41 protein-coding genes are annotated in these 48,179 nt (G+C 73.8%); 29 read left to right on the forward strand and 12 right to left on the reverse strand.

What is annotated here, in order from left to right; all coding sequences use genetic code 11:
- Positions 1-239 precede the first annotated feature (239 nt).
- Entirely contained in the window at positions 240-1,280 is a 1,041-nt protein-coding gene (locus tag ACIRST_RS39815; protein ID WP_402809162.1) for a helix-turn-helix transcriptional regulator, read from the reverse strand.
- 100 nt (positions 1,281-1,380) lie between these two features.
- Here ACIRST_RS39815 and ACIRST_RS39820 point away from each other — a divergent pair, with 100 nt between their 5' ends.
- On the forward strand, positions 1,381-2,004 hold the full coding sequence (locus ACIRST_RS39820) for a DinB family protein (protein WP_402809165.1): 624 nt from the start codon (positions 1,381-1,383) through the stop codon (positions 2,002-2,004).
- Positions 2,005-2,081: 77 nt separating this feature from the next.
- On the opposite strand, the gene ACIRST_RS39825 is transcribed toward ACIRST_RS39820, so the two are convergent.
- On the reverse strand, positions 2,082-2,297 hold the full coding sequence (locus tag ACIRST_RS39825) for a heavy-metal-associated domain-containing protein (RefSeq protein ID WP_350520139.1): 216 nt from the start codon (positions 2,295-2,297) through the stop codon (positions 2,082-2,084).
- A gap of 448 nt (positions 2,298-2,745) precedes the next feature.
- Between ACIRST_RS39825 and ACIRST_RS39830 the strand changes: the two genes are divergently transcribed.
- From ACIRST_RS39830 to ACIRST_RS39845, 4 genes are all read left to right on the forward strand, one after another.
- Positions 2,746-3,555, forward strand: coding sequence for a DUF3152 domain-containing protein (locus ACIRST_RS39830; RefSeq protein WP_402809168.1), 810 nt, complete (start codon positions 2,746-2,748; stop codon positions 3,553-3,555).
- Between the two features lie 287 nt (positions 3,556-3,842).
- Positions 3,843-4,754 carry a glutaminase gene (locus tag ACIRST_RS39835; RefSeq protein WP_402809217.1) on the forward strand — a complete coding sequence of 304 codons (912 nt, stop codon included), beginning with the start codon at positions 3,843-3,845 and terminating at the stop codon, positions 4,752-4,754.
- A 184-nt stretch (positions 4,755-4,938) separates the two neighbouring features.
- Entirely contained in the window at positions 4,939-9,165 is a 4,227-nt protein-coding gene (locus ACIRST_RS39840) for an AAA family ATPase (protein ID WP_402809170.1), read from the forward strand.
- Positions 9,162-10,013 (forward strand): hypothetical protein, encoded by an 852-nt coding sequence (locus ACIRST_RS39845; protein WP_350520142.1) that lies wholly within the window; start codon positions 9,162-9,164, stop codon positions 10,011-10,013. Before ACIRST_RS39840 ends, ACIRST_RS39845 begins: the two co-directional genes overlap by 4 nt.
- A gap of 130 nt (positions 10,014-10,143) precedes the next feature.
- Here the strand turns inward: ACIRST_RS39845 and glmS are convergent, their stop codons facing one another.
- A complete protein-coding gene (gene glmS, locus ACIRST_RS39850) occupies positions 10,144-11,970 on the reverse strand; it encodes a glutamine--fructose-6-phosphate transaminase (isomerizing) (RefSeq protein ID WP_350520143.1) in 1,827 nt (608 codons plus the stop codon).
- 86 nt (positions 11,971-12,056) lie between these two features.
- Complete coding sequence (locus tag ACIRST_RS39855; RefSeq protein WP_350520144.1) at positions 12,057-12,332, reverse strand: hypothetical protein; 276 nt, start codon at positions 12,330-12,332, stop codon at positions 12,057-12,059.
- Positions 12,333-12,616: 284 nt separating this feature from the next.
- Between ACIRST_RS39855 and asnB the strand changes: the two genes are divergently transcribed.
- The 4 genes from asnB to ACIRST_RS39875 all read left to right on the forward strand — a co-directional run bounded on the left by asnB (position 12,617) and on the right by ACIRST_RS39875 (position 17,916).
- Positions 12,617-14,473 carry an asparagine synthase (glutamine-hydrolyzing) gene (asnB, locus tag ACIRST_RS39860; RefSeq protein WP_402809174.1) on the forward strand — a complete coding sequence of 619 codons (1,857 nt, stop codon included), beginning with the start codon at positions 12,617-12,619 and terminating at the stop codon, positions 14,471-14,473.
- A gap of 219 nt (positions 14,474-14,692) precedes the next feature.
- Positions 14,693-15,811 (forward strand): hypothetical protein, encoded by a 1,119-nt coding sequence (locus ACIRST_RS39865; RefSeq protein WP_402809176.1) that lies wholly within the window; start codon positions 14,693-14,695, stop codon positions 15,809-15,811.
- A gap of 130 nt (positions 15,812-15,941) precedes the next feature.
- A complete protein-coding gene (locus tag ACIRST_RS39870; protein WP_350520147.1) occupies positions 15,942-17,396 on the forward strand; it encodes a pyridoxal-dependent decarboxylase in 1,455 nt (484 codons plus the stop codon).
- A gap of 76 nt (positions 17,397-17,472) precedes the next feature.
- Complete coding sequence (locus ACIRST_RS39875) at positions 17,473-17,916, forward strand: hypothetical protein (protein ID WP_350520148.1); 444 nt, start codon at positions 17,473-17,475, stop codon at positions 17,914-17,916.
- Positions 17,917-17,956: 40 nt separating this feature from the next.
- On the opposite strand, the gene ACIRST_RS39880 is transcribed toward ACIRST_RS39875, so the two are convergent.
- Positions 17,957-18,247 (reverse strand): muconolactone Delta-isomerase family protein, encoded by a 291-nt coding sequence (locus tag ACIRST_RS39880; protein ID WP_350520149.1) that lies wholly within the window; start codon positions 18,245-18,247, stop codon positions 17,957-17,959.
- A gap of 233 nt (positions 18,248-18,480) precedes the next feature.
- Here ACIRST_RS39880 and ACIRST_RS39885 point away from each other — a divergent pair, with 233 nt between their 5' ends.
- Complete coding sequence (locus ACIRST_RS39885) at positions 18,481-18,864, forward strand: hypothetical protein (RefSeq protein WP_402809181.1); 384 nt, start codon at positions 18,481-18,483, stop codon at positions 18,862-18,864.
- Between the two features lie 173 nt (positions 18,865-19,037).
- Here ACIRST_RS39885 and ACIRST_RS39890 read toward each other — a convergent pair whose 3' ends face one another.
- Together ACIRST_RS39890 and ACIRST_RS39895 are read right to left on the reverse strand one after the other, a co-directional pair.
- The gene (locus ACIRST_RS39890; RefSeq protein ID WP_350520151.1) at positions 19,038-19,262 is read right to left on the reverse strand and encodes a hypothetical protein; all 225 of its coding nucleotides are present in this window, start codon (positions 19,260-19,262) and stop codon (positions 19,038-19,040) included.
- A 105-nt stretch (positions 19,263-19,367) separates the two neighbouring features.
- Positions 19,368-23,336 (reverse strand): amino acid adenylation domain-containing protein, encoded by a 3,969-nt coding sequence (locus tag ACIRST_RS39895; protein ID WP_402809184.1) that lies wholly within the window; start codon positions 23,334-23,336, stop codon positions 19,368-19,370.
- A 348-nt stretch (positions 23,337-23,684) separates the two neighbouring features.
- Here ACIRST_RS39895 and ACIRST_RS39900 point away from each other — a divergent pair, with 348 nt between their 5' ends.
- The 5 genes from ACIRST_RS39900 to ACIRST_RS39920 all read left to right on the forward strand — a co-directional run bounded on the left by ACIRST_RS39900 (position 23,685) and on the right by ACIRST_RS39920 (position 29,184).
- The gene (locus ACIRST_RS39900; protein WP_402809187.1) at positions 23,685-24,332 is read left to right on the forward strand and encodes a GNAT family N-acetyltransferase; all 648 of its coding nucleotides are present in this window, start codon (positions 23,685-23,687) and stop codon (positions 24,330-24,332) included.
- Between the two features lie 273 nt (positions 24,333-24,605).
- A complete protein-coding gene (locus tag ACIRST_RS39905) occupies positions 24,606-25,868 on the forward strand; it encodes a MurT ligase domain-containing protein (protein WP_350520154.1) in 1,263 nt (420 codons plus the stop codon).
- Between the two features lie 46 nt (positions 25,869-25,914).
- Entirely contained in the window at positions 25,915-26,643 is a 729-nt protein-coding gene (locus ACIRST_RS39910) for a glutamine amidotransferase (protein ID WP_350520155.1), read from the forward strand.
- A 351-nt stretch (positions 26,644-26,994) separates the two neighbouring features.
- On the forward strand, positions 26,995-28,020 hold the full coding sequence (locus tag ACIRST_RS39915) for a 6-phosphofructokinase (RefSeq protein WP_350520156.1): 1,026 nt from the start codon (positions 26,995-26,997) through the stop codon (positions 28,018-28,020).
- Positions 28,021-28,176: 156 nt separating this feature from the next.
- Complete coding sequence (locus tag ACIRST_RS39920) at positions 28,177-29,184, forward strand: 2-hydroxyacid dehydrogenase (protein ID WP_402809190.1); 1,008 nt, start codon at positions 28,177-28,179, stop codon at positions 29,182-29,184.
- Positions 29,185-29,245: 61 nt separating this feature from the next.
- Here ACIRST_RS39920 and ACIRST_RS39925 read toward each other — a convergent pair whose 3' ends face one another.
- Both ACIRST_RS39925 and ACIRST_RS39930 read right to left on the reverse strand, forming a co-directional pair.
- A complete protein-coding gene (locus tag ACIRST_RS39925) occupies positions 29,246-29,959 on the reverse strand; it encodes a hypothetical protein (RefSeq protein ID WP_402809193.1) in 714 nt (237 codons plus the stop codon).
- 281 nt (positions 29,960-30,240) lie between these two features.
- Positions 30,241-31,275 carry an NAD-dependent epimerase/dehydratase family protein gene (locus ACIRST_RS39930; RefSeq protein WP_402809196.1) on the reverse strand — a complete coding sequence of 345 codons (1,035 nt, stop codon included), beginning with the start codon at positions 31,273-31,275 and terminating at the stop codon, positions 30,241-30,243.
- Between the two features lie 207 nt (positions 31,276-31,482).
- Here ACIRST_RS39930 and ACIRST_RS39935 point away from each other — a divergent pair, with 207 nt between their 5' ends.
- Together ACIRST_RS39935 and ACIRST_RS39940 are read left to right on the forward strand one after the other, a co-directional pair.
- The gene (locus tag ACIRST_RS39935) at positions 31,483-32,523 is read left to right on the forward strand and encodes a cytochrome c oxidase assembly protein (RefSeq protein ID WP_402809219.1); all 1,041 of its coding nucleotides are present in this window, start codon (positions 31,483-31,485) and stop codon (positions 32,521-32,523) included.
- Between the two features lie 174 nt (positions 32,524-32,697).
- A complete protein-coding gene (locus ACIRST_RS39940) occupies positions 32,698-33,288 on the forward strand; it encodes a YdcF family protein (protein ID WP_350520160.1) in 591 nt (196 codons plus the stop codon).
- A gap of 173 nt (positions 33,289-33,461) precedes the next feature.
- Here the strand turns inward: ACIRST_RS39940 and ACIRST_RS39945 are convergent, their stop codons facing one another.
- The gene (locus ACIRST_RS39945) at positions 33,462-35,681 is read right to left on the reverse strand and encodes an NADP-dependent isocitrate dehydrogenase (protein ID WP_350520161.1); all 2,220 of its coding nucleotides are present in this window, start codon (positions 35,679-35,681) and stop codon (positions 33,462-33,464) included.
- Between the two features lie 344 nt (positions 35,682-36,025).
- Here ACIRST_RS39945 and ACIRST_RS39950 point away from each other — a divergent pair, with 344 nt between their 5' ends.
- A complete protein-coding gene (locus tag ACIRST_RS39950; protein ID WP_350520162.1) occupies positions 36,026-36,331 on the forward strand; it encodes an SAV_915 family protein in 306 nt (101 codons plus the stop codon).
- Complete coding sequence (locus tag ACIRST_RS39955; RefSeq protein WP_402809200.1) at positions 36,328-36,663, forward strand: hypothetical protein; 336 nt, start codon at positions 36,328-36,330, stop codon at positions 36,661-36,663. Before ACIRST_RS39950 ends, ACIRST_RS39955 begins: the two co-directional genes overlap by 4 nt.
- A gap of 15 nt (positions 36,664-36,678) precedes the next feature.
- On the opposite strand, the gene ACIRST_RS39960 is transcribed toward ACIRST_RS39955, so the two are convergent.
- A complete protein-coding gene (locus ACIRST_RS39960; RefSeq protein WP_402809201.1) occupies positions 36,679-36,942 on the reverse strand; it encodes a hypothetical protein in 264 nt (87 codons plus the stop codon).
- 427 nt (positions 36,943-37,369) lie between these two features.
- Here ACIRST_RS39960 and ACIRST_RS39965 point away from each other — a divergent pair, with 427 nt between their 5' ends.
- Positions 37,370-39,031 (forward strand): APC family permease, encoded by a 1,662-nt coding sequence (locus tag ACIRST_RS39965; protein WP_350520165.1) that lies wholly within the window; start codon positions 37,370-37,372, stop codon positions 39,029-39,031.
- A 72-nt stretch (positions 39,032-39,103) separates the two neighbouring features.
- Here ACIRST_RS39965 and ACIRST_RS39970 read toward each other — a convergent pair whose 3' ends face one another.
- Positions 39,104-40,729: an FAD-dependent monooxygenase gene (locus ACIRST_RS39970; protein WP_350520166.1), complete on the reverse strand. Its 1,626-nt coding sequence runs from the start codon at positions 40,727-40,729 to the stop codon at positions 39,104-39,106.
- Between the two features lie 314 nt (positions 40,730-41,043).
- On the opposite strand from ACIRST_RS39970, the gene ACIRST_RS39975 reads away from it, so the two are divergent.
- From ACIRST_RS39975 to ACIRST_RS40015, 9 genes are all read left to right on the forward strand, one after another.
- Positions 41,044-42,219: a SchA/CurD-like domain-containing protein gene (locus ACIRST_RS39975; RefSeq protein WP_402809205.1), complete on the forward strand. Its 1,176-nt coding sequence runs from the start codon at positions 41,044-41,046 to the stop codon at positions 42,217-42,219.
- A gap of 52 nt (positions 42,220-42,271) precedes the next feature.
- A complete protein-coding gene (locus ACIRST_RS39980) occupies positions 42,272-42,697 on the forward strand; it encodes a cupin domain-containing protein (protein ID WP_350520168.1) in 426 nt (141 codons plus the stop codon).
- Entirely contained in the window at positions 42,694-43,950 is a 1,257-nt protein-coding gene (locus ACIRST_RS39985) for a beta-ketoacyl-[acyl-carrier-protein] synthase family protein (protein WP_350520169.1), read from the forward strand. The genes ACIRST_RS39980 and ACIRST_RS39985 overlap by 4 nt, the downstream gene beginning before the upstream one ends.
- Before the next feature lie 5 nt (positions 43,951-43,955).
- Positions 43,956-45,197: a beta-ketoacyl synthase N-terminal-like domain-containing protein gene (locus tag ACIRST_RS39990; protein WP_402809209.1), complete on the forward strand. Its 1,242-nt coding sequence runs from the start codon at positions 43,956-43,958 to the stop codon at positions 45,195-45,197.
- Positions 45,198-45,241: 44 nt separating this feature from the next.
- Positions 45,242-45,502, forward strand: a complete 261-nt coding sequence (locus ACIRST_RS39995) for an acyl carrier protein (RefSeq protein WP_350520171.1) — start codon at positions 45,242-45,244, stop codon at positions 45,500-45,502.
- 1 nt (position 45,503) lies between these two features.
- Positions 45,504-45,959 (forward strand): SRPBCC family protein, encoded by a 456-nt coding sequence (locus ACIRST_RS40000; RefSeq protein ID WP_350520172.1) that lies wholly within the window; start codon positions 45,504-45,506, stop codon positions 45,957-45,959.
- Positions 45,956-46,285, forward strand: a complete 330-nt coding sequence (locus ACIRST_RS40005; RefSeq protein ID WP_350520173.1) for a TcmI family type II polyketide cyclase — start codon at positions 45,956-45,958, stop codon at positions 46,283-46,285. Before ACIRST_RS40000 ends, ACIRST_RS40005 begins: the two co-directional genes overlap by 4 nt.
- A 360-nt stretch (positions 46,286-46,645) precedes the next feature.
- Positions 46,646-47,158: a hypothetical protein gene (locus ACIRST_RS40010; protein WP_402809214.1), complete on the forward strand. Its 513-nt coding sequence runs from the start codon at positions 46,646-46,648 to the stop codon at positions 47,156-47,158.
- A 104-nt stretch (positions 47,159-47,262) separates the two neighbouring features.
- The gene (locus ACIRST_RS40015) at positions 47,263-47,955 is read left to right on the forward strand and encodes a class F sortase (RefSeq protein ID WP_350520175.1); all 693 of its coding nucleotides are present in this window, start codon (positions 47,263-47,265) and stop codon (positions 47,953-47,955) included.
- Positions 47,956-48,179: the final 224 nt, after the last annotated feature.

Raw genomic sequence — 48,179 nt, forward strand, 5'->3', positions numbered from 1 at the left:
GCCCCGCCCCGCCCCGCCCGGCCCGGCCCGCACCAGGAATACGTAGACCGATCGACATATTCTTGCTCACCCAACTCCGGCACCCGCGCAGGAAGTCGGCCCACCCGACTTTCTGTGCACCGCCCCCACCCACCCTCCAACAAATCAGTAGACCGGTCTGCATATTTCTCCCGGGCGGCCAGACCATGACGGCACGCCCCGCCCCCAGAGGTGCGCCAGAAGTCGGCCCGCCCGACTTCCTACTCCGATCGCCCCGCATCCACCCCGGCATCCCCGGCCTCCCCGGCATCCCCCGCCTCCCCCGGGGCGCCCGGGGCGGCCATGGCGGCCGCGCGGCTGAAGCGGGTGCTCCAGTCCTCCAGCAGCGTTCGCAGGCCGGGTGGGCCGATCACCTCGAAGTCGGCGCCGAGTGATCCCAGGGCCATGGCGGGCCAGTCCAGGGAGTCGGCGGTCATCAGCAGCCGGCAGCGGCCGGTGGCGACGGGCTCGACGGTGCCCCAGCGGCCGACGCGCGCCCGGACGTAGTCGGCGGGCGCGTCGACCAGCGCCTCCACCCGGTGCGGCCGGGGCACGCCGTTGAGGCCCGCACGGACGAACTCCGCCGCGTCGGCGGCCGGGAGGGTGCGCGGGGCGAAGCGGGCGCCGCTGCCCTGCGGGGCGCTCAGCCGGTCGAGGCGGAAGCTGCGCCAGTCGGCGCGGTCGAGGTCGTACGCGACCAGGTACCAGCGGCGGTTGAGGCAGACCAGCCGGTGCGGTTCGACGTGCCGCTCCGAACCGCGCCCGTCGGCGGCGGTGTACGCGAACCGCAGCCGTTCGTCGTCCCGGCAGGAGAGCGCCACCACCGTGAGGACGTCCGGGTCGACGCCCACGCCCCCGTGGGCGCCCCAGTCGACCGGGACGGTCATCGCGCGCAGCGCCTCCACCCGGCGGCGCAGCCGGGCCGGCATCACCTGGACGACCTTCGCCAGCACGCGTACTGAGGCCTCGGCGACGCCCTCGACCGGGCTCTCCGCCGCCGCCTGCAGGCCCACCGCCAGGGCCACCGCTTCCTCGTCGTCGATGACCAGCGGCGGCAGTGCCGCGCCGGCCGCCAGTTGGTAGCCGCCGTCGACGCCGCGCTGTGCCTCGACGGGGTAGCCGAGTTCGCGCAGGCGGTCGATGTCCCGGCGCAGGGTGCGGACGGAGACGCCGAGCCGGTCGGCCAGTTCATCGCCGGGCCAGTACCGGTGGGTCTGGAGCAGGGAGAGCAGCCGAAGCGTCCGGGTGCTGGTGTTCGCCATGGGTCCCATTCTTCCCGGGATTCAGGACAGGAAGTGGCCGCAATGGTCCGTAACGTTGTTCTTGTCCGAGGGAGCAGGAACCGAACGGAAGGCCAGAACCATGACCGCGACCACCAACGCGACCACCAACACGACCAGCGAGACCACGACCGCGACCACCACCAACGCCGCGAGCAGCGTCACCACCGCCACCGCCGGCGCCGTGCCGGCGAACGTCACCGGCGAGCGCGCCGACTTCCTGGAGGCGCTGGCGAAGCACCGCTACTTCCTGCGCTTCACCACCCGTGACCTCACCGACGAGCAGGCGGGCCTGCGGACCACCGCGAGCGAGCTGTGCGTGGGCGGCCTGGTCAAGCACGTGACCTCGATGGAGCGGCTGTGGGCGGCCTTCATCGTGGAGGGCCCGTCCGCGATGCCCGACTTCACCACCTGGACCGAGGAGGACATCGCCCGCCGGGCCGACGAGTACCGCATGCTGCCCGGGGAGACCCTGGCCGACGTCCTGGCCGCCTACGAGGAGGTGGCGCGCCGGACTGACGAGCTGGTGGTCACCCTCCCCGACCTGGATGTCGCCCACCCGCTGCCGAAGGCCCCCTGGTTCCAGGCGGACGCCTCGTGGTCGGCCCGCCGGGTGCTGCTGCACATCATCGCCGAGACCTCCCAGCACGCGGGGCACGCCGACATCATCCGCGAAGCCCTGGACGGCGCGAAGACGATGGGCTGAGCCGGACGTCGGCGGGGTCCGTCGGTCGCGACCGACGGACCCCGCGCCGTGCGAACCCGCGCCGTGCGAACCCGCCGTCAGGCCGGCCCGACCAGGGTGAACCCGGCCCCGTCGACCGCGCCGCGGACCACGTCCTCGTCCAACGGCTGCGCGGAGGCCACGGTGACCCGCCCGTTGGGCGCGTCGGCGACGACGTCGGTGACGCCCGGCAGCGCGGAGAGCCCGGCGCTGACCGTCCTCTCGCAGTGGCCGCAGCTCATCCCTTCGACGGCGAAAACAGCGGTGGTGGACATGACGGCGCCTCCCAAGACGTACCCGTGACGGACAGGTGGAACGGATCGACCCGCCCACCACACCCGAATCCGGGGCCCGGTCCCAGGGACACGCCGCACGGGTGACACCATCGAGCGGTTCCGGGAACCGACCGGGACGTACATCCGACAGGGGCCTGAACCACCGCCCCTCCCCTGCCCGTTCCTCCCAATACGACCCGAATACGCACGACCCGAACACCCGAACACGAACCACCCGAACACGAACGACCCGAACACGCACAACGCGAACGCACTCACAACCCGAACACGCACGACCCGAACACGTGCCCCCCGTACCGACCAGGCCGTGCCGGTCCCCGCACTGGAGCCGTTCCACCATGTCCACACTGGCCCCGATACCCGACCGACCGGAAGCCACCGCCGTACGCCTGCCGTCCCACACGGCCCCGCACGCCGGGAGCAGCCGTTGAGCACCCCGGCCGAGCCGAACTCCCGCCGCCCCGGCTCCCGCCGCCCCGGCTCCCGCCGCCCCGGCTTCCGCCGCCCGGGCCCCCGACCCCCGAGGCCCCGCCGCCCGAGCCTGCGTCGGCTGCGCCCCCGCAAGCCCTGGCACGGCGCGCTCGCCCTCGCCCTGGTGGCCGCGGTGACGGCCGGTCTGCTGTGGTGGCAGCCGTGGAGCGACCGGAAGCGCGGGCCGGCCCCGCTCGCGTTCACCACCGCGCCCGGCGGCTCGGCCCGCTTCGGTACCGGCGAGCACCTGTACCGGTACAAGGTGCGGGTGGAGAACGGGATCGCGGAGAGCCCTGAGCAGTTCGCCGCCGAGGTGGACGCGGTCCTCGGTGACGTCCGGCACGGCTGGGCCGCCGGCGGCACGGCCTCCTTCCAGCGGATGCCCGCCGACCCGGTGGACTTCACGGTCTACCTGGCCACCCCGAAGTCCACCGACCGGATCTGCGGCCAGTACGGGCTGGACACCGGCGGCTGGGTGAACTGCGGCGTGACCCACCAGGTGGTCATCAACCTCAAGCGCTGGACCGAGCTGTCCGAGTTCTACCAGGGCAAGCCCGAGCTCTACCACGCGCTCGCGATCAACCACGAGGTCGGCCACATCCTCGGCAACGGCCACGTCGACTGCCCGGGGCCGGGCGAGCCGGCACCGGTGATGATGCAGCAGATCAAGGGGCTGCACGGCTGCGTCCCCAACGGCTGGCCCTACTCCGACACCGGGACCCTGCTCACCGGCCCGCCCGTCCTGGCCCCCACCAACGCCCCGTAGCCCGTCCCGGCGGCGCCACCCCCACCCCCTGCCGAAACCGTCCTCCCGGAACACGGATAATCCTGGTCGGACCGGACGCCGCCCCACCGCGCGCGCCCGGTCCGAGCCGCGGTCCGCCGCGAGCCGCCACCCGCAGTGAGCAGGACACCGTCCCGAGCGCAGCCCAGCCCGGAGACCGCGTCCGTACCGACGCGGCGGCTCCGACGGCTGGTGAACGTGGCAGAGCATCGCAGAACGCGGCAGAACGTGGAGGACGAACGGTGAACGGTGTGCCCGGCGGGGAGAACCTGGACTGGCCGGTGCTGCTGGCGGCCGCGGAGACGGCCGCCCGGGCGACCCGCGGCCAGGGCAGGGTCGCCGACTACATCCCGGCCCTCGCCACCGCCGACCCGGAGTCCTTCGGCATGGCCGTCGCCACCGTCGACGGGGAGCTGCACGGCGTCGGGGACTGGGAGCAGCCGTTCTCCGTCCAGAGCGTGTCCAAGCTGTTCACCCTGGCGCTCGCGGTCGCCTACGGCGGTGACACGCTCTGGCGGGGCGTCGGCCGCGAGCCGTCCGGCAACCCCTTCAACTCCCTGGTGCAGCTGGAGACCGAGCACGGCATCCCGCGCAACCCGTTCATCAACGCGGGCGCCCTCGTGGTGACCGACCGCCTGCAGACCATGACCGGCGACGCCTCCGGCGCGGTACGGGAGTTCCTGCGCCGCGAGTCCGGCAACCCGGGGCTCGACACCGACCCGGTGGTCGCCGCCTCCGAGGCCGAGCACGGCCACCGCAACGCCGCGCTGGCCCACTTCATCGCCAGCCACGGCAACCTGGAGAACCCGGTCGAGACCGTCCTGGAGCACTACTACGCCCACTGCGCCCTCACGACGAGCTGCCGGGACCTGGTCCTGGCCGGCTCCTTCCTCGCCCGCTACGGGGTGCGCGCCGACGGCACCCACCTGATGTCCCGCAGCGAGGCCAAGCGGATCAACGCGGTCCTGCTGACCTGCGGCACCTACGACGCCGCCGGCGAGTTCGCCTTCCGCGTCGGCCTCCCCGGCAAGAGCGGCGTCGGCGGCGGCATCCTCGCCATACTCCCCGGTCGCGCCGCCGTCTGCGCCTGGGGCCCGCGCCTCGACCAGGCCGGCAACTCGGTTGCCGCGGTCACCGCCCTGGACACCCTGACCACCCTGTCCGGCTGCTCGGTCTTCTGACCGGCCCACCGCACCCCGCCAACCCTCCCGCTCGTTCAACTGACCGGCCCACCACACCCCGCCGACCCTCCCGCTCGTTCAACTGACCGGCCCACCACACCCCGCCGACCCTCCCGCTCGGTAACCTGACTCCGGATCACGCCCGCAGGACCGGGCACACAGGCGGCGAGTTGGGGGACGGCCGGTGCAGCACCGTGCGCTCGTGGTGGGGGTCGAGGGCGAGGCGGGCGATCCGGCCGACGAGGTGCCGCCCGCGTGGCCGCGGCTCGCCTACGCGCCGGACCGCGCCGAGCGGCTGCGCGGCATCCTGACCGAGCGGTACCGCTACACGCCGGTGGAGACCACGGCCGATCCGGCCGCCACCGCGGCGGCCCTGTCGGAGGCGGTGCGGGCCGCGCTGCACAGCGGGCCGGGCTTCGTGGTCGTCCACCTCCTCGCGCACGGGAAGCCGTCCGACCGGATCACCAACGGTCTCCACGTGGTCGGCGGCGACGGGCTGCTCACGGACGAGCTGTCCACCTGGATCACCGGCGTGGAGGCCCGGGCGGGCGAGGGCGGCCCGACCGTCCTGCTCCTCCTCGACCTCTGCTACTCCGGCCGGGTCGTGTGGGGCCACTTCGAGCGGCTGGTGCGGCCGGAGCTGCGCCGGGTCTGGGTGGTCGCCGCGAGCCGCCCCGAGGACCCGGCGTACGACGGCCGGCTGAGCTCCGCCGTGGCCGAGGTACTCGGCGGCTTCGCGGACGGGACGCTGCCGCTGGACGAGTCCCTGGAGTACATCCCGATCGACCGCTTCTGCCGCGAACTCGCCCGCCGGGTCGAGGAGCTCGGCCGGGGCGGGCCGGAGCAGCGGATCGAGCGCCCGCTGGCGGCGCTCGGCGCCGACCTCGGCCACCTGCGGTTCTTCCGCAATCCCCGCCACCGCCCCGGCGGCGGCGGGACGCACCCCGAGCTGGCCGCCCTGCTCGACGAGACCGCCGACGCCGGACACTTCGTCAGCCGCGCGCTCGGCCACCAACAGGCCTACGGCACACAGGGATTGACCTCCTTCACCGGCCGCACCGAGGAGCTGAACCGGCTCTGCGGCTGGCTCGACGGGCAGGGCCCGGCGCTGCAGGTCGTCACCGGCAAGCCCGGTGTGGGGAAGTCCGCGCTGCTGGGCATGCTCGCCTGTGCGGCGCACCCCGCGCTGCGCACGCCCACCCAGCACGTCTGGGGCACCCTGCGGAGGTCGGCGCCGCGGAAGGTCCCCGGCCTGGCCGTGGTCCACGCCCGCCGACGCCGCCTGGCCGCCGTCGTGGCGTCGCTCGCCGCCCAGTGGGAGCTGCCCCTGCCGCCGGGCAGCAGCGGCAGCAGCGGCAGCAGCCCCTGGACGGCCGATCGACTGATCGACGCCCTGCACGCCCGGCCGACCGCGCCGGTGCTGCTGCTCGACGCGCTCGACGAGGCCGAGCATCCCGTCGACCTGCTCACCGCGCTGCTGTCGCCACTCATCTCCCGCCGCCGGCCGGACGGTTCACCGCTGTGCCGGGTGCTGGTCGCGACCCGCCCGGAGCCCGGGCTGAGGCTGCTCCTCGACACCGCCCGCGGCCAGGACGGCCTGCTCGACCTCGGCGAGGTGCCCGGGGACCGCCTGCGGGAGGAGCTGGCCGACTTCGTCGCCGACCTGCTGGGCCGCGCGGAGCCGTACGACGCCCACGAACGCGGCCTGGTCGACCGGCTGGCCCGCACCGTCGCCGACACCCTGGTGTCGGCGGAGCCGGAGTGGGGCGAGTTCCTGGTCGCCGGTCTCTACACCCGGTACCTGCTGGAGCAGCGACCGCCCCTGCGGACCCCGGCCGACGCGGAGGCGCTGGGCCGGGCCGTCCCCCGCACCCTCGACGCGATCCTCGACCTGGACCTCGGCCACCAGCCGGACCAGCGCCTGCGGTCGGTGCTGACCGCCATCGCCCGGGCCGAGGGCACCGGCATGCCCGAACGCCTGGTGGGCGTGGTGGCCGGCACCGACGCGACCGACGCGCTCCTGGACACCGCCCGCTTCTACCTGCGCCGCTCCCCCGACGGGGACGGCACCCCGCTGTACCGGATCTTCCACCAGGGCCTCGCCGACCGGCTGCGCGCCCGCCCCGAGCTGGACGCCCGGACGCTCTGGGAGCGCCTGCTCGCCGATGTCCGGCCCGTCCCCGACCGCCCCGCGCAGTGGGCCACCGCCGAGCACTACCTGCTCCGGCACGCCGCCCGCCACGCCGCCGAGGCGGGCGCGCTCGCCGAGTTGCTGGACGACCCGGAGTTCCTCGTCCACGCCGACCCGGCGGCCCTGTCGGCCGAGCTGTACCACAGCGGTGAACAGCACCCCCACGGCGTCGTCTACCGCGCCTCCCTCGGCGCCCACAGCGCCGCCGCCCCGGACGAACGCCGCCAGATCCTCGCCCTCGACGCCGCCCGCTACCAGCTGGGTGAACTGTCCGCCGCGCTGTCCGCCGACGGTCCGTGGACCGTCACCTGGACGGCCGGACGCCCGTTGGCCACCCGGCTGCTCACCACCCTGATCGGGCACCGGGGCAAGATCTGGGACCTGACCACCCTGGAGATCAACGGCCGGGCCCACGCGCTCACCGCGGGTCAGGACGGTACGGCCCGCCTCTGGGACCTGCGAACGGCCACCACCGTGCTCCAACTTCCCGACCACGGCGCCGCGGTGGGCTGCGTGGCCGCGGCCGAGCTGCCCGGCGGGCCGATCGCCGTCACCGGCGACGACAACGGCAGGCTGCACGGCTGGGACCTGACCAGTGGTCGCCCGCTGTGGACCGCCGAGGCGCACAACGGTCCGGTCTGGGCGGTCGTCACGCTGTCGGTCGACGGCGTACCACGGGTCGTCAGCGCCGGGGAGGACGAACGGCTCCGCCACTGGGACGCGGAGACCGGGCACGCGCTCGCCACCGTCGCGCTGCCCAGGTACGGCGGCACCGTTCGGCGGCTCGCGCGGTACCGGGGCACCGGTGTTCTCGTCCACCAGGAGAACGGAGGCGTCACGGCCTGGGACGCGGACGGCACGCGGATCGCGGTCCGTCACGTCGACGGCCGGGAGGATCCGGTCACCGCGGCCACCGCCCTGGACGAGGACGGACCGGACGTCGCCACGGCCCACGAGTCCGGAGCCGTGAGCCTGTTCGGACGCACCGTCCGGCCGAGGAGCAGGGAGTCCGGGCACGCGGGTGAGATCACCGTGCTCTCCGCGACGCGCCGACACGGCGGCGCTCCGAACCGCCATCTCCTCACCGGGAGCAACGACGGCACCGTCCGGATGGCGCACGTCGACCACGTCTTCGTGTACGGCGCGACCAAGGAGCGCTGGCGGATGGTCGCGACCCACACCACGGCGATCACCGCAGTCACCGACGCCACCGTGGACGGCCGTTGGTGCCTCCTCACGGCCGGCGAGGGCGGTACCGTCCGGATCTGGAACCCGGACGGCGAGTTCGCGCTGCGCCAGCGCCGGGGCCACCGGCACGCGGTCACCGCGCTGGCGGTGCTGCCGGACGGCCGTCTGGTGTCGGCCAGCCGCGAGGGCGAGATCGGCGTGATCGATGCGCAGCGCGCCGACGACCGCGACCGGTTCTTCGTCCTCACCGGAGCCTGGCCGAACAGCATCGCGGTGAGTCCCGGCTCCGACGGAACACTCGTCCTGGTGGCCGGTCAGGCCCATGGAGTCCTCGGCGTCGATCCGGACGGCAGGAACCTCTGGGTGTCGCCGGCCCAGCCCAGGTCGAACACCGTGATCGCCGCGCTCTCCCTCGGTGGGGGATCCCGGCACGCGGTCACCGGCGACGAGGACGGCCACGTGTGGCTCCACCGCCACGACCGGCCCGGCATCACCCGCCTCATGCGGGCCTCGGCCGAGGTCACGAGCCTCACGACCGTGGGCGGCACCGTGCTCGTCGGGGACCGGCGCGGGGTCGTCTGGAAGGTGACCCCGGGCCGCCGGACCCGGCCGGAGCGCGTGTTCCAGAACGCCGCTTGGGACGTCCACGCGCTCGCGGTGTGCACCGTCGACAACCGTCCCCACGTCCTCAGCGGCCACGAGGACGGCAGCGTCCACCTCACCGACCTCGACGGCACCCACCGCCGTGAACTCCTCGGCCACACCGAGGCCGTCTTCGCCGTCGCCCCCGCCGTCCTCGACGGCCGCCCCTGCGCCCTCACCGGCGGCTTCGACCGCACGCTGCGCCTCTGGGACCTGACCACCGGCACCCAGCTCCACCGGCTCTGGTTCCCGGACAGCATCTTCGCCGTCGCCGTCGGCCCGGACGGCGGTGTCTTCGTCGGCATGGGCCCGGACGTCATCCGCCTCGACCTCGACCCGAACGGCCCCGTCCTGCGCCCGACCCCGCCCACCCCAGGAGGTACCCCGTGACCCCGATCGTCGCCGTCCACGGCGTGGGCCACCACGCCCCCGACCACGCCCCGCAGGACGTCGTCACCGCCCGCTCCCGCCGCTGGGCGGAGGACCTCGCCCGGGGACTCGCCCTCTCCCCCGAGCACATCGACCTCACCTACGCCTATTACGCTCACCACCTGCACGCGGACCGGCCGACCGCCCAGGGCGGCGGGGACGAGGACGCCGCCCTCGACCGCCTGGAGCGGGAGGACCCCGCCGCCGCGGCCCTGGCCGCCGACTGGGCCGAGGCCCTCGGCCTCCCGCAGGCGACGGCGCAGGGACGGCTGACCGTACCGCTGCGCCACCTCGCCGGCATGGTCGCCGAGCACCTGAGCCTGGACGGCAGGCTGACCCGGGCCTTCGTCGCGGCGCTGTTCCGCGACGTCGCCCGCTACCTCGGCGGCGCCGGGGCCCGCGAAGCCGCCCGGGAGGGCGTGGCCGACGCCATCGCCGACCGCAAGGCGCGGATCGTGATCGCGCACTCCCTCGGCAGCGTCGTCACCTACGAGGCGCTGCACGCCCACCCCGAGATCGAGGTCGACCTGCTGCTGACGCTCGGGTCCCCGCTGGCCCTGCCCCACGGTGTCTTCCACCGGCTGTCGCCCGCCCCCGAGGACGGCATCGGGCGGCGCCCTCCGGGTGTGCGCCGCTGGGTCAACATCAGCGACCACGGCGACCCGGTGGCCGTCCCCCGTCCGCTGACCCGTCGCTTCCCGGAGGTCGACCGGGACCTCACCGAGAGCATCGCGCTGTTCGACTTCCACACCGCCGCCCGCTACCTGCGCTCCGCAGCGGTGGCGGCAGCCGTGCGCGAGCACCTCTGAACCGCGAACACCCCCGGAACCGGCCGGGCCCCGGTCGTCCGCACAGCGACCGGGGCCCGACGACTTCACGCGCCGACTGCGCCGGCTGCCACGACGGCGCCGACTGCAATGACGGCGCCGACCGTGACGGCTACTCCACCGTCACGCTCTTCGCCAGGTTGCGCGGCCTGTCCACGTCGCGGCCGAGGGCGACGGCGGCGTGGTAGGCGAGCAGCTGCAGCGGGATGTTGAGCAGCAGCGGGTCCAGCTCGGGCTCGCTCTTGGGCACCAGGATGCAGTGGTCCGCGAGCTTCTCCTCCGGGCGGCGGTGCGCGACGGCGATGACGCGTCCCGACCGGGCCTTGATCTCGCCCAGCGTGGTGAGGTTCTTCTCCAGCAGCTCGTCGTCCGGGACGAGGGCCACGGTGGGCAGTTCGGGGCTGATCAGCGCCAGCGGGCCGTGCTTCAGCTCGCTCGCCGGGTAGGCCTCGGCGTGCACGTAGGAGATCTCCTTGAGCTTCTGCGCGCCCTCCCGGGCCACCGGGTAGCCGCGCACCCGGCCGATGAACATCATGCCCGCGGACTCGGCGTACTCGGCGGCGAGTTCGGCGATCGACTCGCTCTGCTCCAGCACCTCGCGGATCTGGTCCGGCAGTGCCTGCAGGGCCGAGACGATCCGGCGGCCGTCGGCGGGCGAGAGGTCGTGGATGCGGCCGAAGTGCAGGGCCAGCAGCGCGAAGGCGACCACGGTGGAGGTGAACGCCTTGGTGGAGGCGACCGAGACCTCCGGCCCGGCGTGCAGGTAGATGCCGCCGTCACACTCGCGGGCGATCGCGCTGCCCACGGTGTTGACGACGCCGAGCACCCGGCCGCCCTTGCGCTTGATCTCCTGGACGGCGGCCAGCGTGTCGTAGGTCTCGCCGGACTGGCTGACCGCGACGTACAGGGTGTCCGCCTCGATCACCGGGTTGCGGTAGCGGAACTCCGAGGCCGGCTCGCTGTGCGCGGGGATCCGGGACAGCTCCTCGATCAGCTGCGCGCCCATCTCGCCCGCGTAGTAGGCGGATCCGCAGCCGAGGATCTTGACCCGGCGGATCTCGCGCAGCTCCCGGGCGTCCAGGTTGAGGCCGCCGAGGTGGGCGGTGGCGAAGCGCTCGTCGAGCCGGCCGCTCAGCGTGCGCTCGACCGAGCCGGGCTGCTCGTGGATCTCCTTGAGCAGGTAGTGCTCGTAGCCGGCGGTGTCGAAGGAGTCGATCTCCCAGTCCACGGTGGACGGCTGACGGTGGGTGGTGCGGGCGTCCGCGGTGAAGGTGCGGAAGCCGTCGGCCCGGACGGTGGCCAGCTCGCCGTCCTCCAGGTGGACGACCTGGCGGGTGTAGCGGACCAGCGCGGAGACGTCGGAGGCGGCGAACATCTCCTTCTCGCCGATGCCCAGCACGATCGGGCTGCCGTTGCGGGCGACCACGATCCGGTCGGGCTGGTCGGCGTCGAGCACCGCGATGCCGTACGTGCCGACCACCCGGCCGAGCGCGGCGCGCACCGCGTCCTCCAGTTCGACGCCCTCGGTGAGGTGGGCGGCGATCAGGTGGGACAGCACCTCGGTGTCGGTCTCGGAGCGGAACACGGCGCCGTCGGCGGTCAGCTTGGCGCGCAGTTCGTCGGCGTTCTCGATGATGCCGTTGTGGACGACGGCGATGCGCTCGGCGTTGTCCAGGTGCGGGTGCGCGTTGGCGTCGCTGGGCACGCCGTGGGTGGCCCAGCGGGTGTGGCCGATGCCGGTGGTGCCCTTGAACCGGGCCGGTACGGCGGCGGCGAGGTCGGCAACCCGGCCCTTCACCTTGCGCAGCTTGATGCCGCCGGTGCGCCCGGTGACGGCGACGCCCGCCGAGTCGTAGCCGCGGTACTCCAGCCGGGCCAGTCCCTCCAGCAGGAAGGGGGTCGCGTCCTTGGGGCCGATGTAGGCCACGATTCCGCACATGCGTGGACTCCTCGTTGGTAGTGACGGGGGCGTGGGCGACGTCGCCCGGCCATGGGCGGCGTCGCCCGGCCGTGGGCGGTCCGCGCTCAGCCGTAGACGATCCGCCGCAGCTGGCGGGCCGAGAGCTCCGGCGCCGCGACGCGGCGCTGCGGGAGCTCCTCGGCGAGGCGGGCGAAGATCCGCTCGTTGGTCAGACCGCGTGCCTGCAGCTCGGTGTGGCGTCGGCGCACGTACTCCTCGGTGCTCTCGGAGAAGTACGCCAGCACCTCCGCCACGACCCGCGCCGCCTCCCCGGGCCCGAGCGGGCTGGTCCGGGTCAGGTGGGCGAGAAGGTCTTCATGAGGGTGGGATGAGCTCGGCACGAGTGAGCAGCCTAGGTCGCACCACCCGTCGAAGCCAAAGATCCTGCCCGAAATCGGGCAGGGATGACGGCTATCGGCCCAGTCCCGCCCCCGCAGCACCCCCGACACCCACCCCGCACCCGCACCCACGCGCACCCCCACGCGCACCCTCGACGCCCCCCGGCGACACCCCCGGCGATCACCCGCCCCCCGTTCGTTCGTCTTCCGCCGAACCCTTGAAGCGCCACCGGATCCACACGTAGCGTGATCCCCTGAACACGAAGCGGAAGACCGGAGGCTTGCTGATGTGCGGGATCACCGGATGGGTCGCCTTCGACCGCGACCTCACCGCCGAACCGAGGGCCCGGCACGTCCTCGACGCGATGACGGCCACCCAGCTCTGCCGCGGCCCGGACGCGGGTGGCGTCCTCCTCGAACCGCACGCCGCGATCGGCCACCGCCGCCTCGCGGTGATCGACATCGAGGGCGGCACCCAGCCGATGACGGTCGAGCAGGACGGCCGGCTGCTGGCCGCGCTCACCTACAGCGGCGAGGTCTACAACCACCGCGAGCTGCGCGCGGAGCTGGAGGCGGCCGGCCACCGCTTCCGCACCCGCAGCGACACCGAGGTCGTGCTGCACGCCTACCTGGAGTGGGGCGCGGGGCTCGCCGAGCGGCTCAACGGCATGTTCGCCTTCGCCGTCTGGGACGCCCGGCGCGAGGAGCTGCTGCTGGTCCGCGACCGGATGGGCGTCAAACCGCTGCACTACCACCCCACCCCCGACGGCGTGGTCTTCGGCGCCGAGCCCAAGGCCCTGCTCGCCCACCCCGCCGTCCGCCCGGTGGTCGACCTGGACGGACTGCGCGAACTGCTCGCCCACACCCGCACCCCCGGTCTGACGCCGTACCGCGACATCCGCGAGGTCCGGCCCGGCCACGTCGTCCGGGTGCGCCGGGAGGGCGTCTCGGTCCACCGCTACTGGGCGCTGGAGGCGCGCGAGCACCGCGACGGCCTGGAGAACACCGTCGCCACCGTCCGGGCCCTGCTGGACGACATCGTGCACCGCCAGCTCGACGCCGACGTCCCGCTCTGCTCACTGCTCTCCGGGGGCCTCGACTCCAGCGCCATCACCGCCCTCGCCGCCCGGACGCTGCGCGCCGCCGGCGCCGGCCCGGTGCGCTCCTTCTCCGTGGGCTTCACCGGCCAGGGCGAGTTCCACGCCAGCGAGGTCCGGCAGACCCCGGACGGCCCGTTCGCCCGGCTGCTCGCCGACCACGTCGGAGCCGACCACAGCGTGATCGAGCTGGACGCCGCCGAGCTGACCGACCTCACCCGGCGTTCCGCCGCGCTGCGCGCCCGCGACCTGCCGGGCGGCGTCGGCGACATGGACGTCTCGCTGCTGCTGCTCTTCCGCGGCGTGCGCCGGCACTCCACCGTCGCACTGTCCGGCGAGTCCGCGGACGAGCTCTTCGGCGGGTACCGCTGGTTCCACGACCCGCGGACCGTCGCCGCCGAGGACTTCCCCTGGGCCGCCGGCCTCACCCACATCGCCGGCCTGGGCTCCGGCCCGCGCGAACAGCTGCTCGACGCCGAGCTGCTGCGCAAGCTCGACCTGGACGGGTACCGCCGGGCCCGCTACCGCGAGGCGATCGCCGAGGTCCCGCACCTGCCCGCGGCCGACCCGTTGGAACGGCGGATGCGCGAGATCTCATACCTCAACCTGACCCGCTTCGTGCGGATCCTGCTCGACCGCAAGGACCGGATGAGCATGGCCAACGGCCTGGAGGTACGGGTGCCGTTCTGCGACCACCGCCTGGTCCAGTACGTCTTCAACACGCCCTGGGCGATGAAGTGCTTCGACGGACGGGAGAAGAGCCTGCTGCGCGCCGCCGTCCGGGACCTCCTGCCCGCGGCGATCGCCGACCGGGCGAAGAGCCCGTACCCGGTGACCAGCGACCCGCACTACCCGGCCCAGCTGCGCGCCGAGCTCACCCGACTGGCCGTCGAGCGGAAGTCCCCGGCGCTCGACCTGCTCGACCCGCGGCGCCTCGCCGACGCGCTCGCCCCGGAGACCGACCCGCAGTCCGTCCGGCTGGGCGTCGACCTCGCGCTGGACCTGGACGCCTGGCTGACGGAGTACCAGGTCACCCTGGAGCTCTGACGCACCGGCACCAGCGCGCCCGCCGGGCGCGCCGGGCCGGCTGCCCGGCCGCTGCGCCGTCCGGGTGATCTCCGGGAACCATCCCGGCGAGCCCGGGCGTCGCACGGTGCGGTAGCGTCGCCGACATCTCCCGAATGGCGGGCGAAATCACGGATTCCCGCCCCCGTGCCGTCAGGATGGGAGCGAACCGTTCACCTCGATCCGCCGGGGGATCCCGTCATGCAGCCGCGAGTCTTCGCGATTCTCACCGCCCTGCTCCTGGGCGTCCTGGGCCTCGGGTCGGTGGCCGTCACCGACTGGTCGCCCGCGGCGGCCACCGCGACCCCGGCCGGCCCGGCCCCCGGGGCACCCGCCGGCGGCGCCCAGCCGGCCTCGGCGGGCGCGGCGAGCGCCACCCCGACCGGCGACCCGGCGGTGTGGACCCGCTCGACGCTGCGCAACAAGCTGATGGCCGAGATGGACGCCACCGACCCCGGTGTCGCCCTCGCCGACCTCGACAGGATCACCAAGGAGAAGCCGTACACCGTGCGCTTCTGCCACCCGATCGCGCACGAGCTCGGCCACGCGGCGGTCAAGCGGTTCAACGCCGACTTCCAGAAGGTCATCTCCTACCCGCACGAGACCTGCGCGGCCGGGTACCTGCACGGCGCCGTCGAGGAGATGCTCAACGCCTCCACCCAGCCCGAGGTGGACCTGCTCAAGCTCTGCGCGCCCAAGAACAGCGGCCCCTGCATCCACGGCGTCGGCCACGGCACGATGTTCGTCGCCAAGCAGGACGTCGCCAAGGCCCGCGACCTGTGCAACAAGTTCACCAGCGACCAGAACCGGATCCGCTGCTCCGAGGGCCTGTTCATGCAGCTCTTCGGCCCGGACGAGGAGGACGAGCAGGCCAAGGCCAACCTGCCCGCCGACAAGCTCGCCCAGGACCCGCTCTACCCGTGCAAGGACCAGCCGGCCCTGTTCCAGTCCGCGTGCTACTTCTACGCGCCGACGTTCTACCTCTCCTCGCACGACTACCCGAACCACCCCGAGGTCTACGCCGACGCCCTCAAGTGGTGCCTCAACGGCAAGGCCGGCGGCGGGGCGGTGGACTGCAGCCGCGGGGTCGGCTCGCGGACCATGAAGTACAACCTGGACCGCGAGGACTGGGCCGCCCAGCAGTGCGCCACCGCCGCCGACGGCTGGCAGCGCAAGGCCTGTGCGGAGGGACTGGTCAGCTACTACACGGTCAACTACACCGACGGCGGTGCGGCCGGCCGGCTCTGCGCCAAGATCACCGACAAGGAGATGCAGGGGTACTGCCGCTCCGCGGGCGGCCTGTCCGGCTCGCTGGACTGACCCCCGATCTCAGCATGAGGGCCCGCGCCGCACGGCGCGGGCCCTTTCCGTAGGATCACCGACCATCGCCTGATCAGGGTGCGCCGAGGACGCCGCGCCTGCCCTCCCCGGCCTCCCTGGAGTGTCCCGCATGGCCACCGACGACTTCCGCGCCGCCACCCGCCCGAACGACGACTTCCGTGCCGCCGCCCACGCCACCGCCGACCTGGTCTCCGACTACCTCGCCGAACTGCCCGACCGCCCGGTCTGGCAGCCCATGGACGAGACCGCGCGCCGGGCCCTGCTCGACGCCCCGCTGCCCGCCGACGGCCGCCCGCTCGCCGAGCTGCTCGACGCCATCGGGCGCGAGGTGATGCCGTACCCCATGGGCAACGGCAACCCGCGCTTCTTCGGCTGGGTCAACTCCGCACCCGCCCCCGCCGGAGTGCTCGCCACCCTCGCCGCCTCCGCGATGAACCCCAGCTCGGCCGGCGGCGACCACGCCGACGTCCACCTGGAGCGCGCCGTCGTCCGCTGGATCGCCGAGCTCGTCGGCTTCCCGCACCCGGCCGGCGGCGGCCTGCTCACCTCCGGCACCTCGATGGCGACCATCGTCTGCCTCACCGCCGCCCGCAACCGCGCCGCCCGCCTGGCCGGCCGGGACGTCCGCGAGGACGGCCTGGCGGGCCTGCCCCCGCTGGTCGGCTACGTCACCGGCGAGACCCACTCCTGCGTCCGCAAGGCCGCCGAACTCCTCGGCCTCGGCAGCAGGCACCTGCGCACCGTCGCCACCGGCCCCGACGGCCGCCTGGACACCGCGGCGCTGCGGGCGGCTGTCGAGGCCGACCGGGCCGCCGGGCTGCTGCCGTTCCTCGTCGTCGCCTCGGCCGGCACCGTCGGCACCGGCGCGGTCGACGCCTTCGGCCCGATCGCCGACCTGTGCGAGGAGCAGCGGCTCTGGCTGCACGTGGACGGCGCGTACGGCGCCTTCGGCCGGCTCGACCCCGCCATCGCGCACCGCTACGACGGCCTGGAGCGCGCCGACTCGCTCGCCCTCGACCCGCACAAGTGGCTGGGCGTCCCGGTGGACTGCGGCTGCGCCCTGGTCCGCGACACCGAGGAGCTGCGCGGCGCCTTCAGCCTCGTCCCGTCCTACCTGCGCGACGAGGCGGCCGGCGCGCTCGGCTGGTTCTCCGAGTACGGCACCGAGCAGACCCGTCCGTTCCGCGCCCTCAAGGTCTGGGCCACCATCGCCCACCGGGGCCGCGCCGGTCTCACCCGGGACATCGCCCGGTGCACCGAGCTGGCCCGACGCCTCGGCGAACTCGTCCGGGAGGACGAGGAGTTGGAGCTCCTCGCCGAGGTCCAGACCTCCATCGTGGCGTTCCGCCACCGCGCGCCCGGCCTGGACCCCGCCGCCCGCGACGCCCTCAACCGCGAGCTGCCCGTCGCCGTCCAGCAGCGCGGCCGGGTCTTCGTCACCGGCGCCCGCCTCGGCGGCGACGAGATGCTCCGCGCCTGCCTCCTCAACGCCACGACGACGGAGGAGGACCTGCGCCTCCTGCTCGCCGAGGTCAAGGCCGCCGCCCACGACCTGCTCCCGTAACAGCCCCGCGCGGACCGTAACCGCCTGGTCACGACGGACGCCCGGCCGGGAAACACCGGTCGGGCACCGTGGTGGCATGGAGCACTCGAAGCCCTCTCCCCGCCGTGCCGCCGGCGCTCCCCGCACCCACCGCTGGCGCCGGGACACCGTCGAACTCGCCGCCGTCTTCCTCTCCGTCACGGCGGCCGACCTCATCGCGAAGATCGTCGTCCACGGCCCGGACGGCCCGGTCGTGGTCGCCGCCTCCGCGCTGGCCCTGCTCACCACCGCCCTGCTCCACAGCTGGTGGTCACCGCACGCCCCGCCACCGGCCACGCTCTGGCGGGTGCGCACCACGGCCCTCGCCCACACCCCCACCACGCTGGCCGACCACCGGATCACCCTGCTCTCCGTCCACCCCCACCCCACCACCGACGAGCTCTACCTCCGCACCGAGCCCTCGGTCACCCCGGCCGTGCTGACGGCGCTGCTGACCACCACCGGCCACACCCTCCAGGACGTACCGACCCGCATCGCCTGAGCCGGCCCCGCCGCCCCGGGCCCGGGCCTCAGGCCGGGCCTCAGGCCGGGCCGGGGTCGTTGGGGTGCGGTTCGAGCGGCGTCACCACGGCGGTCATCCACGGCCACAGCGGGAGGCTGCCCAGCACCTCCGCCCGCAGCTCCGTCTCGTCGGCCGCCCGCCAGACACCGATGCTGCGCCGCTCGCCGACCGGGCGCCACAGCCGCGCCAGCCGGCCGTCGGCGGCCAGCTCGCGGGCCCGGACGGCCTCGGCGGCCCGCCGCCGGTCGACCTCCTCCTCGGCGGTGCCCTCGGGGATGGCGGTGGTGATCTCGACCAGGAACTCCTGCACGGCCCTGCTCCCTTCTCGCCCCGGCCCCCGCCCCCTCATCGTCGGCCCGGCCCCCGCCCGCCGCCACGACGGGTCGGCCCCCGGTGGGCCGGTCGGACGAATCCGGGACCGACTTCGGGCGGCCCTGCGCCCGCTGGGAGGCGGGGCACTCCCCCGCGGCGGCATCCTCCCCGTAGGCAGCCGGACGAGCACCGGGCGCCGTTCCCCCGCCGCACACCCCGGGAGCACCCGCCATGCAGCACACCACCGAGGCCGACGAAACGATCCTGCGCAGCGTCCTCGACGGCTGGAAGGCCGACGTCGACCGGCACCGGCCCGAGCGGGTCGCGGACCTCTTCACCGAGGACGCGATCTTCCAGGGCCTGCACCCGTACAGCGTCGGACGCCCCGGCATCGCCGCCTACTACGACGCGCAGCCCCTCGGCATGACCGCCGACTACCGCGTCCTGGAGACCAGGCGCCCGGCCGACGACCTCGTCCTCGGCTACCTGGGCGTCGACTTCTCCTTCACCGACCGGCCCACCGTCGCCGTCAAGCTCGGCGTCCTGCTGCGCCGCACCGAGCGGGGCTGGGCCATCGCCCACTACCAGGTCTCCCGGCTGGACGGCACGCCCTGACAACCCGGGGCGGGCCCGGCGCCGGGGCTCGGTCCCCGGCCTTCGCCTCGACCGCGGCGCGGATTGCCGGCGTGCGCGCGGCGAGTCCGTCAAGCGTCATGACGCCGGATGCCACGTCAGCGCACGGACGCTCCTTCCGGGGAGGGTCCGTGCGCTGACGGATCGTGCGCCGCTCAGCCCTTGTCGGCCGGCTGCACGACGCACAGGGCGTTGCCGAGCATGGAGCCGAAGCCGCCGAGCAGGGTGCCGGTGACGGCCTTGCAGGCGGCGGCCTCCTGCGGGGTCTTGGGGCCGTTGTGGCTGTTGTCGGCCGCCGCGGCCGACTGGGCGAAGGCGAGCGGTACGGCCAGCAGCAGGGCGGCACAGGCCGTGGCCGGTGCGAAGGTCTTGGAGAACACGGGGAGCCCCTTCGGGTCGAGGTGGGATCGGCGGAAGCCGAGCCATCCCTATCCGAAGGGGCTCCCCCGCTCGCGGATCCTGGGCCATCCGTGAGCGTGTCCGCCTCAGCGGGTGTCGCCCGTCCGCTCCAGCGCCCGGATCGCGGCGACGAGTTCACCGACGCCGTGCTCCTTCAGCACCCCGTAGTGGTCCCCGGCCAGGTCGACCACGGCGGGCGGGGCCGCGGAGTAGCCGCTGCTGCCCTCGATGAAGGAGTAGTCGTCGCCGGCGGCCTTGAAGACGGTCACCGGGGCGTCCAGCCGCCGCTCGGCCAGCTCGCGGAAGCTGTACTCGAACTCGTAGGTCTCGCCGACGATTCCGGTGATCCGGCGGATCAGCTCCTCGTCCAGCTCCGGCAGCACCCGGTGCACGAAGGCGACGAAGCCGTCCTCGTCCGCCGTCTCGGCCAGGCAGCGGGCCAGCTCGGGGCCGCTGATCCGGCCGGTGAACACCCCGAACAGGATGGTCACGTACGCGGGGTTGGCGTACGAGGCCTCGCGGCCCCACCGGTGGCCGTCGTCCTGGCGCACCTCCGGGTTGCCGGGGCAGATCAGCAGCAGGTTCTCCACCCGCTGACCGGCCTGTTCCAGCTGCCAGGCGGCCTCGAAGGCGACCCGGGCGCCGAAGGAGAAGCCCCACAGGGTGTACGGGCCCTCGGGCTGCACCCGGCGCAGTTCGGCGACGTCGGCGGCGGCCATCTCCCGGATGGTCGGGTACGGCGTCTCGCCCTCGTTGATGCCGTGCGCCTGGATGCCGTAGAAGGCGCGGCCCTCGCTCGCCTCCCGGCCGAGCAGGCGCAGGTTCATCGGGTAGCCGCCCAGTCCGGGCCAGCAGAACACCGGCCGGCCGGACTCGCCCGGGTGCAGCGGGATCAGCCGGGAGCTCGCGCCCCCGGCGGACGCCCCGCCGTCCGCCGCGCCGTCCGACCCGCGGGCCCGCTCGATCCGGGCGGCCAGGTCGCCCAGCCGGGGGCACTCGAACAGCACCTGCAGCGGCAGGGCGACGCCGAACTCGCGGTTGATCCGGTTGACCAGGGCCACGGCGATCAGCGAGTTGCCGCCGACGGCGAAGAACTCGTCCGCCACCGAGACGTCCTCGTACTTCAGCGCCTGCCCCCAGGCCTCGGCCAGCCACCGCTCGTGCTCGGTGCCCGGGGCGACGTACTCGCCGCGGACGTCCGCCGTGCGGACGGCGTCGGAGGCGGCGAGCGCCTTGAGGTCGACCTTGCCGTTCGCGGTGAGCGGCAGGGCGTCCACGATCAGCACCCGGTTGGGCAGCATGTAGTCGGGCAGCAGGTTGGCCAGTTCGTCCTTGATGATCTCGGCCGGTCCCTTCATGTGGACGGCGTCCTCCTGCATGCCCTCGCTGCGGATCTGCTCCTCGCTCACCTTGCCGCCGAGGAAGAAGTACGACGCGCCGCCGGCGATGCCGCGGCCGGCCAGGATCTCGTCGATGCGGCGGGCGGCGGGCAGCGGGTGGCCGGACTTGGAGCTGTAGCCGGAGGACATGAAGCCCAGGCCCACGCCGTTGCGCTGCAGGTGGTGCAGCCTGGTGCCGAGCGCGATGTACTCCAGCCACTCCTCCTCGGCGCGGCTCACGGCGGCGATACCGAACGCGGCGCGGGCGTAGACGGACTGGTTGATCGCTATCACGTGCCGGGACTCCACCACCGCGTCCGAGATCCGCGCCAACTCGCCGTCGGCGTACCGGTAGAGGCCGCCCGGCAGGCCGTCCACCCGGCCCTCGTGGGCCTGGAGGTACAGCTCGGTGCGGTCGGCGCGGGCCGTGCCGTCGTTGCGGACGACCGCGAAGCCGCCCAGGTAGTGGTCCTCCTCGGCGACGTCCAGCCGCTCCTTGGCCTGCGGGTCGAGGCCGAGCGGGCGCACGTCCAGCCCGTACTCGGGCAGCACCTCCTCGAAGACGCCGAGCATGTGGCCGGTCTCGAACTCCAGCACCTCGCGGATGTTGTTCTTGTACACCGGCTCGATGGCGCCGTGCTTCCCGGAGAAGTGCAGCGTCAGGTACGCCTCCTCGCGGGCCTCGGCGGGACCGATCCGCACCAGGCCGTGCTCGACCGGGTGGTAGTAGTACAGCCCGGCCGCGAGCCCGTCCAGGCCGCCGGTCTCCAGGTACAGCTGGGTGGCGTAGAGCGCGCCCGGCGAGGCGTACGCGTACTTGGGCAGCAGCCGCTCCTCGCTGTGGAACTGGCCGAACCACCGCAGGACGCGGCCGAGTTCGGGGAAGCTCAGCAGTTCCAGGTCCCGGCCGAAGGCGCCGGCCGGGCGCGGGGCGAGCAGCGCGGTGAGGTCCTCGCGGGTGACCGGGCCGCCGTCGTAGAAGCGGTAGGTCTTGCGGGCGAAGGTCTCCCGGCGCTGGGCCTCGCTCTCCCGCCGCCCGGGCAGCTCGACCCGCTCGCGGCCGGCGAGCCGGGCCGGCTCGCGCACGCCCGGGTCGGAGAGCTGCGCCTTGACCTGCAGCTTGCTGGCCTTGGACTGGTGGTGGCCGCCGTGGTTGCCCTGGTCCATCAGGGCGGCCTCGCGCGGGTTGAGTTCGACGCAGGCGACCAGGTTGCGGTGGCCGGTGCGGTCGTCCCCGGTGACGATCGCGGCCGAGCGGCGCACCCAGGTGTGCTCCTCGATCGCGCGGGCGATCTCGTCCAGCTCGACCCGGTAGCCGCGCAGCTTGACCTGGTTGTCGACCCGGCCGGCGAACTGGAGGGTGCCGTCCGGGTTCCACTGGGCGAGGTCGCCGGTGCGGTACAGCCGCTCGCCCCGGGCGAACGGGGAGGGGACGAACCGCTCCTCGGTCAGCTCCGGCCGGTGCAGGTAGCCGCGGGCCAGCTGCACACCGCCGATGTACAGCTCGCCGACGCCGTCGGCGTCGACCGGCACCAGCTGCTCATCCAGGATGTAGCACTGGGTGTCGGCGACCGGCCGGCCGATCGGCACCGAACCGGCGCCGTCGCCCAGCTCGGCCGGGTCGACCACGTGCGCGGTGGCGTTGATGGTGCACTCGGTCGGACCGTACAGGTTGACCAGCGACACCCCGGGCAGCGCCCGGCCCAGGTTGCGGGCGAGCCGCCGGGACAGCGCCTCGCCGCCGGAGAACAGCCGGGCCAGGCTGGTGCAGTCGGTGAAGCCCTCGGTGTCCAGCAGCGCCTGGAGCAGGGTGGGCACGCACTGCAGCGCGGTGACGCCGTGCCGCCGCACGGTGGCGACCAGCGCCTCCGGGTCGCGGTAGAGGCCGGGCGTGCCGGCCACCACGCGGGCGCCGACGGCCGGGGCGAGGATCTCCCACTGGGCGGCGTCGAAGCTCATCGGGGTCTTCTGCAGCACGGTGACCGCGGGGTCGAGGTGCCCGGCGTCGCGCATCCAGCGCAGCTGGGAGACCACCGCCCGGTGCTCGATCATCACGCCCTTGGGGCGGCCGGTGGAGCCGGAGGTGTAGATGACGTAGGCCAGCGACTCCGGCCGGGCGGCGTCCTCGGCTGTGGCGTCCTCGGCCACGTCGGCGACCTCGGCCCCGGCCTCGACGGCTACGGCTTCCGCGGCCCCCGGACGGCCCTCCGGGGCCCCCTCGACGGTGACGATCGCGGTCCCGGCCGGGGCGAGCGCGGCCAGCCGCCCGCGCAGGTGCTCCTGGGTGAGCACGATCCGGGTGCCGCTGTCCTCGATCATGTAGCGGAGCCGGTCCTCGGGGTACTCCGGCGACAGCGGCAGGTAGCCGGCCCCGGCGTACAGGACGCCCCAGGCCCCGGCGACCAGCTCCACCGACGGCTCGACGTACAGGCCGACGCAGGTGTCGGGGCCGGCGCCCAGGCGGCGCAGCTCGGCGGCCAGCCGGCGGGCCGTCCCGGACAGCTCCGGGAAGGTCAGGCCGCGGCCCTCGCCGATCACGGCCGGGGCGTCGGGCCGGATGCGCGCCTGGCGGTCGAGCAGGGCGGTGAGCGCGGTGCCGACCGGGGCGCGGCGGGCGTGCGGGACGGCGGTGGTGGCGGTGGCGGGCGTGACGGAGGCGGACGGGGTGTTGCGCATGGGAAGTGCCTTCGGTACTCGGGGGGAAGGGATCCCGGCGGCCTGCTCTCCAGGAGCGCCGGGCACGGATCCACCGTCGGCCGCCCGCTGTCCCGCCCGCCTGAGGCACCGGTCTGGACCTGTGCCGGCTCCGTCCCGGCCCCGGACCGGGCGGTCCCGAGCGCGTCCCGAGCGCGTCCCGGGCGCGGTCCGGGGTCGTCCCGGGGGCGCTCCGGGCATTCGGGCGTTCACGATCACGTAACCGAACGGAAGCGAAGCGTAGGTAGCGTCGGCCCCATGACGGCATCGCGCACTCGACCCGAACGGCTCTGGCACCGACCCTTCCGCAGGTCGGACCGCAGGTGCGTGGTGCCCGAGGGTCAGGCCGGCCGCCCGCCCGTGCTCACCGAGGGCCCGTTCCGGGTCGCCCGGCAGCACCCGCACCAGCCGTCGCGCCCGCAGCCGCAGCCGCACCCCCACCACGGTCCGACCGACCGGGCCCCGGAGGCTCCGTCCCGGTTGTCCCTGCCGGACGGGACCGAACTGCTGCTGCGCCCCGCCGACCCGGCCGACAAGGCCGCGGCCCTGGCGATGCACGGCCGCTGCTCCCCCGCCGCGCTGCGCCTGCGCTACCACGGCCCGGTCCGCGACGCCGACCGCTACCTCGACCACCTGCTGGACCCCCGGCACGGCCACAGCCTCGCGGTGACCGCCCCGGACGGCCGGATCGTCGCCCTCGGGCACCTGATGTGGGACGACGACGAGGCGGAGCTGGCCGTCCTGGTCGAGGACGCCTGGCAGCGCCGCGGTCTGGGCGTGGCGCTGCTGCGGCGGCTGTCGGAGACGGCCCGGGCGGCCGGGATCGGGACGGCGTACGCGGTGACCCACGCCGCCAACACCGGCCTGATCGCCGCGATGCGCCGGCTGGAGGCGCCGCTGGACGTCCGGGCCGAGGACGGCACCCTGGTGATCACCGCCGTCCTGGGGGCCGGGGATCCGGCCGCTTGCACCCCCTGACCGGGCCTCCGATCATTTCTTCACCAGATCCTTACCGGAGCGTCCCGGGAACCCGACGGAGCCGGTGGGCGTCCTGAAGCGGAAGAGACTCCGTCCGTACACGGCTCTCCTTGACGGGCCGTCAGCAGCCCCGGTCGGCGCGTCGCAGCAGGCGGCGCGGGGTCCGGATCGTCCGGTCGGGCGACGGAGTCGGTAGGCTGACCCCCGTCCCCGCCGCCCGACGGCCCGTTGTCCGGTCCAGGGCGGTGCCGCAGCAAGGAGGAACCACTGAGCATGGCAGGCACCGAATCGGAGCCCACAGGCGCACGCGACGCCTCGCTGCCGGCCCGCGCCAAGATCGCGGTCACGGCCGGCCGGGTCGCCGCCGCCGTGTCGCGCAAGGCCGGACGCGGGAGCGGCTCGGTGATCGGCGGCAAGGTCGCCCTCAAGCTCGACCCCGACCTGCTGGCCACCCTCGCCGACCACCTCGACGTCGTCCTGGTCAGCGCGACCAACGGCAAGACCACGACCACCCGACTGATCGCCGAGGCGCTGCGCGCCGCCGGCCCGGTGGTCTCCAACGCCCTCGGCGCCAACATGCCGGCCGGCATCACGTCCGCCCTGGCGGGCGGCACGGAGGCCCGCTTCGGCGTGATCGAGGTCGACGAGAAGTACCTGGCGATGGTCGCCCGCGACACCCGCCCCAAGGCGATCGCGCTGCTCAACCTCTCCCGCGACCAGCTCGACCGCGCCGCCGAGACCCGGATGATGGCCGAGAAGTGGCGCGAGGGCCTGCAGGACACCGAGGCCGTGGTCATCGCCAACGCCGACGACCCGCTGGTCACCTGGGCCGCGTCCTCCTGCAAGAAGGTGGTCTGGGTGGCCGCCGGGCAGGCCTGGAAGGAAGACGCCTGGTCCTGCCCCGCCTGCGGCGGTGTGATGCAGCGCCCCGGCGAGGACTGGTTCTGCCAGGAGTGCGGCTTCCGTCGCCCCAACCCGCACTGGGCGCTCCAGGGCACCCACGTGATCGACCCTCAGCGCGGCGCCTGGCCGATCCAGCTGCAGCTGCCCGGCCGGGCCAACCTGGCCAACGCCACCAGCTCGGCCGCCGTCGCCGCCGTGTTCGGCGTCTCCCCGCAGGTCGCCCTGGAGCGGATGCGCTCGGTGACCGCCGTCGCCGGCCGCTACGACGTGGTCCAGTACCAGGGCCGGGACATCCGGCTGCTGCTGGCGAAGAACCCGGCCGGCTGGCTGGAGACCTTCTCGCTGATCGACGGCCCGCCGGCCCCGGTGATCCTCTCCGTCAACGCCCTCGACGCCGACGGCACCGACACCTCCTGGCTGTGGGACGTCGACTACGAGCGCCTCGCCGGGCACCCCGTCTTCGTGATGGGCCAGCGCAAGCTGGACCTGGCCGTCCGCCTGGAGGTCGCCGGGCTGCAGTTCCACGTGGTGGACACCCTGGAGCAGGCCGTCCGGATGGCGCCGCCCGGCCGGATCGAGGCCATCGCCAACTACACCGCCTTCCAGCAGCTGCGGAAGGTCGTGGCCGGCTGATGCCGCGCCCGCACACCAGTCTTTACGTGACGGAAGGCCTTCGAGGATGAGTGAGAGCAGCCTGCGCGTGGTCTGGGTCTACCCGGACCTGCTCAGCACCTACGGCGACCGCGGCAACGCCCTGGTCGTGGAGCGCCGGGCCCGCCAGCGCCACCTCAACGTGACCCGGATCGACGTCCGCTCCGACCAGGCGATCCCCACCAGCGGGGACATCTACCTGATCGGCGGCGGCGAGGACCGCCCGCAGCGCCTGGCCGCCGAGCGGCTGCGTGCCGACAGCGGCCTGGTGCGGGCCGCCGAGAACGGCGCGATCATCTTCGGCGTCTGCGCCGGTTTCCAGATCATGGGCCACGAGTTCATCAACGACCTCGGCGAGCGGGAGCCGGGTCTGGGCCTGCTCGACGTCTGGACCCAGCGCGGCGAGGGCGCCCGCTGCGTCGGCGACGTGCTCGCCGACGTCGACCCCCGCCTCGGCCTGCCGCAGCTGACCGGCTTCGAGAACCACCAGGGCGTCACCCACCTCGGCCAGGGCGTCCAGCCCTTCGCCACCGTCTCCGTCGGCCGGGGCAACGGCACCGGTGACGGCTCCGAGGGCGCCTGGCGGGACACCGTCTTCGGCACCTACCTGCACGGCCCGGTGCTGGCCCGCAACCCCGCCGTGGCCGACATGCTGATCAAGCTGGCGCTGGACGTCAACGCCCTGCCGCCGGCCGACACCACCTGGTACGACGCGTTGCGCGCCGAGCGCATCGCCGCGGCCACGCGCCCCGCGTAGTACGCCGGTACGCCCCGGCCGGGTGCCCGCGATGCGGTCACCCGGCCCGCGGGCGGCCCCGGACGTACGACAATGGGGCTGCCTACTGCACACCCTCCTCGGCAGCAGGCTGCACTTCCGCGCGGGGGCGCCGACGGCGCCGCTCCCGCGTCGGCTCCTGCCCGGCCGGACCAGGGGCCGTATGCTCGACATCACGGTCGGTTCAGGACGTTCTGTCCGGATCGCCCGGTCCTTCACCCCACGGCCACCTCCCCGCCAGCGCGGTGCGGGAGCGCCCCGTCGCGGTGACGGCTCGTCGTCCCAGCCTGTAGTCCGGCCGTACCTCGGTTCTGCTCGGGAGTTGCAAAGCTAATGCGTATCGGAGTGCTGACCAGCGGCGGTGACTGCCCCGGCCTGAACGCGGTGATCCGTTCCGTGGTGCACCGTGGGGTGGTCGACCACGGCGACGAGATCATCGGGTTCGAGGACGGCTGGCGCGGATTCCTGGAGGGCCACCACCGCCCCCTCACGCTGGACTCGGTGAGCGGCATCCTGGCCCAGGGCGGCACCATCCTCGGTTCCTCCCGGGTCCAGCCCAGCCACCTGCGGGACGGCGTCGAGCGCGCCAAGAAGTACTGCTCGGACCTCGGCCTGGACGCGGTCATCCCGATCGGCGGCGAGGGCACCCTCAAGGCCGCCAAGCTGATGAGCGACGCGGGCCTGCCGATCGTCGGCGTGCCGAAGACGATCGACAACGACATCGCCGCCACCGACGTGACCTTCGGCTTCGACACCGCCGTCTCGGTCGCCACCGAGGCGCTGGACCGGCTGAAGACCACCGCCGAGTCCCACCAGCGGGTCATGGTCGTCGAGGTCATGGGTCGGCACACCGGGTGGATCGCCCTCAACGCGGGCATGGCGGCCGGTGCGCACGCCATCGTCGTCCCGGAGCGCGCGTTCCACATCGAGAAGCTCACCGCCGTCGTCCGCGAGCGCTTCGACCGCCAGAAGAAGTTCGCCATCGTGGTCTGCGCCGAGGGCGCCAAGCCCGAGCCCGGCACCATGCACTGGGAAGAGGGCAGCAAGGACATCTACGGCCACGAGCGCTTCACCGGCATCGCCACCCAGCTCTCCCGCGAGCTGGAGCACCGCCTCGGCAAGGAGGCCCGTCCGGTCATCCTCGGCCACACCCAGCGCGGCGGCACCCCGACCGCCTACGACCGGGTGCTCGCCACCCGCTTCGGCTGGCACGCCGTCGAGGCCGTCCACAAGGGCGCGTTCGGGCACATCACCGCGCTGCAGGGCACCAACATCAACCTGGTGCCGCTCGCCGAGGCCGTCGCCGAGCTGAAGACCGTCCCGCAGGAGCGCTACCTGGAGGCCGAGACGGTCATCTGACCCGACCGGCCCCGCGAAGGCCCCCGGATCCGCCGTGGCGGGTTCCGGGGGCCTTCGCGCACCCGGCGGGCGTCCGCGCGCCCCGCCCGCTAGCGTGGCCGCAGACCCCGGCCCGGCCGCAGACCCGGGCGCGGGAGCCGACTGGAGGGACCGCGCATGGACATCCTCGCGTACGGGGTGCAGGCCGACGAACGGCCGCTGCTGGAGGCCGCCTTCGCGGGCCGGCACGGGCTGCGCTGCCTGGACGTGTTCCTGAACCGGGACACCGCGCCGCTGGCCGCCGGCTACCCGGTCGTCAGCAGCAGCGTCAACGCCGTCCTGGACGCCGCAACGCTCGCGGCGCTGGCCGACGGCGGCACCAAGCTGATCGCCCAGCGCTCCACCGGCTTCAACAACATCGACCTGGACGCCGCCGCCGAACTCGGCCTCACCGTCGCCCGGGTGTCCCACTACAGCCCGAACTCCGTCGCCGAGCACGCCTGGGCGCTCGCCCTGGCCGTCAACCGCCGCCTCACCCGCGCCGCCAACCGAACCCGCGAGTTCGACTTCCGCCTCGACGGCCTGCTCGGCCGGGACGTCCACGGGATGACCGTCGGCGTCATCGGCACCGGCAAGATCGGCGAGTGCTTCGCCCGGATCGCCGCCGGCTTCGGCACCGAACTGCTCGGCTGGGACATCGCCGAGAACCCGGCCTGCCGCGAACTCGGCATGCGGTACACCGAACTTCCCGAACTCCTCACCCGCGCCGACCTGGTGAGCCTGCACGTGCCCCTGCTGCCGGCCACCCACCACCTGATCGACGCGGCCGCGCTGGCCCGGATGAAGGACGACGCGATCCTCGTCAACTCCAGCCGCGGCGGCCTGATCGACAGCGCCGCCCTGGTCGAGACGCTGCGCGCCGGACGCCTGTCGGGCGTCGGCCTGGACGTGTACGAGGAGGAGACCGGCGTCTTCTTCACCGACCGCTCCATCCACGGCATCACCGACGACGTCCTCGCCCGGCTGGTCACCTTCCCGCAGGTGCTGGTCACCAGCCACCAGGCCTACTTCACCCGCACCGCCGTCGGCCAGATCATCGACGCCACCGCCCGCAACGTGGACGACTTCGCCGCCGGGCGGCGCAGCGAGAACACGCTGGTCCCGGCCGGGCGGCGGACCGCCTGACGGGCGGTCGGACGTCGGTGCGCGGGCACCGACGTCCGAGCGGGGCGGGCCGGGAGGCGGCTCAGAAGGCCGCGTTGACGCAGGCCAGACGGTTGCCGGCCTTGCCCGCCGAGCCCGCGGCCGTCTCGGTCTTCATCGCGTGCAGGACGACCGACTTGGGCGCGCGGCCGTCGGAGAAGTCCCAGGGCTGCTTCGACCAGACCACGGCGTGGCCCTGCTCGTCGGTCCGGAAGTCCAGCCAGATCTCGTTGGTGGGGTTGGCGAACTGCGGGTCCGTCGAGGCGCCCTTCGGGTCGGGGGTGTGCTCGAAGTGGCCGCCGGCCGCGTCGCCGTCGGCACCACAGGCGTTGACGTGCGCGTGCGAGCCGTAGACCGTGTTCGGCAGCAGGCCGGCGAGCTCCATCTTCACCAGTGTGCTGCCGCCCGCCGCGAGGACCTGCACGGTGGCCTTGGCGCCCGCCGGGACCTTGGTGGCGTCGTAGGTGACCGCGGCCGGGTTCGCCGCGAAGTCGCCGAAGACGCCGTCGGTCTTGTGCGCCGCGCCGAGGTCGGTCCTGGTGTCGCCGTCGGTCATCGCACCGTGCATCGCCGTCCCGGGGCTCAGGTGGCCGTCGGCGGACATGTCCATCGCCATGGTCGACGGGGCCGAGGCGGTGGTCGGCGCCGCCGGGGCGGAGGTGCCGGACGCCGCCGGGGAGGTCGAGGAGGAGCTGCAGGCGGCGAGCAGCGGAGCGGCCACGAGGGCGGCGCCGAGGGTGATGAGGGAGCGCTTCATGATCAGATGACCTCGTATGTCGGTGCAGGAGTCGGCGGCCAGGCGCGGCGTGACCGCCTCTACGGGCAGCCGTCCGGTCCGTCCGGCGGCTGCCCGACAGGCTGCACGGAGCGCCCGTGCGCACGGGTTCATCCTGGGAAACGCCGCCGGGGCGACGGCGTCACCGCATCACCGCGTCACCACTGGGGCGCTTGGGCGCTTGGGCGCTTCAACGCATCGGCGCAGCACGCTTCGCCGCAGCACCGCGTCGCCGCAGCGCCCACGTCATCCGCGTCGAGGCGTCACGGCGCGAGCGCCGAGCGGTACCACGCGGCGGCCTCGGGGAGGCGGGCGAGCGGGCCGGGGCCGGGCGGGCAGGCGGCCAGCTGCCAGATCTCCTCGCTGCGGTACCAGTGGTCGCGGGCGACCAGGGAGAACTGGCGCTCGGAGACCCGGCCGGGCGCGGCGGCCAGCAGCCGGCAGCACTCGTCCCACGGGACGTCCGGCACGTCCGGGCCGTCCAGGGCGGGCAGCAGGCCGAGCGCGGCCAGGCCGGCGAGCAGGTCGCCGGCGCGGACCGGGTCGGGGTGGGAGGCGTGGTGGACGCCGGGCGGGGCGGCGTGGTCGTCCAGGGCGAGCACGATGATCAGCCGGGCCAGGTCGGTGCGGTCCACGACCGAGAGCCGGGCCTCGCCGCCGTCCCAGCGGACCGGCACCCGGCGGACCAGCTCGGCCAGGGCGGGCACCACCCAGCGGTCGCCCGTCCCGGTGACCAGCCCCGGGCGCAGCACGTGCGCGCCGGCGTCCAGGGCGTGGCGCTCGCCGAGCAGCCGGGTGCGGCTGGCCTCGGACAGCGGGGCGGGCGTCACCCCGTCCACCGCGATGCCCGCGTGCGGGCCCTCGCCGTACACCGCCGCCGTGGAGAGGTGGACGATCCGGCGGACCCCGGCGCCGGTGCCGGCCGCCATCACGGCGGCCGTGCCGCGGACGTTCGCCGCCTCGCACTCCTCGGTGCCACCGGAGACCCGGGAGGCCAGGTGCACCAGCACGTCGGCGCCCTCGCAGAGCTTCGCGAGCGCCGCCCCGTCGGCGAGGTCGCCCGGTACCCAGGTGGCGCCCTGGTCGGCGGCCTCCGGCACCCGGCGGGCCAGTGCGCGGACCCGTACGCCGCGCGCCGTGAGGGCCGCCAGGACGCCGGAGCCGATGAAGCCGGTCGCCCCGGTCAGCGCGACCGTGGTCGCCTCGGCGGCGCCCCGTTCCGCCGCCGTACGCGGTTCCGCCGCCGTACGCGGTTCCGTCGCCGTACGCGGTTCCGTCGTTCGTGATTGTGTCGCCATGTCCGGGCCCCTCCCTGCCGACCGGCCGATCAGTCTAGCCAGCCGGCCACCGGGCGGGGGGCCACCACCCGTACGGAGGGGGCGGGGGACGGCCCGAGGTAAGGCCCACCTAGGCTGTGTGTGCCAGCAAAACGGGCGAACCGGACCCGCACCAGGGACCACGAGGACGGAAAGCAGGACCCGCCGATGGGCGACGGAATGTCAGGAATGCACCACCACGGCGGGATGACCCAGCTAGGACCGTTCACCTTCTCGAATGTGTGGACCTGGTCCCCGGACTGGGTGTTCCTGATCGCCGGCCTGGTCGTCCTGGGGCTCTACGCGGCGGGCGTGGTCCGGCTGTACCGGCGCGGCGACCGCTGGCCGATCGGCCGGATGGTCGGCTGGGCGGCCGGCGTCGGCACCCTGCTGCTGGTGACCTGCAGCGGGCTGAACGACTACGGGATGGTGCTGTTCAGCGCGCACATGATCCAGCACATGGTGCTCTCCATGCTGACGCCGATCCTGCTGCTGCTGGGCGCCCCGATCACACTGGCGCTGCGCGCCCTGCGCCCGGCCGGCAAGGGCCGCCCGCGCGGGCCGCGTGAGCTGCTGGTGGCGCTGCTGCACAGCCGGTACGTCCGGATCGTCTCGCACCCGGCGTTCACCATCCCGATGTTCATCGCGAGCCTGTACGGGGTCTACTTCACCCCGGCGTTCGACTTCCTGATGCAGTACCGCCTCGGGCACATCTTCATGATGGTGCACTTCCTGTTCACCGGTCTGGCCTTCTTCTGGCCGATCATGGGCGTGGACCCGGGCCCGCACCGGCCCGGCCACGTGATGCGGATCATCGAGCTGTTCATGGGGATGCCGTTCCACGCTTTCTTCGGCGTGGCGGTGATGATGGCCGCCCACCCGCTGGTCACCACGTTCACCGTGGAGGGCTCCCCGCCCGGGACGAACCTGCTGGAGGACCAGAAGCTGGCGGGCGGCATCACCTGGGCCTTCGGCGAGATCCCGACCGCGATCGTGCTGATCGCCCTGGTGTACCAGTGGATGGGCTCCGAACAGCGGCAGGCCCGCCGCCGCGACCGCGCCGAGGACCGCTCGGGCGACGCCGAGCTGGAGGCGTACAACGCCTACCTGGCCTCACTGCACCGGAACGACCGGCGCCCCGGGGCGGGCGCCGCCCGGCCCGCCCCGGCCGGACCCGCCGCTCCCGCAGCACCTGCCGCACCCGCCGTTCCTGCCGCCGAGGCGGGCTGAGCCCGGCGCCGCCCCCGCTCCGGATCCCCCTGGTTCCGAGAACCCCCGTTCCGCCTCCGGAGCGGGGGTTCCGCCGTTCCGGAGCGGCACCCGGGACGGGTGCCGGGGCCGGTGCCGGGCCAGGACCGGGGGCGGCGCCGGAACGGTGGTTCCGCCGAACGCGTTCGAACGGGTATGCACGTCCTGCTGATCGTCGCCGCCCTGCTCTGCGGGTACGCCCTGCTCTGGCTGCTCGGCTTCCTCGGCTTCGCGCTGCTGTACCGGCGCCGCCGGCCCGCGCCGGTCGGCTCCGACTACCTGGTCGTCCTGGGCGCCGCGCTGGACGGCTGCGAGCCCGGCCGCACGCTGGCGGGCCGGCTGGACGCCGCGCTGGCCCGGCTCGCCGCCGAGGAGGCCGCGGGGTACGCCCCGCTGGTCGTGGTGACCGGGGGCAAGGGTCCGCACGAGCAGTGCACCGAGGCCGCCGCAATGGCCCGCTACCTGATCGACCGGGGCGTCCCGGCCGAGCGGATCCGGCGCGAGGAGCGGGCCGCGAACACCACCGAGAACCTCCGCTTCAGCGCCGCCCTGATGGCCTCGGAGCGGCCCGGCTACCGGTGCACCGTGGTCACCAGCGGCTTCCACACCGTCCGCTCCGCGCTCGCCGCCCGCCGGGCCGGCGCCCCCGCGGAGGTGCTCGGGGCGGACGGCCCGCTGGCGCACGGCCCGTACCTGCTCCTCCGGGAGGCCGTCGGTACCGCACTGGCCGTGTTCGGCCGGATCTGAGCCCCACCCCCCCACGGGCCTCCGGACCGGGCCGAGAGCCGACCGGGGAGCCCGCCCGCGGCCCGGAGAAGCGGGGAGGCCCCCGGGTCCGCTGTCACGGACCCGGGGGCCTCCCGGTGGTTCGGCTCGGCTGGGCCCGGTCCGGGCTCGCGCCCGGTTCGGCCCGGCCTGGTTCAGCCGAGGTTGGCGAGCGCCTCGTTGAAGGTCTTCGAGGGGCGCATCACGGCGGCGGCCTTGGCCGGGTCCGGCTGGTAGTAGCCGCCGAGGTCGACCGCCGAACCCTGCACGGCGATCAGCTCCTCCACGATGGCCTGCTCCTGCTCGGTGAGCGTCTTGGCCAGGCCCGCGAAGGCCTCGGCCAGCTCGGCGTCGGCGGTCTGCTTGGCCAGCTCCTGGGCCCAGTAGGTGGCCAGGTAGAAGTGGCTGCCGCGGTTGTCGATGCCACCGAGGCGGCGGCTCGGCGACTTGTCCTCGTTGAGGAAGGTGCCGGTGGCGCGGTCCAGGGTGTCGGCCAGCACCTGGGCGCGGGCGTTGCCGGTGCTGCTGGCCAGGTGCTCGAAGCTGGCGGCCAGCGCGAAGAACTCGCCCAGGCTGTCCCAGCGCAGGTAGTTCTCCTTGACCAGCTGCTGGACGTGCTTCGGGGCGGAGCCGCCGGCGCCGGTCTCGAACAGGCCGCCGCCCGCCATCAGCGGGACGACCGACAGCATCTTGGCGCTGGTGCCCAGCTCCAGGATCGGGAACAGGTCGGTCAGGTAGTCACGCAGCACGTTGCCGGTCACCGAGATGGTGTTCTCGCCGCGGCGGATGCGCTCCAGCGAGAACTTGGTGGCCTCGACCGGGGACTTGATCTCGATCTGCAGGCCGGCGGTGTCGTGCTCCGGCAGGTAGGTCTTGATCTTCTCGATCAGCACCGCGTCGTGGGCGCGGGTCTCGTCCAGCCAGAACACGGCCGGGTCGCCGGTGGCGCGGGCGCGGGTGACGGCCAGCTTGACCCAGTCCTGGATCGGCAGGTCCTTGGTCTGGCAGGCGCGGAAGATGTCGCCCGGCTGGACGGCCTGCTCCAGCACCACGTTGCCCTCGGCGTCGACCAGGCGGACGGTGCCGGCGGCCTCGATCTCGAAGGTCTTGTCGTGGGAGCCGTACTCCTCGGCCTTCTGCGCCATCAGGCCGACGTTCGGCACCGAGCCGATGGTGGCCGGGTCGAGGGCGCCGTTGGCGCGGCAGTCGTCGATGACGGCCTGGTACACGCCGGAGTAGCTGCTGTCGGGCAGCACGGCGAGGGTGTCGGCCTCCTGGCCGTCCGGGCCCCACATGTGGCCGGAGGTGCGGATCATGGCCGGCATCGAGGCGTCGACGATGACGTCGCTCGGCACGTGCAGGTTGGTGATGCCCTTGTCGGAGTCGACCATGGCCAGGGCCGGGCCCTCGGCCAGCTCGGCCTCGAAGGAGGCCTTGATCTCGGCGCCGTTCGCCAGGGCGTCCAGGCCGGCGAGGATGCCGCCGAGGCCGTTGTTCGGGTTCAGACCGGCGGCGGCCAGCGTGGCGCCGTGGGCGGCGAAGGTCTTCGGGAAGAAGGCGCGCACGACGTGGCCGAAGACGATCGGGTCGGAGACCTTCATCATGGTGGCCTTGAGGTGCACCGAGAACAGCACGCCCTCGGCCTTGGCGCGGGCGACCTGGGCGGCCAGGAAGGTGTTCAGGGCGGCGGCGCGCATCACGGAGGCGTCGACGACCTCGCCGGCCAGCACCGGCACCTTCTCGCGCAGCACGGTGGTGGTGCCGTCCTCGGCGACCAGCTCGATGCGCAGGGCACCGTCGGCCGCGACCACGGCGGACTTCTCGGTGGAGCGGAAGTCGTTCTCGCCCATGGTGGCGACGTTGGTCTTGGACTCGGCGGTCCAGGCACCCATGCGGTGCGGGTGGGTCTTGGCGTAGTTCTTGACCGACTGCGGGGCGCGGCGGTCCGAGTTGCCCTCGCGCAGGACCGGGTTGACGGCGCTGCCCTTGACCTTGTCGTAACGGGCGCGGACGTCCTTGTCCTCGTCGGTCTGCGGGTCGTCCGGGTAGTCCGGCAGGGCATAGCCCTGGGCCTGCAGCTCGGCGACGGCGGCCTTCAGCTGCGGCACGGAGGCCGAGATGTTCGGCAGCTTGATGATGTTGGCACCGGGGGTCTTGGCCAGCTCGCCCAGCTCGGCGAGGGCGTCGCCGATCCGCTGGGCCTCGGTCAGACGCTCCGGGAAGCTCGCGATGATCCGCCCGGCCAGGGAGATGTCGCGGGTCTCCACCCGCACACCCGCGGTCGAGGCGTACGCCTGGACCACCGGCAGGAACGAGTAGGTCGCCAGGGCCGGAGCCTCGTCGGTGTGCGTATAGATGATGGTCGAGTCAGTCATCGGTACTCCGCTTCACGTCTCCAACGTCTTGACGTCAAGATATCTCGTCACGGGCCCCTCGCTCCACCTCCCCCCGCCCCGGAGTGCGCGCCGGTCTCCCCGGGGGCGTCCGACGGCTGTGACGAGCGACACGATCCACGGTGGTCCGAGCCGGGACGCGAGGCAAACGGAGCGGCCCCGACCACCGGTGTGGTCCACCCGGGTGAGTCGAACGTCAGGAGTGCGTCAACGCACCACCCCATTCGGTCAACGCTGCGTCAGGACCGGGGCCGCCCGGGGCCGGCCGCCCTAGCGTCGAGGAAGCAGTTCCGGCAGGCACCACCACCCCCTTCGGGAGCGTTCGCATGGCCCGCGTCGTCTGGCACGTACCGGTCACCACCTCCGGCCCCGGCAGCACCACCGCACTCCGCCTCTTCCGCCTGCGCGACGGCCGCCGCTGCGCGGTCGGATTCTCCAGCCCCGAGGCCCTCGCCGCACTCCTCGGGCCGGACCAGGCCCACACCGAGCTCGGCGAGCCCGCCCTGCGCGCCCTCACGGCCCCGCTCGGCGTGGACGTCCTGGTGCTGGACCCGAGGCTGGTCGCCCCGCCCGTCACCGCCCCCGCCACGCCGGCCGCCCCGGCCCCGACCGCACTGCTCCAGCACCGGTGACGGCCCCGCTCCGGCTCGTCCCGGCCGGGCCGGACGGGCCGGACGACGAGGCCCACCTGCGGCCGAGCCGGCCGCTGCACGCGATCGCCCGGATCAGTCACGGCCCGGTCGCGCTCGACTTCGACCGGATCGCGGCCGAGTTCCCGGCCGTCCGGAGCGGCCTCGCCCTGGCCGGCGAGGCCGACCTGGAGCTCCGGCTCGTCTGCACCGGTCCGGAGGAGTTACGGACGATCTCCGCGGCCCTGTACCGCGCGGGCGCCGCCAGGGTCCACATCGACCTGGTCCTGCGCACCCTCACCCCGGCCCCGGTCACCCTGCGGCCGGTCCCGTGAGGGACGTGAGGTGGCTCACTCCTCGCCGGGGCGGGGGTCCGGGTTGATCGCCTGGCCGTCGACGGGCTGGCCCCAGGCGTCGTCACCGAACGCGTCGACGCAGTAACCACTGCCCTCGACGTGCCCGCCCGAGCCCCGGCACTGCTCGGAGGTGACGTCCCGGAGCCCGGTCGCCACCGCCCGGGAAGTGGCGGCGGCCGCGGCACCGGCGCCGGTGGCGGTGAGCAGGAGGACGGAGGCGGTCGCGGCGGCCACCCGGGCCAGGCGTGAGCTGTTCATGCGGACCACCCCAGCACGGCCGCGCACCCCGGGCGACCACTGGACGCCCGCCCGGGTGGCCGACGGCGGGAGCAAGGGAGAGCCCGTCGAACCGACGGATCGTCAACACCCTTGCGGGGCAACGGATTTGGCGAAGATCAACAACTTCCGGCGCATCACTATGCGGAGATCTTCAATTCCATGAATCGCCCGGGGCGTCAATGTTGCAGGATCGCGGCTCAAACCTCAATCGCGGCTCAGATCCCGGACTTACCCACAGGTAACGTAACAGACAACTGAACAGAATGCCTCCTACCAGCACGGATATCCGGCAAAGAAAGTAAACATTCAGTAATGAAATCTGTGCAGAGGTCTATGAATAGCCCTACTGTGTGGCAACTCTCCGCGCTCCGCCCATGCGGAGCCCCCACACACAGAGAGATCGCCCATGGCTTCCCTCAACCAGATCTCGCCGCCCGGACAGAGCACCGGCGCCGAATCCGGCACCACCACCCGGTCGCTCAAGCGCCACGTGGGCCTCATCGGCCTCATGTGGGCCTCGGTCGGCTCGATCATCGGCTCCGGCTGGCTGTTCGGCGCCAAGAACGCCGTCGTCGCCGCCGGGCCTGCGGCCCTCCTCTCCTGGGGCATCGGCGCAGTCGCGATCGTGCTGCTCGCCTTCGTGCACGCCGAGCTCGGCGGAATGTTCCCGGTCGCCGGTGGCACCGCGCGCTACCCGCACTACGCCTTCGGTGGCCTGGCCGGCATGTCCTTCGGCTGGTTCTCCTGGCTCCAGGCCGCGACCGTCGCCCCGATCGAGGTCGAGGCGATGATCGGCTACGCGGGCCACTGGCAGTTCGCCAAGAGCTTCCTCAACGCCAACGGCACCCTCACCACCAGCGGCTTCATCGTCGCGGTGCTGCTGATGGGCGTCTTCGTCGCGGTCAACTTCCTCGGTGTGCGAGTCCTGGCGGCCACCAACTCGATCGCGACCTGGCTCAAGATCGGCGTCCCGCTGCTCACGATCCTGGCGCTGTCGATCACCAACTTCCACTCCTCGAACTTCACCTCGCACGGCTTCGCGCCGTTCGGTGCCAAGGGCGTGCTCGCCGCGATCAGCTCCAGCGGCATCATCTTCGCGCTGCTCGGCTTCGAGCAGGCCATCCAGATCTCCGGTGAGAGCCGCAACCCCAAGCGCGACATCCCCCGCGCCGTCCTGGGCTCGGTCGCCATCGGCACCCTGATCTACGTCCTGCTGCAGGTCGCCTTCATCGGCTCGCTGCCGGTCAGCTCCTTCGTCAACGGCTGGGACAAGCTCGACTTCCCGGGCATCGAGGGTCCGTTCGCCGGCCTCGCCACCCTGGTCGGCCTCGGCTGGCTCTCCTGGGTGCTGTACTTCGACGCCATCGTCTCCCCCGGCGGCACCGGCCTGATCTACACCACCTCCACCTCCCGCATCTCCTACGGCCTGAGCAAGAACGGCTACGCGCCGCAGAAGTTCGAGAAGCTGGACAAGAACGGCGTGCCGTGGTTCGGCCTGGTCATGTCGTTCATCACCGGTGTGATCTGCTTCCTGCCCTTCCCGAGCTGGCAGGAGCTGGTCGGCTTCATCACCTCCGCCAGCGTGCTGATGTACGCCGGCGCCCCGCTCGCCTTCGGTGCCCTGCGTCGCCGGCTGCCGAACCACGAGCGCTCCTACCGGCTGCCCTTCGGCGCGGTCATCTCCCCGGCCGCGTTCGTGGTCTCCAGCCTGATCATCTACTGGTCCGGCTGGCACACCCTGTCCCGCCTGGGCATGGCCATCGTGCTCGGCTACCTCCTGCTCGGCGGCTACGCGGCCTACGCGATCAAGAAGGGCCTGCCGAACGCGCCGCGCCTGAGCTGGAAGTCCGCCCAGTGGCTGCCGGTCTACCTGCTGGGCCTCGGCCTGATCTCCTGGCAGGGCGGCTTCGGCGACGGCACCGGCCGGATCCCGATGTGGTACGACATGGGCATGGTCGCGGTCTTCGCCCTGGGCATCTACTTCTGGGCGATCCGGGTGGCCCTGCCGGCCGAGGCGATCGAGCGTGAGGTCGCCGACGTCGAGGTGGTGGACGCGGGCGGTCACTGACCCCCACCCACCCCACCCACTGACGCGGAAGGGCCCGCCGGTCGAGCGACCGGCGGGCCCTTCCGCGTGTGCTCAGAGGCCCAGCACCGTCCGCAGCACCGTGCCCAGCTCGGCCTCCGGGTCCAGCGCCGGGCCGGGCGAGCGCCAGGCGACGAAGCCGTCCGGGCGGACCAGCACCGCGCCCTGCGGGCCGATGCCGTGCAGGGCGGCGAAGTCCGAGCCCGGCTCCGGGGCCAGGTCGTCCTCGGCGCCGTCACCGATCCGGTAGGCGTCCAGCGGAACGGCCAGCCGGTCCGCGACCCGCCGGGCGCCCGCCTGCCAGGCGCCGCCCTCGGGGCCGGTGAGCAGCACCATCGCCTGCTCGTACAGGTCCAGCGTGGAGAGTCTGACCCCCGCCCTCAGCAGCCACTGGTGCGGGGCCCGGCTGCCCGGCTCGCCCGCCACCTCGAACTGCTCGGGGACGACGGCGCCCGCCCGGTCCGTGCCGACCACCGCGCCGACCGGGTAGCGGTAGCCGAGCGCCACCGCCAGCACCCCGGCCTGCCGCCCGACGCCCGGCACCACCGCGTAGCCCGGGTGGCTGTGCTCGGCGGAGCGGGCCGAGGCGCGCTCGCCGGTCACCTGGGCGACCGGCCGCCGCTCCTGCCCGTACGTCTCCAGCAGCCGCGGCCCGGCCCAGCCGCACAGCACGGCGGCGAGCTTCCAGGCCAGGTTGTGGGCGTCCTGGATGCCGGTGTTGGAGCCGAAGGCGCCGGTCGGGGACATCTCGTGCGCGGAGTCCCCGGCCAGGAAGACCCGCCCGGAGCCGTACCGCTCGGCCACCCGCTCGGCGGCGTGCCAGGGCGCCCGGCCGGTCACCTCGACGTCCAGCTCCGGCATGCCGACGGCGGTGCGGATGTGCCGCTCGCAGCGCTCGTCGGTGAAGGCCTCCAGCGGCTCGCCGTGCTCGGGGTGCCACGGGGCGTGGAAGACCCACTCCTCCTGGTTGTCCACCGGCAGCAGTGCGCCGTCCGCCTCCGGGTTGGTCAGGTAGCAGGCGATGAAGTGCCGGTCGCCGACCACCTCGGCCAGCCGCTTGGCGCGGAAGGTGATGCTCACGTTGTGGAAGAGCTCGCCCTTGCCGCTCTGGCCGATGCCCAGCCGCTCGCGGACCGGGCTGCGCGGGCCGTCCGCCGCGATCAGGAAGTCCGAGCGCACCACCCGCTCCTCGCCGTTCTCCCTGCTGCGCAGCACCGACGTCACGCCGTCGGCGTCCTGCTCGAAGGAGATCAGCTCGGTGCTGAACCGGACGTCCCCGCCCAGGTCGCGGGCCGCCCGCAGCAGCACCGGCTCCAGGTCGTTCTGGCTGCACAGGCACCACGAGCTGGGGCTGAACCGGGCCAGCCGGCCGCCGGGGTCGATCTCGCGGAACAGCCACTCCTGCTCGGCGCCGGTCAGCGAGGGCGCCTGCAGGATGCCGTGGTTGGGGGCGAGGATCGAGGCCGCCTCGCGGATCGCCGGCTCGATCCCGGCCACCCGGTACAGCTCCATGGTGCGGACGTTGTTGCCTCGGCCGCGCGGGTGATGCGAGGTGTCGGCGTGCTTCTCGACCAGCAGGTGTCTGACCCCGAGTCGGCCCAGGAAGAGCGAGGCCGACAGCCCGACCAGCGAGCCGCCCACGATCAGGACCGGCACCCGGTCGTCGATCTTCGGATTCATCAATTGCTCCGCCCTGTAACGGGATTCCGCGGCCCGGCTACTGGGCTCGGCGCCGCCCTCGACGGGCCCGCTCAGCCGGGGGCCCCGCTCTTCCATCCCCCGCCCGAGGCCGGCTGTGCCGCCCCTTCGCCCGGATGGCCCGCAAATCTCGCGCCGCGCCCGGTGCGCCGCCCACGATCGACCTCAGGCCTGGAGCCGACCGCTCGGGCCCGACCGCCGTCGCACCGCCCTTCCCAGGCCGGGAAGCACCCGCCGGGCGCGGCCGACACGGCCGACACGGCCCGCAGCGTGCGACCCAGAGCAGAAAGTGGATCATGACAACTCTGTCCGAACCCCAGCCGAAGCAGCAGGACGAGTCCGACTCCCGGTTGCGGGTGGTGCTGATGCTGGAGATCCAGGACGGCGCCCAGCAGCGCTTCCTCGACGTCTACGAGCAGCTGCGCCACCAGGTGGCCTCGGTCCCCGGCCACGTCAGCGACCAGCTGTGCCAGTCGATCAACGACCCGCGCCAGTGGCTGATCACCAGCGAGTGGCGGGACCAGGAGACCTTCCTGGAGTGGGTGGACAGCCCGGCCCACCGCGAGATGGTCAAGCCGATGCACGGCTGCGTCAGCGACAACTTCCGCTCGCTGCGCTACGCCGTCCTGCGCGAGACCTCGGCGGCCGGCTCGACCGGCACCCGCGCCCCGATGGAGGTGCCGCCCGGCCTGCCGCGCACCGCACCGGCCGGCCACGTCGGCCCGCCGAAGGCCGAACCGGGCCCGGACGGCGTGGTCCGCCACGCGCTGACCTTCACCGTCAAGCCCGGCAGCGAGCCCGAGGTGGCCAGGATCCTGTCCGGCTACGCCTCCCCCCGGGCCGAGGTGGACGAGCACACCCGGCTGCAGCGGACCTCGCTGTTCATGCACGGCAACCGGGTGGTACGGGCCGTCGAGGTGGTCGGCAACCTGGGCGACGCCCTGCGGCACGTGGCGATGCAGCCCGAGGTGCGGGCCGTCGAGGAGGCGATCAACCCGTACCTGGAGGAGGCCCGCCAGCTGGGCGACCCGCAGGCCGCCCGCGCCTTCTTCGCCAGGGCCGCGCTGCCCGCCAAGCACCAGGCGATCGCCGGCTCCCCCGCCTCCGGCCGAATGCACCGGCACGCCGTGCTCTACCCCGTCCGCCCGGGCAACGGACAGGCCGTGGCCGAGCTGCTGGCCCGGCACGACAACCTGGCCACCGCCGACCCGACCGGGCCGGTCGCGGCGGGCACCGTCTTCCAGCGCGAGGACGTGGTGGTGCGCCTGGTCGACCTGCGGGTGCCGGCCGAAGCCGACCCCGCCGCCGCCCTCGGCGTGGCCGACGACCTGGAGGCGGCCGCGCTGGCCCGGCTGCTCGACCTCGGCCCGCAGGGCGACCTGCGCACCGTCACCGGGCTCGGCGCCTTCCTCGCCGCCCGCGCCATGAACCCCGTCACCGACCGCAGCTCCGCCGACCCCCACGCCAACTGACGCTCCGTCACCCCACGTCAACTCCACGTCGATTCCACGGAGGAAGACCATCATGACCACGCAGTACCCACGGATCGTCAACGTCGACGAGGCTCCGGAGAACCGCCGCCACGGCGCCGAGCTCCGCACCATGCTCACCCCGACCACGTGCGGGGCGACCAGTGGCTTCATGGGCCTGGCGATCGTCCGGCCCGGCGAGCGGATCGGCGAGCACTACCACCCGTACTCCGAGGAGTTCGTGTTCGTCGTCTGCGGCGAGCTGGAGGTCGACCTGGACGGGGAGACCCGGCCGCTCAAGGCCGACCAGGGCCTCATGATCCCGATCAACATGCGCCACCGCTTCCGCAACGTCGGCGACACCGAGGCCCGGATGGTCTTCCACCTCGGCCCGCTCGCCCCGCGCCCCGACCTCGGCCACGTGACCACCGAGGAGTCCGCCGCCTCCGGCCCGCCGGAACACGCCAAGGTGGCCTCGTGACCCGGCGCGTCGCCGTCACGGGGATCGGTGTGGTCGCGCCCGGCGGGGTCGGCGTCCCGGCGTTCTGGGAGCTCCTCACGGCCGGCCGCACCGCGACCCGGGGCATCACGCTCTTCGACCCCACCGGGTTCCGCTCCCGGATCGCCGCCGAGGTCGACTTCGACCCGGCGGCCCACGGGCTGGGCCCGGAGGACGTCCAGCGGGCCGACCGCTACGTCCAGTTCGCGATGGTCGCGGCCGACGAGGCGATCGCCGACGCCGGCCTGGACCTCGCCGCCGAGAACCCCTGGCGGATCGCCGTCTCGCTCGGCACCGCCGTCGGCGGCACCACCCGGCTGGAACACGACTACGCCCTGGTCAGCTCCGCCGGCGCACGCTGGGACGTGGACCACCGACAGGCGGAGCCGCAGCTGCACCGGGCCTTCGCGCCCAGCACGCTCGCCTCCGCGGTGGCCGAGCGGACCGGCGCCCGCGGCCCGGTGCAGACCGTCTCCACGGGCTGCACCTCCGGCCTGGACGCGATCGGCTACGGCTTCCAGGCGGTCGAGGAGGGCCGCGCCGACATCTGCGTCGCCGGCGCCTCCGACTCCCCGATCTCGCCGATCACCGTCGCCTGCTTCGACGCCATCAAGGCCACCAGCGAGCGCAACGACGACCCGCAGCACGCCTCCCGTCCCTTCGACGCCGAGCGCGACGGCTTCGTCCTCGGCGAGGGCGGCGCCGTCCTGGTGCTGGAGGAACTGGAGCACGCCCGGCGCCGCGGCGCCCGGATCTACGGCGAGGTCGGCGGCTTCGCCACCTTCGGCAACGCCTACCACATGACCGGCCTCACCAAGGAGGGGCTGGAGATGTCCCGGGCGATCGACCACGCGCTCGCCCACGCCAGGGTCGACCGCACCGACGTCGACTACGTCAACGCGCACGGCTCGGGCACCAAGCAGAACGACCGGCACGAGACCGCCGCGGTCAAGCGCTCGCTGGGCGGGCACGCCTTCGGGACCCCGATGAGCTCGATCAAGTCGATGGTCGGCCACTCGCTCGGCGCGATCGGCGCGATCGAGGTCGTCGCCTGCACCCTGGCGCTCGCCCACGGCGTCGTGCCGCCGACCGCCAACTACGAGACTCCGGACCCGGAGTGCGACCTCGACTACGTGCCGCGCACCGCGCGCGAGCTGCCGCTGAGCCACATCCTCTCGGTCGGCAGCGGATTCGGCGGATTCCAGTCCGCCGTCGTGCTCAACAGAACGGGGTGAGTTCCATGACGTCACGTCAGCAGGGCCGCCGGGCGGTGGTCACCGGCCTCGGCGTGGTGGCGCCGAACGGCGTCGGGGCCGACGCCTTCTGGAAGGCCACCAGGCAGGGCGTGAGCGTCCTCGACCGGATATCCCGCGAGGGCTGCACCGAGCTGCCGCTCAGGATCGCGGGCCAGGTACGGGACTTCGAGCCGCAGTCGGCGATCGACAACCGCTACCTGGTGCAGACCGACCGCTTCACGCACTACGCGATGGCCGCCGCCGACCTGGCGGTGGCGGACGCCGGCTTCCGGCCCGACCCCGAACAGCCCTTCGCGGTCGGCGTGGTGACCGCGGCCGGCTCCGGCGGCGGCGAGTTCGGCCAGCGTGAACTCCAGCAACTCTGGGGCCAGGGACCGAGGTTCGTCGGACCGTACCAGTCCATCGCCTGGTTCTACGCGGCCAGCACCGGCCAGATCTCGATCCGCGGCGGCTACAAGGGCCCCTGCGGAGTCGTCGCCAGCGACGAGGCCGGCGGCCTGGACGCCCTCGCGCACGCGGCCCGCTCGATCGAGCGCGGCACCGACGCGGTGGTGGTCGGCGCCGCCGAGGCCCCCCTGGCCCCCTACTCGATGGTCTGCCAGCTCGGCTACCCCGAGCTCAGCCTGGCCGAACGGGCCGAGGAGGCCTACCTGCCGTTCACCGCGCGGGCCTGCGGCTTCGCCCCCGCCGAGGGCGGCGCGATGCTGATGCTGGAGGACGAGCGGACGGCCCGGCGCCGCGGCGCCAACGTCCGGGCGCACCTGGCCGGGCACGGCGCCACCTTCACCGGGGCCTCCCGCTGGGAGGAGTCCCGCGAGGGGCTGGCCGCCGCGATCCGGATCGCGCTGGACGACGCCCGGATCGCGCCCGAGGAGATCGACGTGGTCTTCGCGGACGCCCTCGGCATCCCGGCCGCCGACCGGGCGGAGGCGCTGGCGCTGGCCGACGCGCTCGGCCCGGCCGCCGAGCGCGTCCCGGTCACCGCGCCCAAGACCGGCACCGGACGGGCCTACTGCGGCGCCCCGCTGCTGGACGTGGCCGCCGCCGTGCTGGCCATGGAGGACGGCGTGCTGCCGCCCACCCCCAACGTCACCGAGGTCTGCCACGACCTCGCCCTGGTGACCGGCCGCGCCCGCCCGGCCGAGCTGCGCACCGCCCTGGTGCTCAGCCGCGGGCTGATGGGCTCCAACTCCGCGCTGGTGCTCCGGCGCGGCGAGCGGGCCTGAACCTCCCGAACCACTCCGTCACACCTTCGAAGGGACACACCCCCGTGAGCAACACCCTCAGCTATCCGGAGCTCGCCGCCCTGCTGCAGGCCCGGGCCGGCGTCATCGTGGAGCCGGGCGATCTGGAGCAGCCGGGTGCGCAGTTCGACGCGTTCGGCGTCGACTCGCTCGGACTGCTCGGCGTCGTCGGCGAGTTGGAGAACCGGCACGGCCTCAAGGTCACCTCCGGCGCCGAGTCCGCCAAGACCCCGGCCGAGTTCATCGAGCTGGTCAACTCCTCCCTCTCCGCGAAGGCTGGTGCCTGAGATGCCCGGACACACCGACAACGAGATCGTCATCGCCGCGCCGCTCGACCTGGTCTGGGAGATCACCAACGACCTGGAGAACTGGCCGGACCTGTTCAGCGAGTACGCCTCGGTCGAGGTCCTGGAGCGCGACGGCGACCGCGTGCAGTTCCGGCTCACCATGCACCCGGACGAGAACGGCCAGGTGTGGAGCTGGGTCTCCGAGCGCACCACCGACAAGTCCTCGCTCGCGGTGCGCGCCCGCCGGGTCGAGCCCGGCCCGTTCGAGTTCATGGACATCCGCTGGGAGTACGCGGAGGTCCCGGCCGGCACCAGGATGCGCTGGATCCAGGACTTCGCGATGAAGCCCACCGCGCCGGTCGACGACAACGGCATGGTCAACCACATCAACAAGAACTCCCGGATCCAGATGCAGCTGATCCGCGAGAAGGTCGAGAAGCGGGCGGCGGAGCTGTGAGCGGCGCGCACCGGGCGCTGATCGTCGCCCGGATGAAGCCCGAGGCGGCGCCGGACATCGCCGAGGTGTTCGCCGAGTCCGACCAGGGCGAACTGCCGCACCTGATCGGCGTCACCGGCCGCAGCCTCTTCCAGTTCGGCGACGTCTACCTCCACCTGATCGAGGCCGACCGTCCGCCGGGCCCGGCGGTCGCCAAGGTCATCGGGCACCCGGAGTTCCGGTCCGTCAGCGACCGCCTGACCGCCTTCGTCCAGGCCTACGACCCGGCCACCTGGCGCGAGCCGAAGGACGCGATGGCGCGCGAGTTCTACCGCTGGGAGCGCTGAACCCGGCGTTCCCGATGGGCCCGCCCCCGGCCGTGTGCCGGGGGCGGGCCCATTGCGCTTCCCGGCGGTCCGGGAACCCACTCCCACCCCCCGGTCCCTCGGCCCCGGCACCCGGCCCCGACACCCTCCCCCCGACACCCGGCCCCCGGTCCCGGCGCGGATTCACCCGGATCGCCCGGCCAGCCGGGTGAACACACCCGGGACTCCACCCGAAGGGCGCACAGTCCGCACCGGCGCTGCCACGCTCCGGTGGCAGGCGGCCGCACCGTGGTTGACGGTGGATCAGGCGCACCCCCCGCGAGCCCCCTTGCCCGGCACCGTGTCGGCAGTCGCGGTCCGCGCGCCGGAAGGATCATCCTCATGCGTTCTGCACGCACGCTGCTCGCCGCGGCGGCCGTCGCCGCCGTCCTCACCGCCGGTGCTCCCATGGCCTATGCCGACGGCTCCGCCGACCAGGGCAAGAACCTCACCTGGCAGGAGAAGCAGGAGAAGCCCGACAAGGGCTCCGCCGACAGTACGAAGGGCAATGACAGCTCGATGGGCTCGGCCGCCACCCAGGACCACAAGGGCACCGATTCCAAGGGCACCGACTCCAAGGGCACCGAGGAGCACAAGGGCTCCGACTCCAAGGGCTCGGAGTCCAAGGGCTCGGAGTCCAAGGGCGGCGAGTCGAAGGGGAGCGAGGAGCACAAGGGCTCCGAGGCCAAGGACGAGGACCACAAGACCCCGCACGGCGGCGTGCACACCGGTGGCGGCGGTATGTCGCTGTCCGGCGGCGGGCTCGCCTCCGGCGCGGTGCTGCTGCTCGGCGGCCTCGGGGCCGGTGCCTACGCCCTGCGCCGCGGCCGCCGCGCCTCCGGCGCGGTCGCCTGACGCCCGACGCGCTGCTTCCGTCGCCTCCGGGCGCCCCACCCCGGCCGGGGCGGGGCGCACCGGGGGCGGCGGGCCGTTCGGAACCGGTTGAGCGGAGGACAGGAATGACGGGTGGTCCCGCCTCTGGAATGCCCCGGCTGCTGCGCGCCGGGATGGGCGCGGCAGCGGTCGGTCTGCTGCTGATCTACAACTCGGTGGACACCGGGCCGAGCACCGACACGGCGGCCACCCAGGCCGCTCCGCCGGCGGCCACCGCCTCGGCCGTCCCGGGGCCGCCGGCCGCCGCCTCCCCGCCGCCCGCGGCGGCGGCCGCGCCGGGGGTGCCCCCGCTCAAGGCCTCCAAGCCGACCCGGCTGCGGATCCCGCAGATCGCCGTGGACGCGCCGTTCACCGAGCTGACCCTCAACGCGGCCGGCCAGCTCAACGCGCCGCCGCCGGACGACAAGAACCTGGTCGGCTGGTACCGCGGCGGCGTGACCCCCGGCGAACGCGGCAGCGCGGTCGTCGCCGGGCACGTGGACACCACCAAGGGCCCGGCGGTGTTCCTGCTGCTGAGCCTGCTGCTGCCCGGCAACAAGGTCGAGGTGAGCCGCGCCGACGGCACGGTCGCCGTCTTCACCGTGGACTCGGTGGAGACCTTCGCCAAGGACGCCTTCCCCGACCAGAAGGTGTACGGCAAGACGCCCGACGCCCAGCTCCGGCTGATCACCTGCGGCGGCACGTACGACAAGAAGAAGCGGGACTACCTGGACAACGTGGTGGTCTTCGCGCACCTGGAGTCCTCGCACAAGGCCTGACGCGGCGCGGGGCCCGATGCCGCGCGAGGCCTGATGCCGCGCGCACCGGACGAGGGGCGGGGCGCCCCCGGCGGCGCGGCCCGGGGGGGGGGGGGGGGGGGGGGGGGGGGGGGGGGGGGGGGGGGGGCGCGGGGGGGGGGGGGGGGGGGGGGGGGGGGGGGGGGGGGGGGGGGGGGGGGGGGGGGGGGGGGGGGGGGGGGGGGGGGGGGGGGCGGGGGGGGGGC

The sequence above is a fragment of the Kitasatospora sp. NPDC101447 genome (genome assembly GCF_044767225.1).
In the GTDB taxonomy this organism is placed as follows: Bacteria; Actinomycetota; Actinomycetes; order Streptomycetales; family Streptomycetaceae; genus Kitasatospora.

What these genes read in the sequence shown, in the direction of transcription:
- ACIRST_RS40010 (WP_402809214.1), top strand. Translation starts at nt 46,646, where the DNA reads ATGCGTTCTGCACGCACGCTGCTCGCCGCGGCGGCCGTCGCCGCCGTC.
- ACIRST_RS39975 (WP_402809205.1), top strand. Translation starts at nt 41,044, where the DNA reads ATGACAACTCTGTCCGAACCCCAGCCGAAGCAGCAGGACGAGTCCGAC.
- ACIRST_RS39940 (WP_350520160.1), top strand. Translation starts at nt 32,698, where the DNA reads ATGCACGTCCTGCTGATCGTCGCCGCCCTGCTCTGCGGGTACGCCCTG.
- asnB (WP_402809174.1), top strand. Translation starts at nt 12,617, where the DNA reads ATGTGCGGGATCACCGGATGGGTCGCCTTCGACCGCGACCTCACCGCC.
- ACIRST_RS39950 (WP_350520162.1), top strand. Translation starts at nt 36,026, where the DNA reads ATGGCCCGCGTCGTCTGGCACGTACCGGTCACCACCTCCGGCCCCGGC.
- ACIRST_RS39815 (WP_402809162.1), bottom strand. Translation starts at nt 1,280, where the DNA reads ATGGCGAACACCAGCACCCGGACGCTTCGGCTGCTCTCCCTGCTCCAG.
- ACIRST_RS39930 (WP_402809196.1), bottom strand. Translation starts at nt 31,275, where the DNA reads ATGGCGACACAATCACGAACGACGGAACCGCGTACGGCGACGGAACCG.
- ACIRST_RS40000 (WP_350520172.1), top strand. Translation starts at nt 45,504, where the DNA reads ATGCCCGGACACACCGACAACGAGATCGTCATCGCCGCGCCGCTCGAC.
- ACIRST_RS39990 (WP_402809209.1), top strand. Translation starts at nt 43,956, where the DNA reads ATGACGTCACGTCAGCAGGGCCGCCGGGCGGTGGTCACCGGCCTCGGC.
- ACIRST_RS39905 (WP_350520154.1), top strand. Translation starts at nt 24,606, where the DNA reads ATGGCAGGCACCGAATCGGAGCCCACAGGCGCACGCGACGCCTCGCTG.
- ACIRST_RS39920 (WP_402809190.1), top strand. Translation starts at nt 28,177, where the DNA reads ATGGACATCCTCGCGTACGGGGTGCAGGCCGACGAACGGCCGCTGCTG.
- ACIRST_RS39915 (WP_350520156.1), top strand. Translation starts at nt 26,995, where the DNA reads ATGCGTATCGGAGTGCTGACCAGCGGCGGTGACTGCCCCGGCCTGAAC.
- ACIRST_RS39980 (WP_350520168.1), top strand. Translation starts at nt 42,272, where the DNA reads ATGACCACGCAGTACCCACGGATCGTCAACGTCGACGAGGCTCCGGAG.
- ACIRST_RS39895 (WP_402809184.1), bottom strand. Translation starts at nt 23,336, where the DNA reads ATGCGCAACACCCCGTCCGCCTCCGTCACGCCCGCCACCGCCACCACC.
- ACIRST_RS39825 (WP_350520139.1), bottom strand. Translation starts at nt 2,297, where the DNA reads ATGTCCACCACCGCTGTTTTCGCCGTCGAAGGGATGAGCTGCGGCCAC.
- ACIRST_RS39960 (WP_402809201.1), bottom strand. Translation starts at nt 36,942, where the DNA reads ATGAACAGCTCACGCCTGGCCCGGGTGGCCGCCGCGACCGCCTCCGTC.
- ACIRST_RS39925 (WP_402809193.1), bottom strand. Translation starts at nt 29,959, where the DNA reads ATGAAGCGCTCCCTCATCACCCTCGGCGCCGCCCTCGTGGCCGCTCCG.
- ACIRST_RS39965 (WP_350520165.1), top strand. Translation starts at nt 37,370, where the DNA reads ATGGCTTCCCTCAACCAGATCTCGCCGCCCGGACAGAGCACCGGCGCC.
- ACIRST_RS39865 (WP_402809176.1), top strand. Translation starts at nt 14,693, where the DNA reads ATGCAGCCGCGAGTCTTCGCGATTCTCACCGCCCTGCTCCTGGGCGTC.
- ACIRST_RS39945 (WP_350520161.1), bottom strand. Translation starts at nt 35,681, where the DNA reads ATGACTGACTCGACCATCATCTATACGCACACCGACGAGGCTCCGGCC.
- ACIRST_RS39910 (WP_350520155.1), top strand. Translation starts at nt 25,915, where the DNA reads ATGAGTGAGAGCAGCCTGCGCGTGGTCTGGGTCTACCCGGACCTGCTC.
- ACIRST_RS40015 (WP_350520175.1), top strand. Translation starts at nt 47,263, where the DNA reads ATGACGGGTGGTCCCGCCTCTGGAATGCCCCGGCTGCTGCGCGCCGGG.
- ACIRST_RS39885 (WP_402809181.1), top strand. Translation starts at nt 18,481, where the DNA reads ATGCAGCACACCACCGAGGCCGACGAAACGATCCTGCGCAGCGTCCTC.
- ACIRST_RS39875 (WP_350520148.1), top strand. Translation starts at nt 17,473, where the DNA reads ATGGAGCACTCGAAGCCCTCTCCCCGCCGTGCCGCCGGCGCTCCCCGC.
- ACIRST_RS39820 (WP_402809165.1), top strand. Translation starts at nt 1,381, where the DNA reads ATGACCGCGACCACCAACGCGACCACCAACACGACCAGCGAGACCACG.
- ACIRST_RS39870 (WP_350520147.1), top strand. Translation starts at nt 15,942, where the DNA reads ATGGCCACCGACGACTTCCGCGCCGCCACCCGCCCGAACGACGACTTC.
- glmS (WP_350520143.1), bottom strand. Translation starts at nt 11,970, where the DNA reads ATGTGCGGAATCGTGGCCTACATCGGCCCCAAGGACGCGACCCCCTTC.
- ACIRST_RS39970 (WP_350520166.1), bottom strand. Translation starts at nt 40,729, where the DNA reads ATGAATCCGAAGATCGACGACCGGGTGCCGGTCCTGATCGTGGGCGGC.
- ACIRST_RS39935 (WP_402809219.1), top strand. Translation starts at nt 31,483, where the DNA reads ATGCACCACCACGGCGGGATGACCCAGCTAGGACCGTTCACCTTCTCG.